The sequence below is a fragment of the Pseudomonas sp. BNK-44-b genome, from assembly GCF_047456245.1.
GTDB lineage: Bacteria > Pseudomonadota > Gammaproteobacteria > Pseudomonadales > Pseudomonadaceae > Aquipseudomonas > Aquipseudomonas machongensis.
In genome coordinates this window covers 61,611-117,456 of the sequence record NZ_CP179908.1, presented here as the reverse complement: position 1 = coordinate 117,456, position 55,846 = coordinate 61,611, and the positions used below count along the sequence as shown (strand labels likewise).

Genomic DNA, 55,846 nt, shown 5'->3' with positions numbered 1-55,846 from the left:
TCCTCGCCTGGTGGACCGTGCTGACCCGCGAGAGCCGCCACGTGGCCCAGGAAGAGTCGAACCGCCAGACCCAATTGCTGATGCAGGAGATCGCCGCGCACCGTGTCACCGACCAGGCCCTGCAGGACGCCAAGGAAGCCTCCGAGGCCGCCAACGCGGCCAAGAGTCGCTACATCACCGGGTTGTCCCACGAGCTGCGCACGCCGCTCAACAGCATCCTCGGTTTCACCCAGGTCCTGCAGCGTGACGCGGCCATGCCGGCCCAGCACCAGGATGCTCTGGCGACCATCCTGCGCAGCGGCTCGCACCTGTTGTCGCTGATCGACGGCCTGCTCGACGTGGCCAAGATCAAGGCCGGCAAGCTGCGCCTGGAGCAAACCGAGATCCCCTTCCCCGAACTGCTCCACGACCTGGAGCTGATGTTCACCCCGCAAGCACGCGACAAAGGCCTGCGCTTTCACCTGGAGCCGCTCGGTGCGCTACCGGCGGTGGTACGCGGCGACGAGAAACGAGTGCGGCAGATCCTCATCAACCTGCTCGGCAATGCGGTCAACTTCACCGACAGCGGTGAAGTGCGTCTGCGTGTGGGCTACCTGCGCGAAACTGCGACCTTCGAAATCATCGACACCGGCATCGGCATCGACCCTGGCCAGCTCGAGCGACTCTTCCAGCCATTCGAGCGCGGCGACCTGATGCGCCAGGACAAGGGGGTTGGCCTGGGCCTGACCATCACCCGCATGCTCACCTCACTAATGGGCGGCGAACTGCAGGTGCGCAGCGAGCGGGACAAAGGCACCTGCTTCCAGGTGCGCCTGTATCTGCCCCAGGTGCGCGCACCGCAGGCGGTGGTGCACGTGGCCCACGACATCATCGGCTACGACGGCCCCCCGCAGCGCGTGCTGGTGGTGGACGACCACGTCGACCACCGCAAGGTGCTCAGCGGCATGCTCACGCCGCTGGGGTTCGAGGTGGTGCAGGCCAGTAATGGCCATGAAGCGATCCGCCAGGTTGCCCTGCTCGGCCCGGACCTGATCCTCATGGACCTGTCGATGCCCGGCATGGATGGCTGGGACACCAGTCGGCTGATCCGTCGCAACGCCTTGTCCAAGGCTCCGATCATCGTCATCTCGGCCAACGCCCTCAACGACGAGCGCGCCCTGGCCAGCACCTGCAACGACTACCTGGCAAAGCCCGTGCGCACCCCCGACCTGCTCGAGCGCATCCAGCGCCAGCTCGGCCTGCAGTGGCGCCGCCGCCAGGCCACAGGCGCCTGCACGCAACGCGTGTTGCCGGCCTACGCCGAACTGGTGGCCCTGGGCGAGCTCAGCGCCATCGGCCATGTGCATGGCATCAAGGCCCGGCTCGATGCAATCCAGGCCGAGGCGCCCGAGACGGCAGCCTTCCTCGACACGCTACGCCCGCTGCTGCGGCAATTTCGCCTGGACGAACTCACCCGCACCCTCAAGGAGGCCGAAGATGAATGCGCTGACCACCGCCCCTGAACCTGGCATCGTGCTGATCGTAGACGACACCCCGGACAACCTCGCGCTGTTGTCCGACGCCCTCAACGACGCCGGACACATGGTGCTGGTCGCCCTCGATGGCCTGAGCGCACTGAACCGCATCGAACGCCGACGCCCGGACCTGATCCTGCTCGATGCGATGATGCCGGGCCTGGACGGTTTCGAGACCTGCCGGCGCATCAAGGCGCAGCCCGCCAGCAGCGACATCCCGGTGCTGTTCATGACCGCCCTCACCGAAAGCGCACATGTGGTGCAAGGCTTCGAAGTCGGTGGCAGCGACTACGTGACCAAGCCGATCCGCATCGACGAAGTATTGGCCCGCGTTGCCGCCCATCTGCGCACCTCTCGCTCGTTGCTGTCGGCACGCGCAGCCTCGCAGCCTGCGACCCTGAGCCTGGACGATGCGCCGGCCAGCCGGTTGCTGTCGGCGCGTTTCCAGTTGACCGGACGCGAAGTCGAGGTGCTGCGCTGGGTGGCCTGCGGCAAGACCAACCGCGACATCGGTACCATCCTCGACCTGAGCCCACGCACCGTGAACAAGCACCTGGAGCATGTGTACATCAAGCTGGGGGTGGAAACCCGTACCGCTGCCACCGCGGTGGTGCTGGCGGCGCTGAGCCGCGATGGCAGCACCCTGGACAATGTGCTTGCCTGAGCGGGCCTCTTTGCGGACAAGTCGGGGCGCCGAACCGTCGCACCCACAAAGGACGGAGGCCCCCGCGACAGGGTCGATACCTCAGCCCAGCAGGACCTGCTGGATGCGCTCCAGCCCCCAGTCCAACTCGTCGCGGCTGATGCACAGCGGCGGCGCGATGCGCAGCACGGTCTCGTGGGTTTCCTTGGCCAGCACGCCCAGCGCCATCAGTGCCTCGCAGTATGGCCGCGCCGGGCGATCCAGCTCGATCCCGACCCACAGCCCACGGCCACGGATATCACGCACGAACGGGACGGCCATCTCACGCAAGCGCTGTTGCAGGTAGGCGCCAAGCTCGGCACTGTTGTGCGCCAGTTGCTCGTCTTCCAGCACGCGCAGCGCCTCCAGGCCTACCGCTGCCGCCAGCGGATTGCCGCCGAAGGTCGAACCATGGCTGCCGGCATCGAACAGGCCCATCAGCGCATGATCGGCGATGAACGCCGAGACCGGCAGGATCCCGCCGCCCAGCGCCTTGCCTACGATCAGGCCATCCGGGCGAATGCCCTCGTGCTCGAAGGCGAAGGTCTTGCCGGTACGCCCAAGGCCGGACTGGATCTCGTCAAGAATCAGCAGGGTGTTGGTGGCATCGCACAGCTCGCGCAACTGACGCAGGAACCCCTGTGGCGGCACGCGAATGCCGGCCTCGCCCTGGATCGGCTCGATCAGCACGGCGCAGGTATCCGGACCGATGGCTGCACGGAAGCTATCGATATCGCCGAAGGTCGCCGTGTCGAAACCGTCGCTGAACGGGCCGAAGCCATCCTTGTACTGCGGCTCGGTGGAGAACCCGACGATGGTAGTGGTGCGACCATGGAAGTTGTCGGTGGCAGTGACGATACGCGCCTTGTCACGGGCGATGCCCTTGACCCGATAGCCCCAGCGACGCGCGGCCTTGATCGCGGTCTCCACCGCCTCGGCACCGCTGTTCATCGGCAAGGCGGCCTCGAAGCCTGCGATCTCGCACAGGGCTTCGAGGAAGTGACCGAGGGTTTCGGAGTGGAAGGCTCGCGATACCACGCTGACCTTCTGCAACTGGGCGATGGCGGCAGCGACGATGCGCGGGTGGGCGTGGCCATGGCTGACCGCCGAGTAGGCCGACATCATGTCCAGGTAGCGCTTGCCGTCGCAGTCCTCGACCCAGACACCCTGGGCACGGCTGATGGCCACCGGCAGCGGCGAGTAATTGTTGGCGCCGAAGCGCTGTTCACGGTCGATGATACGGGTGATGTTCATGAAAACTCCTGATCAGGCGCTGAGCAGCTTGCCGGTGCGAATGGGGGTGGTGCCGGTGACGCGTCCCAGCGGATCGCCAGGGCGCACGAAGCGCACGTCGCGGCGCATGTACAACACGCCAGCGGTGGCGCTGCGGACCGTGGTCACCTCGCCGCTGAGCGGGTCGATCAGGTCGAACATCGGTTCGCCCGGCTGTACCTGGGCGCCCAGGGCAACGCGGTGCACCAGCACGCCACCGACCGGGGCGATGAACTGCTCGCTGCCAGCCAGCGGGGTGCCCGGCCACAGCAGTTCCGGCAGCGCTGCCGGCTCGCCGCTGATGAAGCCGGCATGGCACAGGTAGTCGATGATCGCGCTGGCATCCTGTTGTGCCAGGGCGCTATCGACGTCGCGCTGGCCACGGTGCTCGACGGTCACGCAGGCATTGCCCAGCGGGATCGGGTAGGCGCCTTGCAGACGCTCGCGCAGGCGCCACCAGATCAGGCTCAGCGCCTCGTCGAGCGACAGCGCCTGGGAGTCCACCGACAGCAGCGAAGCCTTCGCGCCAATGTAGCGGGCCAGCGGCTCGACCTGCTCCCAGCTCCATTCGGAGGTGTACAGGTGCATCACCGCCTCACGCGAGCAGTGCAGGTCCAGGACCAGGTCGGCATCGTGTGCCAGCAGCATCAGCCGACGCTGCAGCGACGCCATTTCATCGCGCGGGGCGATCGCCTCCAGGCTTTGCTGCCAGGCGGCGCGCACAGCCTTGAGGTTGTGTTGGGCATCGTCGGTGAGTTCCCCTTCCACCCGCTGCAGGATCGCCTCGAGCGGGAAGGGAAAATCACGGTTGTAGTTGCGCCCGCTGGCCAGTTCGAAACGTCCGCTCGGCGCGCCCATGACGAACTGGGCGAGCCCTGCCGGGTTGGCCACCGGCACCAGGACGATCTGTGCCGTCAGCCGGCCAGCCGCCTCCAGCGCCAACAGGCGCTGGCGCAGGTCGGTGGCGACCAGCATCGCCGGCGTTTCGTCGGCGTGCAGGCAGGCCTGGATGTACACCTTCCTGGTGTAGACGTCCGGCCCAAAGTGCTCGCTGACGATCTCGCGTTGGGTGCCGTGGGTGGCAGTGAGCAGTGGATGTGCGATTCGTTTCATACAGAATTCCATGGCCGCGGGCGGCGTCGTTCATGAAGCAGAAGGCAAGCCACCTCCCGCGGGAAACCCGGCGCTACCAGAGCGCCCAGGTGTACCCCACGATGAAGCGGTTCTCGTTGATGTCGTTGGCATAGCTGGAGTTGAGCTGGGCGTTGCGCCAGCGCAAGGACAAGCCCTTGACCAGGCCGGACTGCACCACGTAGCCGATATCCAGGTCGCGCTCCCACTCACGGCCCTGCTCACCGACCAGCTTGGTGGTTTCGATCCCCCAGCCCTGGGCGTAGCGCATGCCGAAGGTCAGGCCCGGCACGCCGAGGGCGGCGAAGTCGTACTCGTAGCGGGCATGCCAGGCACGCTCGTTGGTCTGCGAGAAGTTGACCAATTGATACTCGGTGAACAGGTAGGTGTTGGCGCCATCGACATACGGGAACGGGGTGTCGCCGTACTGCTTCTGGTAGCCCACGCCGAAGTTGTGGCCAGCCCACTCGTAGCTGAAGCGGGTGCTCAGCGCGCGGTTGTCGACCTTGCCGGCCAGGCCTGCGCCGTCCTTGTCGGCATCCCAGTAGCGCAACTCGCTGCGCACGGTGCCGGGGCCGAACTTGAAGGCGTGCTTGAGGCCGAAGAAGTGCTGCTGGTAGAGGCGCTCGAGCTCGCCGTAGTAGTAGCTCAGCTGCAGGTCTGGCAGCAGGTTGTAGTCACCGCCCGCGTAGCGGAACTGATTGCTGGTGGCGGCTTTGTAGGCGCCGTTCTGGGCGGTCATGCTCATGGTTTCGCGGTCGGTCGACTCGCGGTCACGCATGCGGTCGAACTGGCCCAGGCCCAAGGTCAGGTTGGAAATGTCCTTGGAACTGACAGTCGCGCCCTGGAAGGTCTGCGGGAACAGACGGCTGGTGTTGGGTTGCAACACCGGCAGCTTGGGCACCTGCTCGCCGACGCGCAGCTCGGTCTTGCTGATGCGCACCTTGCCGGCCACGCCGAGCTTGGAGTACTCGTCGGCGGCACGTCCGTCACTGCCCTTGGGCAGCAGGCCGGTGCCGGAACGGTCGGGGCTGGAGTCCAGCTTCACGCCCAGCATGCCGGTGACATCCAGGCCGAAGCCGACGGTGCCTGGGGTGTAGCCGGAGATGAAATTGAAGGTGAAACCCTGCGCCCATTCGTCACGCTTGGACTGCTTGGCGGCCTCGCGGTAATCGCGGTTGAAGTAGTAGTTCTTGGTATCCAGGTTGGCGCTGGAGTCCTTGAAGAAGTCGGCCATGGCCGCCCCCGGCAGGACCGTGACGACGCTCGCGCCCATCAGGATTTTCTTGAAATCTCGGTTCATGTCTGTGCTCCCCACCTTCTTGCTTTTTTCGTTGTTGGATGTTTTGAAGGCATGACTTCCCCCTGGGCGCTCAACCGGGGGTTGGCGCCATCCGAGGAAGGTGAATCAAGGTTTGTGGATCAGCTCGTCGCAGGCGTCTGGCGCAGCCTGAAACCGCCACCTTCGAGCTTCTCCAACGGGCACGACGCTGCCAGCAATTGCCGGGTATAGGCATGCTGAGGGCGATCGAAGATCTCGTCGCGCGGCCCGATTTCCACCACATCGCCCTGGCACATCACCGCGACCCGGTGAGCGATGCGCTCCACCGCTGCCAGGTCGTGGGAGATGAACAGGCAGGCGAATCCGTACTGCTTCTGCAGGCGCTCGAACAGCTCGAGGATCTGCTTCTGCACGGTCATGTCCAACGCCGAGATCGGCTCGTCGGCCACCACCAGGCTGGGCCTGCGCACCAGCGCCCGGCCGATTGCCACACGCTGGCGCTGGCCGCCGGACAGCTCGTGCGGCAAGCGGTCGATCAGGCGCTCCGGCAGGTTGATGTCGTTCAGCGTCGCCAACACCCGTGCGCGACGCTGGGCCGGGCTCATGTCCGGCACGTGGCGCAGCGGCTCGGCGAGAATCTGGCCAATGCTCATGCGCGGGTTAAGCGAGGAGAACGGGTCCTGGAAGATCATCTGGCATTGCAGGCGATGGCTGCGATTGGCCGCCTGGGCAATGTCGTGGCCCTGGAAACGGATCTCGCCAGCGCTGGGCTTGACCAGCCCGACGATGGCCCGACCCAGGGTAGTCTTGCCCGAACCACTGCCGCCCACCAGCGCCAGCGTCTCGCCCGGCGCGATGTGCAGGTTGGCGCCATGCACCACGCGCCGCGCCTCGCTCTTGCGCCACATCCGACGCGGGCCGGGATAGGCGATCTGCACGCCATCGATCTGCAACAGCGGCGCGTTGGCCTGCGGCAGTGGCGGCAACTCACCACGGCTGGGCAGCGCTTCGAGCAACTGACGGGTGTACTCGGCACGGGGGTTGAGCAGTACCTGGTCGATCGGGCCCTGCTCGACCTCCTTGCCATTGCGCATCACCACCACCTTGTGTGCATAGCGTGCGACCAGCGACAGGTCGTGGCTGATGAACAGCACCGCGGTGCCCTGCTTGGCGGTCAGCTCGAGCATCAGCTTGAGCACATCGAGCTGGGCCAGGCAGTCGAGCGCGGTGGTCGGCTCGTCGGCAATCAGCAGCGCCGGGCGCAGCAGCATCACCGAGGCGAGCATGATGCGCTGGCGCATGCCGCCAGAAAACTCGTGAGGGTAGGCCTGCAGGCAGCGCTCGGCGTCGCGGATGCCGATGTCACCAAGCATCTGCAGGCATTTCTGGCGAATGGTCTGCTCGTCGAACTCGGTGTGCAGGCGCATGCCTTCGGCCATCTGCTCGCCGATGCGCAGTGCCGGGTTGAGCGACACCATGGGTTCCTGGAACACCATGCCGATCTTCGCCCCGCGAATCTCGCGCAGGGCTTGCGGGCTCAGGCTGCCAAGGTCCTGGCCCTGGAAGCGGATGCTGCCACCGCATACCCGCATCGGCGGCGGCAACAGGCCGATGGCGGCACGCGCGGCCATGGTCTTGCCGCTGCCGGACTCGCCCACCAGCGCCACGATCTGGCCCGGGGCGATGTCGAACGCCAGGTCATCGACCACCACCGGGCCATCGACACCGGCACGGATCTTCAGGCCCTCGACGGCCAGCAAGGGTTGGGTCTGGCTCATTGCAGCGTCCTCATGCGCGGATCGAGGCGGTCGCGCAGGGCGTCGCCGGCAAGGTTGAAGGCCAACAGCGAAAGGGCAATGCACATGCCGGGGAAGAGCCCCAGCCAGCCCGCGGAGGCAATGAAGGGACGGCTGGCGGCAAGCATGTTGCCCCAGGTCGCAGCGGGTGGCGGCACGCCCAGGCCGAGGAAGCTCAGCGAGCTTTCGGCGAGGATGGTCCAGCCGAACATGCTGGTGGCGATCACACACACCGGCGCCACGCAATTGGGCGCGACATGGCGCAACATGGTGTACAGCTCGGAGTTGCCGATCACCCGCGAGGCCTCGACGAACTCGCGCTCGCGCAACGACAGCACGCTGCTGCGCACCACCCGCACCACCGACGGCGTGTAGGCGATGCTCAGGGCCAGGATGATGCCGTACTGGCTCGGGCCGATGATCGCCATCAGCGCCAGCGCCATGAGAATCCCGGGGAAGGCCAGCAGGGTGTCGTTGATCATCATCAGCACCCGGTCGACGTTGCCGCGCAGGTAGCCGGCGAGCAGACCGAGAATAGTGCCGCAGGTCACCGCGACGATCACCGTCAGCAGGCTCACCCACAGGCTGGTGTGTGCGCCGACCATCAGGCGGCTGAGCACATCGCGGCCGTATTCGTCGGTGCCCAGCCAGTGCGCGGCCGAAGGTGGCTGCAGGCGCGTCAACAGGTCCAGGCGCACCGGATCATGGGGCGTCCAGACCAGGCCGAGCAAGGCCACCAGGGTCAGGATCGCCAGCAGGGTCAGGCCAACTAGGGCGTTCAGTTGCAGTGGCCGACGGCGACGGGCGCGCGGTGCCGGCGTGGATGACATGTCCGCAGGGGACAGGGTCGGAGTCTGAGGCTTGCTCATAGCTTCACCCTTGGGTCGAACAGTGGGTACAGCAGGTCCACCAGCAGGTTGACCAGTACGAAGATGAAGGTGACCAGCAACAGGCAGCCCTGCAGCACGGGATAGTCGCGACCGAAGATCGCATCGACCATCAGGCGCCCGATTCCAGGCAAGGTGAACACCGTTTCCAGCACCGCGATACCGCCCAGCAAGTTGCCCAGGATCAGCCCGATCAGGGTCATGGTCGGGGCGAAGGCGTTGCGCAGTGCGTGCTTCCACAGCACTGCGCTTTCCGACAGGCCCTTGGCCCGGGCATGGGTGATGTACTCCAGGCGCAGCACCTCGATGGCGTTGGCCCGGGCCATGCGGGTGATCGCACCGATCTCCACCAGGGTCAGGGTCGCCACCGGCAGGATCATGTAGCGCATCGACTGCCAGGCGTCCTGGTCGAAGCTCACGTAGCCCACGATCGGCAGCCAGCCCAGCTTGATGCCGAAACCATAGAGCAGCAGCAGGCCCAGCCAGAACGACGGGATCGACAGCAGCAGGGTGGCCACCGCCACCACCGACAGGTCGAGCGAACCGTTCTGTTTCCAGGCCGCCAGCATGCCGGCGGGCACCGCGATCAAGCTGGCGAGCAGCACGGCGATCAGCACGATGCTGGAGCTGACGCCGAAGCGCTCGAGCATCATCGGCAGTACCGCTTCGCGGGTGGTGATGGAATGGCCCAGGTCGCCACTGAGCACGGCCTTGAACCAGATCACGAACTGCACGGCCATCGGCTGGTCGAGCCCCAGGGCCTGGCGAGTGCTCGCCAGGCTCTGTTCGTCGGCCATGTCACCGAGCATCAGCAGGGCCGGGTCGCCCGGAATCAGCCGAATGATGGTGAACACCGCTACCGCGATCAGCAGCAGGGTCGGGATCGCCATGCCCAGCCGCTGAAGGATGTACCGAAACATGTCAGCTCTTCCCCTGGTTATCGAGGCTGATCATCCACAGGCGCGGCTTGGACACCGGCCATGGGCGCTGGCCCTGCACGTACTCGCGGGTCACGGTGATGGCATTGCCGTTGTACAGCGGGATCAGCGGCAGGTCGCGCAGCATGTCCTTGTGCAGCTCGTCGAACAGCGCCTGTCGCTTGGCCGGCTCGCCTTCGCGGCGGGCTTCGGCGATCAGTTCGCGGGCCTTGGCGTCATCCCAGACCTTGCGCGGCTCCTTGCTCTTGTCGCCGGCGGCAGCGTCGTAGTTCAGCGCCGGGTCCAGGCGCTCGGAATAGGTGGAAACCATCACTTGGTAGTTACCGCTCTGGTAGCGCTCGAGCTGGGTGCCCCATTCCATGGTCTGCAACTGGATGTTCAGGCCGACCTGGCTGGCCATGGCCTGCACATAGACGGCGATGTCGAACATGTTCGGGTAGCGCTTGTTGGTGATCAGCTGGATCGGCTGGCCTTTGTAGCCGGCCTCCTTGAGCAGCCGTTTGCTTTCTTCGGGCGAGTAGCCCCAGCCCTTGTCCTGCGCCGCGGTGTGGTAACGGCTGCCCAAGGCGACCATCGAAGGGTTGGGCTTGGAGCGGCCTTCGGTCAGCGCGGTGACGATGGTGCTGGTGTCCAGCGCATGGGCCAATGCCTGGCGCATGCGCACGTCGGAAAACAGCGGGTCCTTGGTCTGGAACAGCACGGCGCTGGTCGACATGGTGGTGCTCGCCGAAATGCGCACGCCAGGCAGCGCTTCGAGCTCCTTGGCTTCCAGGGCACTGACGTCGTTGAGCATGTCGACGTTGCGCGACAGCAGCGCAGCCTTGGCGGCGGCCGGATCCGGGATGATGGTCATGTGCACGCGGTCGAGGGTGGTCGACTTGTTGCCGGTATAGCCATCGGCAGCCTCGTCACGCGCCTTGTATTCGGCGAAACGGTCCAGGTCGACGTATTGACCCGGCTTCCAGGTCGCCAGCTTGAACGGGCCGGTGCCGATCGGCGTGGTCCACTCACCATTGACCACCGAGTCGGGGTGCATGATGCCGCTGCCACCGCACTCGGGCAGCGCCATGCTGGCCAGGAACAGGGCGTTGGGCTGGTCGAGGGTGAAGACCACGGTCTGCGCGTCAGGGGCCTTGATATCGACGATCTTCGCGCCGCTGTGACCGTCGAACGACGCGGTACAGCGCCACTGGGTGGCCGGGTCCATGTAGCGCTGCCAGGTCCACAGCACTTCCTTGGAGGTCAGCGGCTTGCCGTTGTGGAAGGTGACGCCGTCGCGCAGCTTGAAGGTGTAGGTCAGGCCGTCGTCGGAAGTGACGACTTCCTTGGCCAGCAGCGGGCCGACGCTTGCGTCTTCGCGGAAGGCGACCAGGCCTTCGAACAGGTGCAGCACCACCGCATCGGAGTTGGTGTCGCGGTTCACGCCTGGCTGGGTGCTGCGGATGTCGGCGTTGAGGGCGACATTCAGGGTGTTTTGTGTCTGAGCGTTGGCGCAGATGGAGGCCATCAGGCCAGTCATCAGAATCAGAGTCTTGTTCAAGTTATTCCCCTCGGGCTCGAGATCCAATGCAGTCGGCGGCAGAGTCGTGAAAGGTTGCGCCCCGATCCGGGAACTCGTTGTTGTTGTTATGACCGTGGCTCTGGGGTGACGTACGCCCGAGGCCCGGTAGCGATGCCTGGCGCATCCTGTCTCAGGTGGCGTCGCTGCGTAAGCACATAAATTCCGATCATGAGTGGCATAGCCAATCACGCTGATCGCAGACTTGCCGTGCACCCCTGCCACAATCGTTCGGCAAAAGCCATGCTGCGCTGGTCATAACAGGCTCTTCGCCCGGAAACACCTGATCCAATAAAGCTATCGGGATCAGCAAAAGCGCACTGACGGCAAATTCGATCGCTCTCTAACATGGCCGCATCAAGCACGGCCCCCACGCACCCTGCGGAGTTCGAACAATAATGACCCTGACCCACCTGCGCGCCTTCTGCTCCGTGGTCGACATGGGCAGCTTCCGGGCTGCGGCCCGCGCACTGAACATCGCGCAAAGCACCCTCACCCAGTCGGTCCAGGCGCTGGAGCGCGAGCTCGGCGGCCCGTTGCTGCACCGCACCAACCAGGGCATCCGCCTCAGCGACTCCGGCCAGCGCTTCATCGCCCACGCCCGCGCCATCCTGATGGACTGCGACCGCGCCGTGGCTGACGTCCGTGCCCTGGTCGAACCCCAGGGCCATGTAGCCCTGGGCGTCACCTCCGAACCGTTGGCCGAACTGCTGGTGCCGGTGTTCGAAAGCTTTACCTCGCAGCACCCGCAGACCCGCCTCGAGGTGACCAGCGGTTCGACCAAGATCCTCATCGAGAAACTGCGCGAAGGCCGCCTGGACTTCGCCCTGTGCGCCCTGCCCGCCCATGTCGATGAAATCGACCTGTCCATCCAGCGCCTGCACGCGTCCCGCGCCGGGGTGATCGCACGCAAGGATCACCCGCTGCGTGATGCCCGCTCGGTACGCGACCTGACCCAGTGCAAATGGATCAGCGTGCGCCGCGACGGCCTGGTCGGCGGCACCGAGGGCCGCCTGATCGAGCTGTTCCGCGCCCACGGGCTGGGCATGCCGAAGATCGGCATCACCACCGAATCGCTGCTCGAGACCCTGCACATCGTCGCCGAGACCGACTACCTGACCATCGAGCCGGCGATCATTCCGTCGCTGAAACTGTTCTCCTCCTCGCTGGTGAAGATCCCCATCGAGGAGCGCCTGAGCCACCGCGACGTGGCCCTGATCACCCGCAAGAACGCGACGCTGACCAGCGTGGCCCAGGTCTTCATCGGCATGCTGGTGTCCTACAGCCGATTGGTCCACCCGCGCACCGCCGACTGAACAACGCCCCGCATCATGAGGAATACCCATGCCCCAGCCAATCACCGCCGATCAGCCTGCCGCCCATGACCTGCCCCGTGGGCTGCCCTCCAGCGTCGGCATCGACGGCTTCGAGGTCGCCGCCTTTCTCGAGGCGGTGCAACAGGCCGGGCTCGAACTGCACGGGGTGATGCTCGAGCGCGACGGCGTGCTGGTGGTGGACGCCTGGCGCTGGCCGTACGATTCGCTGACGCCACGGGTAACCCACTCGATCACCAAGAGCTTCACCGCCTGCGCCATCGGCCTGGCCATCGACGAAGGGCTGCTGCGCCTGGACGCCCCTCTGACAAAGTTCTTCCCGCAAGCGGCGGCAGGCGCCACCGACCCACGCGCAGCACAGATCACCGTCGAGCACCTGCTGACCATGCGCACCGGCCACGGAGGCAACACCTCCGGCTCGATCTGGCGCGGCATCGACGGCAGTTGGGTCGAGGAGTTCTTCCGCATCCCGCTGACCAGCGCGCCGGGCACCGACTTCGTCTACACCAGCGCCGCCAGCTACATGCTCTCGGCGGTGCTGACCCAGGTTGCTGGCGTCACCCTGCATGACTACCTCAAGCCGCGCCTGCTCGAGCCGCTGGGCTTCGAGGCGCAGCACTGGGACATCAGCCCGGAAGGCATCAGCCCCGGCGGCAACGGCCTGACGGCGCGGCCTGTGGATGTGCTCAAGCTGGCCATGCTGCACCGTGACGGCGGGCGCTGGAACGGCGAGCAGGTTCTGCCGCAGGCGTGGGTGGAGGCGGCAACGCGCGCCCAGGGTGGCGAGGGCAGTCGCTATGGCTATCACTGGTGGACCGACCGCCCGGCGAACGGCTACAGCGCCGTGGGCGTGTTCGCCCAGATGGCCGCCGTGATCCCCGGCGAGCGCGCCACGCTGGCGGTATTCGGCGCGATGGAGAAGTCGGCGCAGGTGACGCCCTTCATCGATCGTCATCTGAGCGCGGCGCTGCGCGGTGAACAGGCTGGGGCCGCAGGTGACGAACGGCTACGCGAGGTGCTCCAGCGTTTCGCCGAAGAGCAACCACTGCGCTCGCTCGCACGTCCGACCCAGCCGCTCCCTGCACGGATGAGTTTTGCGCTCGAGGCCAATCCGTATGGCATCGAAATGCTGAACCTGTTGCAGGCGGGCGAGCGGTTGGTAATGGAGTGGGTAGAGGCGGCGGGCAGCGAGCGCATCGAAGCCGGGATCGATCATTGGGTCGCGGGCACCAGCTCGTTGCCGGGGGCACAACTTCACCATGGCTATGCACTGCGTGATGCACCGGTGGTGGCGACGGCGCGCTGGGTGGCGGCAGATCGACTGGAGCTGGAATGGGTGTACCCGCGCTCGGCATTCCGCGATCGGGTGTACCTGAGCTTTGCAGGCGAACGGGTTTGCCTGGAGCGCAGCGTGAACATCAACAGCGGCATCCGTGCCTGGGAGCCGCTGTATGGAATGAGCACTCACAACCCGACCCGACACGTGTAGCCGCAACTGTCTTGCTCAAAATCTAAAGACCAGCCCAATCCCTGTGGGAGCGGTGGTTCGGCGCTCCGACTTGTCCCGCGAACACGGGCGGAGCCCGTGCCAGGCAGCGCGGTGTCCTTTTCGCGGGCAAGCCCGCTCCCACAGATTGGGGCAGTCCAGATGCTGCGCCAGCCTCGAAATCACAGGCTCAACCGTACTGCGCCTGGAACCGCCCGACCGTCTCCAGCAGAAAGCGATCCAGCACTCCAGTGTCGCTGCGCTCGCCACGCGCCACCTCGACCGTGTCGGCCCGCGCCAGCTCGGCCTCGATGAACCGGTGCAGCACGTCATCCCGCGGCCCGTGCTGCGTCTCGCCCGCCCGGCGCTTGCGCTTGAGCAACTGATCGATCGCCTCGCGCACATCTGCCTCATCGACGGTTCGCTCGAGCAGTGCCGCGAACGCAGTCGGAGGCATACCCAGGCCCTGGTCGATCCAGCGCACCGCCAGCAACGGTCGGATCACGTAGAGGTACTTCTTCAGCCGCACCGTGTCACCCAACAGATAGCCGCGCAGGTTCTTGCGGGCCATCGACAGGTAGTGATGGCGCACAGCACGTGGCGAATAGAACGCGCGAGCCAGCGCGCCCAGTTGCTCACGGGCCTGCTCGTCGGCCCGGTACACCAACGGCGAGCCCAGCCACTCGAGCAGGCTCGGATTGGCACCTCGCAGCAAACGCAATGCCTTGCGCAGCTCCCAGCCGCTGACGTCCAGCTCATCGCTCAGGGGCCGCTCGATCACATCGCGTGGCTCCTCCACGCGCAGGTACCACTCGGCACGCTGCACATAGACGAAACGCACGTCGTAGTCGCTGTCCGGCGAGGCGAAGCCCCAGGCGCGGCTGCCGGACTCGCAGGCGTACAGCACAGTCACGTCATGCTCGCGCTCGATGCGCTGCAGTTCTTCGAGCACCCGCATGCGCATGGCGTCGGACAGTGGATGTGGGTCGTCCTGGTACATCTCTTCACTCCTTGTCAGGGCGCCCCTGGCGCCTGCTTCAACCTTTCACACACACCACCTGACGCAGGGTGTGCACAACCTCCACCAGCTCGCGCTGGGCATGCATGACCGCATCGATATCCTTGTAGGCCATCGGAATCTCGTCGATCACACTTTTGTCCTTGCGGCACTCCACATGGGCCGTGGCACGCTGCTGGTCCTCGACGGTGAACAGGTTCTTGGCCTTGGTCCGGCTCATCACCCGCCCTGCACCGTGGCTGCACGAGCAAAAAGCCTCTTCATTGCCCAACCCACGGACGATGAAGCTCTTTGCGCCCATGGAGCCGGGAATGATGCCCAGCTCACCCTTCTGCGCCGATACCGCGCCCTTGCGGGTCACCAGCACTTCGCGCCCGAAGTGTTGCTCACGCTGCACATAGTTGTGATGGCAGTTGACCGCCTCCAGGCTGGCCTCGAAAGGCCTGCCCAGCACCTTGCGGGTCGCTGCCACCACCGCCTGCATCATCAGTTCGCGATTTTGCCGGGCAAAGTCCTGCGCCCACTCCACTGCCTCGACATAGTCGGCGAAATGCCGGCTACCTTCCTCGAAATAGGCCAGGTCCTTGTCCGGCAAGTTGGCCAGGTGCTGACGCATGTCGGCCTGGGCCAGCTCGATGAACAGGTTACCGATGGCATTGCCCACCCCACGCGAACCGCTGTGCAGCATGAACCAGACCCGGTCGGCCTCGTCCAGGCAGACTTCGATGAAGTGGTTGCCGCCGCCCAGGGTACCGAGGTGGCTGCGGTTGTTGGTCTTCTCCAGTTGCGGATGCTTGTCGGTGATCACCTTGAAACGTCCGGCCAGGCGGCCCCAGGTCTGGTCGGCCTGGCTCGGCACTTCGCCCCAGGCGCCCTGGTCACGACGACCGAACGTCTTGCCATGGGGCACGGCCTTCTCGATGGCACTGCGCAGGCCATGCAGGTTGTCCGGCAGGTCGCGCGCGTGCAGCGAGGTGCGTGCGGCGATCATGCCGCAACCGATGTCGACACCAACCGCTGCCGGGATGATCGCACCCACGGTGGGGATCACACTGCCGATGGTCGAACCCTTGCCCAGGTGCACGTCCGGCATCACCGCAAGGTGCTTGAAGATGAACGGCATGCGTGCGGTGTTCATCAGTTGCCGACGCGCGTCGTCCTCGACCGGCACGCCATCGGTCCACAGTTTGATCGGCTTGCCGCCGGCCACTTCCAACAGGTTCATGTCCTTGTTCCTTGTGTTCGATCAGCCTGCCTTGAGGCTGACCAAGCCATTCAATACCTGATCCAGACCACCGAATACCGAGATCCGGTCGATGCGTTCGGCCACCCGCTCCAGGGTTTCCAGCTCCTTCAGGCGCAGGGCCGTCGGGCTACCTTCCATCACCTTGGCGGTGTTGAGCAGCGAGCGCGTCGCCTGGGTTTCCTCACGGCGACGAATCACGTTGGCCTGCGCCGCCTTTTCCGCCTCCACTACTTGCGCCAGCAGGGTCTTCATCTCGCCCGGCAAGATGATGTCGCGCACCCCGAGGCTGCTGATTTCCAGACCGCTGCCCGGCAGTTGCGTCTGCAGGTGGCGGCTGATGCTGTCGTCGATGAACTGCTTGTCTTCCAGCAACTCATCCAGGGTCCGAGTCCCCACTGCGGCGCGCAGACCGAATTGCAGTTCACGGTACAGGTGCTCCACCGGTTTGCTGAAGCGTGCATGGGCCATCAGCACGTCGGCGTAGCGCCAGTTGGCGACCAGGTTCAGACGCAGGTTCACCTTGTCGCGGGTAAGGATTTCCTGGCCGCCGACCTCCAGCGCCTGCACACGGGTGTCGACGGTTTCCACCGTCACCTGGCTGCCGCAGCGCCAGAAGCCATACTGCCCGGCTTCGAGCAAGTCGAACACGGCACCGTCGATCTTCAGCACGCCGACATGGAACGCCGGCACGCTGACCAGCAGTACATGCTCAAGGCCGGCCATGCCCGGACGGTTCAAGCGTGCGAGCAATGCAGGCGCCACGCGCCGTCCGCCACTCAGGTCGACTCGCTCCAGGGTCTGCCGGGCCTGGCCCTTCCAGTACAGGCGACGGCTGTCCGGTGCCAGCAGCTCGACCAGCCGACCGTCCTCGAAACGCAGGCCCAGCTCATGTTCGCCCAGGTCCATGCGCTCGAAATACTGCTCGACCAACTGCGGCTGGTGCTGACGCAGGTAGCCTGCCAGCGGATGGTCGAACAGCGGGGAATTGAGGCTGAAGGTCTGCACCGTCAGCCGGTCGCGCCAGTCGACACGCGAATACTGCCCAGGCTCGAGGATGGCCTCGAAGTCGCCTTCATCGAGCAGCAGGCCACGTTCGTTCTTCTTCACGACAAAGCGTTTGAACAATTTCATCTTTCTATCCTTTTCTCCATATCCAGGGTTGCCGGTGGTGCCGGCACACCGGGCACTGCGGGCGAGACCTGGCGGAGTCAGGCACCGTGAGCAAGGCTCAGGCGGCGTCCTTCGTTGCGCCAGGTCCGGCCGGCAGGCCGGGTGGGCCGGCGGTGGTGCAGGCGTCCGTGGCCGTCGAGGGGCCATCCTGGCCCTGCTTGCCTGACCTGCACCGCACCAGCGGGTGTTACGTTCACAGCTACCTTAGGAGGGTAGTGCCGGGGCTTCCCGGCGAGCGTCTGTGCAGCCGTTTCACGGGTACTGCACAGGGCGACCGGTCGCTGCAGCGGCGGCATGCACGACACCGACACCTGAGTGGGTACGTGCACCAGCGGGGTCTCAACCCCTTGCCCTTGGGCCTGCCTGGCGATTCGGTCGAGAGGGATATAGCGAGCGGCGTGCCAGCTTTTAGAAACTGCTCGAGTTATTTTTTAAATAACTGATTTTTAACGATTTATTTTTTAGATCTGGTTTTCTGGCAATTTTAGTGGCAGCAGGAAACCCGATCATTCATATATGCTTGGATAAGACTTTATCTTTTGGGATAACTCCATGAGCAAAGCCCGTGTTGCTATCGGTTTTCTCGGCACCACCCTCGACCGCAATGGCAAGGGCGCCGCACGCTGGAACCGCTGGCGCCCCACGATCGGCCTGTGCCGCCAGCCAGACCTGCCGCTCGATCGCCTGGAGCTGATTCACGGCCCCGGCGTACGTGACGTCAGCCTGGCCGAACGCATCCGTGCCGACGTCCAGCAGGTGTCACCCCACACCGAGGTGCGACTGCACCCGCTCAGCCTGCGTAACCCATGGGATTTCGAAGAGGTCTATGGCGCCCTGCACGACTTCTCCAGCGGCTACCCCTTCGACACCGAGCGCGAGGACTATCTCGTGCACATCACCACCGGCACCCATGTCGCGCAGATCTGCTGGTTCCTGCTCACCGAAGCGCGCTACCTGCCCGCACGCCTGGTGCAGACCTCGCCCTCACGCAAGCACGACGAAGCCAGCGACCCGGCCGGTATTGCCACGCTGATCGACCTTGACCTGTCGCGCTACGACCTGATCGCTTCGCGCTTTCGCCACGAGCAGGTCGAGGCGCAGTCGCTGCTCAAGTCCGGCATTGCCACGCGCAACGCGGCATTCAACCGCACCATCGAACAGATCGAGCGCGTCGCCCTGCGCTCGAAGGCACCGATCCTGCTGGTCGGGCCTACCGGCGCCGGCAAGTCGTTCCTGGCCCGGCGCATTCACGAGCTCAAGCGCGGCCGGCACCAGTTGCAGGGGCGGTTCATCGAGGTCAACTGCGCGACCTTGCGCGGCGATGGCGCGATGTCGACCCTGTTCGGCCATGCCAAGGGCGCCTTTACCGGTGCGCAGAACGCCCGCGATGGCCTGCTGCGCGCTGCCGACGGCGGCATGCTGTTTCTCGACGAGATCGGCGAGCTTGGCGCCGACGAGCAGGCCATGCTGCTCAAGGCCATCGAAGAGAAGCGCTTCTTCCCGCTGGGCTCGGACCGCGAAGTGCAGAGCGACTTCCAACTGATCGCGGGTACCCATCGCGACCTGCGCGCGAAGGTCGCCGAAGGCTCGTTTCGCGAAGACCTGTTCGCCCGTATCAACCTGTGGACCTTCGCCCTGCCGGGGCTTGCGCAGCGGCGCGAAGACATCGAGCCGAACCTGGACTTCGAGTTGCAGCGCCATGCCCGCGAACAAGGCCGACAGGTGCGTTTCAATCTGGAGGCCAAGCGCAGCTACCTGGCCTTCGCCCACGCCAGCGAAGCCCGCTGGGCTGGAAACTTCCGCGAGCTGTCGGCCTCGATCACGCGCATGGCGACACTGGCCGACAGCGGGCGAATAGACGAAGCCCTGGTGGCAGAGGAGATCGAGCGTTTGCGTCATGCCTGGGGGCTGGAGGGCGAGAGCGAGCCGGTACTGGCCGGGCGCGAACTGGACCTGTTCGACCAGGTGCAGTTGCAGGCGGTGATCGACGTTTGTCGCCGCGCAGCAAGCCTGTCCGAGGCCGGGCGCCAATTGTTCGCTGTGTCGCGCCAGGAGAAGGCCAACCCCAACGACGCCGATCGCCTGAGAAAGTACCTGGCGCGATTCGGGCTGGATTGGCAGCAGGTGAAGGGTCAGGGGTGACAGCTAGGCCGTAGGACGTTTCCCAATCTGAAACCAAATGCTTCGGGCCAAGCAGGCTTGGGAAGTATCCTACGCGCCTTGCCGAAGCTTCTCTGTTGTCGGGAAATCACCTCAGGAATAACGTCCCTGGGTCGCGATGTTTGCGGCCGGGTGTGAGAACCCGTTGATGAGTAAAAGAGCATGTCTTTATGGCAGCCGCGCGCGGGCAGACTTCGGTCTGGCCGAGTTTTCTTTGCTCCCTCGGTTTTCTCACCCCGCGCGCGGCCGCCACCCAAAATCCTTGAGAAAGATGTGGCGGCTCCCTTGCACCAAGGAGTAAAGCCATGAAAAAGATCGTCCCCGACCCACCTCTCCTGACTGCCGGCCTGGAAACTTTCAATGAATCCGGCAACCCGCCTGTGGACATGTTCCGCATCCTGCCCGGCATCCCCGCCGAACACGCCTACGACGAAGTGATGAACCTGCTTGCCTGCATCCGCCACCTGCTGCACGAAGGGCTGATGGAGCAGGACGCCCGGCTGCTGACCGCCGCCGACTACCTGAGCGCCTTTGCCAAAGCGCTGATGACGGATGTCGAGCGCGGCAGGCTGCACTGATCTGAGGGCAACTGTCTGACCCAAAATTTAAAGTTCAGCCCAATCCCTGTGGGTGCGGCGGTTCGGCGTCCCGACTAGTCCCGCGATCGGGCGCGCAGCGGCCGTAAAACCAGGCCCCGAGGTGTTTCAGGAAAAGATAGTCGCCTGGATTGCGGCCGCTGCGCGCCCGATCGCGGGACAAGCCCGCTCCCACAGGGATTGGGCAGGCCTCAGATTTTTTGAGCAAGACAGTTGCTCCTACAAGGATCAAGGGGAAGGCGAGCATCGACTTAAGCAGGGCTTGCCAGCAAACGGTCGGTTTGCGGTATGCTCCCCCGGTCTTCAGGGCGGGGTGAAAGTCCCCACCGGCGGTAAATCGAAAGATGAGCCCGCGAGCGCCCCGGCCATGCCGGGGGTCAGCAGATCTGGTGAGACTCCAGAGCCGACGGTCATAGTCCGGATGAAAGAAGGCGCAAGCGCGGGGCCATCGGGCGCCCTTGCGCGCGCATTTTGTTCGCCCCGAGACGTTCATCGATCATTCACGAGGAGCGTTTCATGTCCACCTTGCACCACTCGAAATTCCCCAACGTCACCGCCGCCATCGCCGCCTTCCAGGCCGGGCGCCCCGTGCTGCTGCTCGACGACGACGATCGCGAGGACGAAGCCGATATCGTTGCCGCTGCCGAAAACCTGTCGCTGCAGACCATGGCCATGATGATTCGCGATTGCAGCGGCATCGTCTGCCTGTGCCTGGACGAAGCTACGGTCGATGCGTTGCAGCTCGCGCCCATGGTGCAGAACAACCAGGCCCGCCACGGCACCGGCTTCACCGTCACCATCGAGGCGGCCGAGGGTGTGAGCACCGGCGTGTCGGCCCAGGACCGGATCACCACCATCGAGGCCGCACTGCGCTCGACCGCCGAGCAACGTCACATCGTCAGCCCTGGCCATGTGTTCCCATTGCGTGCGCGTGATGGCGGGGTGCTGACCCGTCGCGGCCATACCGAAGGCTCGGTGGACCTGGCGCGGCTGGCCGGGTTGCGGCCAGCCGCGGTGCTGTGCGAGCTGATGAACCCCGACGGCAGCATGGCCCGGGGCGAGCAGGTGGCCGTGTATGCGCGCCAGTACAACCTGCCGGTAGTGACCATCGAGGAGCTGGCGCGCTATCGCGAAGCGATGCTGGAGCTTGAGGCACAACCCGCCTGATCTGCGGCGCTGCTCTTTGGTAGGGGCGGGCTTGCCCCGCTCCTACCAGTACAGCACTCAGCGCAGCCCCAGTTGCCCCTTGAGATAGGCGTACAACATCGCCGCACTCTTGCGATAACCCTCGGCAGTCAGGTGCACCAGGTCTGGTCGCCCCAGGCCGCTGGCCTGCCAGGCGACAATCGAGCACGGCCCGCCCATCTCTGCCTGCCAATCCCAGAACAGTGCCTTGTACTTCTGCGCCGCCTGGCGCTGGATGCGGATCACGCTCGCCAGCGGCTGTGGCTGGCGCGCAGCGCAACTGGCGGCCTTGCGCTGCTTGATCGAATCGGGCGGCCCGACCAGCAGGATCGCCGCCTTGGGCATTTCCTGGCGCAACCGGGCCAAGGTGGCCTCCAACTGCGACTGGTACAGGGCAAGATCGAGCTTGTCGTCGAAGGCTTCGTTGGTGCCATAGGCCAGGATCACCAGGTCAGGCCGCAGCGCCTTAAGCGTGCCTTGCCAACCCGCCTGCCACTTGTCGACCACCTCCAGCCGTGCGCCGTTGATACCCAGCGACGAATAGGTGACCCCGGCGTTTTTCTGGCCCTGGATATACCAACCACCCAGCGCCACGCCCTGGACACCCTCCACACTCAGTTGCACCGGCAGGCCGAGATTGATGAAGGCTGGGCTGAAGCGCCACTCACCGTTGGTGGCCGGCAGCATGCGGCGCTGGCTGCCGTTGGCCACCAACGTGCTGCTGCGCGTTGCCTGATACAGGGCCGAGATCCGGTAGCGTTGTGCGTCGGGGTCGCGGGCCTGGATCTTCACGCCGGGGCGATCGACCACCGGCAACGACAAGTAGCCACCCAACGGAAACTGGCTGCTCTGCTGGTTGCGCGCAGAAACCAGTTCCCACTGACGGCGCTCGCTGGTGACGATCACGCGGTCGTTGCGAATTCCCGGCACGGGCGAAGCCGGCACCAGGCCAATGCCACCGTCGCCATAGCGGGCCTGCAGCAGCTTGCGCAACTCACCGCTGAACAGGTCGGCAGCGGTGTGCGAATCACCCAGCTGGACGATGGAAATGGGCGCACGGCCGGCGTTGCGGAACTTGCCGGCGAGCAGCGCGAGGTTGCCGTCGTCGCGCACATTGGCGACAACGGCGGGCTTGGCCGCAGGCTGGGGTGGCGCGCTGGCGCCGGTGCTGCACGCGGGCAAGGCGCTGATCAGCAGCGCCACGCCCAGCAGGTGATGCCATAGGCGCATCTCAATGTCCTGTTGCAGTCAGGACCGGGAAGCTGATCAGTGACAGTACCTGCGCGGCGATCATCTTCTGGCCCGTGATGGTAAAATGAATGCCGTCGTCGACCCGGACCTTGACCCGCTTGCCCTCCGGCGTCTGCACCGTATACGAGAACTGCTCGTCGGGATAGCCGAGAATCGGGTTGGCCGAGACGTAGTGCTGGCCGAATTGCTGGGTGCGCTCCTGATAAAGGCCACTGAGGTAGCTCATCGCCGTCGACAGCCGCGACTTCTCCATGTTCGGCGGGCCGACCCAGATCACCTGGACATTGTGCTCGCGGGCCTGCTCGAGGATCGCGTCGATGCGCTCACGGTAGGCCACTTCCCACTCCGGCGACTTGAAACGCAGGAACGGCTTGCCCTTGCCCTGGGGCATGTCCCACGGGTCGTTAGGGCCGAGGAATACCACCATCAGGCGGACCTTCGGCGCGCTGGCGAGCGTGTCGGCCACGGTCTTCGGCCAGTTGAAGAAGCCCGGGTAGGCAAGCCCGGTGCTCTGCCGACTGAGGTTGATGGTGTGGATCTGGTAGCGCTTGCGCAGGCTGTTGGCCAGGTGCGGGGCGACGCCCTGCATCAGCGAGTCCCCCACCAGGAACACTTCATCGCCCGCCGCCAACGACGCCAGGGTGCCCGGTGCCACCATCTGCGGCAGCGGTGGCTTCACGACCACGGCAGCGGGCGGTGGCGCCGGTGCCGGTGCCGGTGCCGGTGCCGGTGCCGGTGCGACAGGGTGCGGGGCAGCTGCAGCGACATGCTCAGGCCTGGCCACAGGCGCCTGCAGATCGACACTCACCACCGGCATCGGCGGCGGCAGTTCCACCACAGGCTCTGTACTCGCCACCGCAACCTGCCCGTTGAGGCTGTCGAGGAAGCTGTCACGGCCCTGCTCCAGCGCTGTGGTCAGGCCCGCGCCCAGGCGCCAGGCTGGCAACTGCCCCAGCACCGGCAGTTCGCAACTGTCGTGATACTTCTGCTGGCAATACAGGCTGATCGAGTCCTGGTTCAGCCAGAACAGCAGGCCTGTGGCGACCACCATGGCATACAGCGTGCGCGCCGCGCCCATCTGCACCCGGACCAGCTGACGGATATCAGAAGCTTGCATAGATGAACCCCGGCACACCCGATTGCGACGCGAAGATCACCAGCGACACGAAGATCGCCAGTGGCAGTGGGTACAGTTGCCAGGGCAGGCGCTGGCTAGCTACGAAGCCCTGGCGCAGGGACGCCAGCCACTGTGGATACGTGGCGACGTACAACACACAGGCCAGCAGCGCTACACCGGTGGCCGAGTCGAGCCCGGCCAGGCTGACCTGGGCGATATCGCCAAGCATCTCCCAGGCGCCATCCAGGGTTGGGCTGCGGAAGAAGATCCAGGCGAAGGCGACGTAGTGGAACGTCAGCAGGCGCGCCAGCAGCCCGCTGCCCGGCAGGCGCACAAAGCTCGGCCACAACTGCTCGAACAGCTTGTACAGGGCCAGCCCCACCCCATGCAGCGCGCCCCAGAGGATGAAATTCAGACTCGCGCCGTGCCACAGCCCGGAGATCAGCATGGCCAACAGCATGTTCAGGTTGCCGCGCCACACCCCTTTGCGATTGCCGCCCAGGGGGATGTAGATGTAGTCACGAATGAAGCGCGACAGGCTGATGTGCCAGCGCCCCCAGAACTCCTTGAGGTTGCGCGCGGCATAAGGCGCGTTGAAGTTCTCCGGCAGGCGAAAACCCAGCAGCAGGGCGATGCCAGTGACCAGGTTTGTATAGCCGCTGAAGTTGAAATAGATCAGGAAGCTGTAGCCATAGACGCTGAGCAGCACCTGCTCGGGCGTGAAGCTGCCCGGGGTTTCGAATACCGGATCGACCCACTGGCTGCCCAGCCAGCCGCTGAGCAGGAACAGCTTGACCACCGCCAGGGCGATCAGGCCAAGCGCCCGCTGCGGCTCCAGCACTTCACGCATGGCCTGCGGGCGGATCTGCGGCAGCAGATGCGCCGCGCGATTGACCGGGCCTGCGATCAGGCTGGGGAAGAAGGCGAGGTACAGGGCCAGGTCCAGCGGCGGCGCCGAGACCATCTCGCCGCGGTTGATCGACACCAGGTAGCTGACCGAATGGAAGGCATAGAACGAAAGGCCGATCGGCACCAGCAGCTCGAGCACCGGCAGCGACACCTCGAGCCCGACAGCCGTGAATGCGCCCTGCACACTGGCGGCGAAGAACTCCTGGTACTTGAAGAGGTAGAAACACCCCAATACCAGCGCCAGCAGCAAAACGCCATTGAGCCAGCGGCCGGGCTGGCGCGCAGCCAGCAACCCCAGCAGATACACCAGCACGCTGTAGCCGAGCAGGATGTACAACGATTGCAGGCTGAAACTCGCCACCAGCCCGTAGCTGGCCGCAAGCAGCAGCAGATTCTGCAGGCGCAGGCTCCAGCACAGGCTCCAGTAGACAATGAAGAAGAGCGTGAAACAGAGGCCGAATTCGATCGAAAGGAAGCTCACAACGTAGTCCGTTACGTGACGTCGAGAAGAAGATGGCCCAAGGCCATCAAGATGCCCAGGCCAGAGCGCGCGGGATTATGGCAGAGCCCCCATGGGGTCACAATCCGACCACGTCTCAAATTGCAATAAGAAACTTCTGAAGCAAGTGCAACAAAATACTACCAACGGATTGCCTCCTGGGAGGTACCGCAATTTGCTCCCCCCGCCCCGCTCTGCTAGTGTCGCGCCGTTAAAAACGCCACCGAGACAGTCGCCATGGCCCGCAAGAAAACCTCCATCGATTTCGAACAATCCCTCGCCGACCTGCAAGCCTTGGTCGAGCGCCTGGAGACCGGCGAGCTGTCGCTGGAAGAGTCGCTGGCAGCGTTCGAGCAGGGGATCGCCCTGACCCGCGACTGCCAGGGCGCGCTGGCCCAGGCCGAACAGAAGGTGCAGATCCTCCTGGAGCGTGACGGCGAACTGGCCGCCGAGCCCTTCGACGCGGAACCGCAGGAATGATCAACAGCTACCAGAGCGCCTGCCAGGCGCGCGTCGACGCCGCCCTCGAGCCGCTGTTCGTGGCGCCGTCCAAGGAGCTCGAACGGCTTTACGCAGCGATGCGCTACAGCGTGATGAACGGCGGCAAGCGTGTACGCCCGCTGCTCGCCTACGCCGCTTGCGAAGCCTTTGGCGTTGCGCCCGAGCAAGCCAACGGCGCAGCCTGCGCGGTAGAGCTGATCCATGCCTACTCGCTGGTGCATGACGACCTGCCGGCCATGGACGACGACGACCTGCGCCGCGGTCAGCCGACCACCCACAAGGCATTTGACGAAGCCTGCGCGATCCTTGCTGGCGATGGCCTGCAGAGCCTGGCCTTCAGCGCGCTGCTCGATGCGCACCTGAGCCCGCAGCCTGACGCCATCCGCCTGGCCATGGTCCAGGCTCTGGCCAAGGCCGCAGGCCCGGCCGGCATGGTCGGCGGCCAGGCCATCGACCTCGGTTCGGTCGGGGTCAAGCTCGACCAGCAGGCCCTGGAATACATGCACCGGCACAAGACCGGCGCACTGATCGAGGCCAGCGTGCGTCTCGGCGCCCTGGCCAGCGGCCGTGCCGAAGCCACCCAACTGGATGCCTTGCAGACTTATGCACAGGCCATCGGCCTCGCGTTCCAGGTGCAGGACGACATCCTCGACGTCGAAAGCGATACCGCCACCCTGGGCAAGCGCCAGGGCGCCGACATCGCTCGTGACAAACCAACCTACCCCGCCCTGCTCGGCCTGGATGCCGCCAAGGCCTATGCGATCGAACTGCGCGACCAGGCGCTGGTCGCACTTGAAGGGTTCGGCGAAAGCGCCGAGCCGCTGCGGGCGCTGGCGCGCTATATCGTCGAGCGCCGCCATTAAGCGTTGATGCCAATCCCCTGTGGGAGCGGGTTTACCCGCGAATGCGATGCCGGGCCTACCGCCGTCTTCGCGGGTAAACCCGCTCCCACAGGGTCGGCGTAACCCGTGGTCCAATGGGCACTTTTCCCACAATGGGGTAAACTGCCGCGTCTTCAAACCTATAACGACTCGCCTGATGCCCACGACGTTTCAAGAGATCCCCCGCGAACGCCCGGTCACGCCTCTGCTGGACCGCGCCGACACGCCAGCCGGCCTGCGCCGGCTAGCCGAAGCCGACCTGGAGAGCCTGGCCGACGAACTGCGCCAGGAGCTGCTCTATACAGTTGGCCAGACCGGTGGGCACTTCGGCGCAGGCCTCGGCGTCATCGAGCTGACGATCGCCCTGCACTACGTCTTCGACACCCCGGACGATCGTCTGGTATGGGACGTCGGTCATCAGGCCTACCCGCACAAGATCCTCACCGGTCGTCGCCAGCGCATGCTCACCCTGCGTCAGAAAGACGGCGTCGCTGCCTTCCCGCGCCGCAGCGAGAGCGAGTACGACACCTTCGGCGTCGGCCACTCGAGCACCTCGATCAGCGCCGCACTGGGCATGGCCATCGCCGCCCGCCTGCAGAACGACCCGCGCAAGTCCATTGCCGTGATCGGTGACGGCGCGCTGACCGCTGGCATGGCCTTCGAAGCGTTGAACCATGCCCAGGAAGTCGATGCCGACATGCTGGTGATCCTCAACGATAACGACATGTCGATCTCGCGCAACGTCGGCGGGCTGTCCAACTATCTAGCCAAGATCCTGTCCAGCCGCACCTACGCGAGCATGCGCGAAGGCAGCAAGAAAGTGCTGTCGCGCCTGCCCGGCGCCTGGGAGATCGCCCGGCGCACCGAAGAGTACGCCAAGGGCATGCTGGTGCCCGGCACCCTGTTCGAGGAGCTGGGCTGGAACTACATCGGCCCGATCGACGGTCATGACCTGCCGACGCTGATCGCCACCCTGCGCAACATGCGCGACCTGAAGGGCCCGCAGTTCCTGCACGTGGTCACCAAGAAAGGCAAGGGTTTCGCCCCCGCCGAGGTCGACCCGATCGGCTACCACGCCATCACTAAGCTCGAACCTGTCGACAAGCCCGTCGCACCGAAAAAGCCCAGCGGGCCCAAGTATTCCGCCGTGTTCGGGCAGTGGCTGTGCGACATGGCTGCCGCCGACAACCGCCTGGTGGGCATCACTCCGGCAATGAAGGAAGGTTCGGACCTGGTCGCCTTCAGCGAGCGCTTCCCGGAGCGCTACTTCGACGTGGCAATCGCCGAGCAGCACGCCGTCACCTTCGCTGCCGGCATGGCCTGTGAAGGCGCCAAGCCGGTGGTGGCGATCTACTCGACCTTCCTGCAGCGCGCCTACGACCAACTGATCCACGACGTGGCGGTACAGGACCTCGACGTGCTGTTCGCCATCGACCGCGCCGGCCTGGTCGGCGAGGACGGCCCGACCCACGCTGGCAGCTTCGACCTCTCGTACCTGCGCTGCATCCCCGGCATGCTGGTGATGACCCCGAGCGACGAGAACGAGCTGCGCAAGATGCTCAGCACCGGGCACCTGTACAAAGGCCCGGCCGCCGTACGCTACCCGCGCGGCACCGGCCCCAACGCGCCGATCGACGGCGACCTGGAGCCGCTGGAAATCGGCAAGGGTGTGATTCGTCGCCAGGGTTCGAAAGTCGCGTTGCTGGTGTTCGGCGTGCAACTGGCCGAAGCGCTGCAGGTGGCCGAGCAGATCGATGCCACGGTGGTCGACATGCGCTTCGTCAAGCCGCTCGACGAAGCGCTTGTACTGGAGATGGCCGGCAGCCATGAGCTGCTGGTGACCATCGAGGAAAACGCCATCATGGGCGGCGCCGGTGCGGCGGTCAGCGAGTTCCTGGCGCGTGAGGCGGTGGTCAAGCCACTGCTGCACCTGGGCTTGCCGGATATCTATGTCGAGCATGCCAAGCCTGCGCAGATGCTGGCCGAGTGCGGGCTGGATGCTGCTGGCATCGAGGCCTCAGTGAAAGCCCGCATGGCCAAGCTCGGCCTGTAAGGCCCTTTCGCGCGCAAGCCCGCTCCCACAGGGATTGCACAGTATTCGAGTACTGTAGAAACCCTGTGGGAGCGGGCTCGCCCGCGAATGCTATTGTACTGCCCATGAAAATCCTGACCTTTGCACCGCTGCTCTGCCTCCCTCTGCCCTTGCTGGCCGCCGAACGCGACAACGCCCTGAAGCTCCCCGACGTGCTGATCAGCGCCAACCGCGAAGTCGAATCGCGCAGCGCCACCAGCGCCGCCAACACGGTCTTCACCCGCGCCGACATCGACCGCCTGCAACCCTCCAGCGTCACCGACCTGCTGACCCGCGTGCCCGGCGTGCAAGTCGCCCCCACCGGTGGCCGCGGCAGCCTGCCCGGGATTTTCATCCGCGGCACCAAGGCCGCACAGAGCCTGGTGCTGGTCGATGGCGTACGCATTGCCAACGCCACCTCCGGCGACAGCGGCCTGCAGTTTCTCGACGTCGACCAGATCGAGCGCGTCGAAGTGCTGCGCGGCTCGCGCTCGGCGGTCTACGGCAGCGACGCCATCGGTGGGGTGATCCAGATCTTCACCCGACGCGCCAGCGGCCCCGGCCTGCAACCGCGGCTGCGCCTGGCGGCCGGCAGCAACCAGACCTTCCAGCGCAGCCTGGGACTGTCCGGTGGCGATGGCCAGACACGCTTCAACCTCGGCGCCAGCCTCGACGAAACCGCAGGGATCGATTCGACCGGGCCGTCCTTCGCCAGCGATGGCGATCACGACGCCTACCGCAACAAATCTTTCAACCTGAGCCTGAGCCACACCTTCGGTGAGCGCTTCGAGGCCGGGGTGAACCTGCTCGACAGCCGGGGGCGCAGCGAATACGACAACCCCTTCGGCCGATTCGACCCCGTCAGCTTCGAAAGCTTCGGCCAGAAACCCTACACCGACTTCACCGTCAGCAGCCTGGGCACCTATATCGATGCCCAGCTCAGCGACCTCTGGCATTCGCGTGTGGAGATCGGCCATAGCGAGAACCGCGACCGCAAGCGCGACAAGCTTAGCGACGATGGCAGCGTATTCAACACCTATCGCGACCAGATCACTTGGCAGAATGATCTCGCCCTCGATGCACGGAACAACCTCTCGCTGGGCGCCGACTGGTATCAGGACCGGGTGCACGGCAGCACCGACTTCGCCGAGGACAGCCGCTACAACCGTGCAGCCTTCCTCCAGCATCGCTACAGCGGCGAAAGTTTCTCCACCGAATTGGGCGTGCGGCGCGACCAGAACCAGCAGTTCGGCGGCCAGACCACCTGGAGCGCCAGCCTGACCCTGCCGCTGAACACCGACAACGACTTGCTGCTGTCGTACAGCGAAGGGTTTCGTGCCCCCACCTTCAACGACCTGTACTACCCGCAGTACAGCAACCCTGACCTCGACCCTGAGCGCTCCAGGAGCTATGAACTGCAATGGCGCAGCCAGTTGAGCGATAGCAGCCGCCTGGAAACCTCGCTGTACCGCACCGATCTGCGCGATGCGATCATCTTCGGCGAGGGCTCGATCCCGCGAAACGTTGCCTCGGCGCGGATCAACGGCATGGAGATGTCACTGACCCAGGACTGGGGGCCCTGGCGCAGCCAGCTTGGCCTTGCGCTGATCGACCCACGTGACCGTGACACCGGCCATACCCTGGCTCGCCGCGCCCGCCGAACCTTGAGCCTGGACCTGGACCGACAGTTCGAGCGCTTCAGTGTGGGGGCGAGCTGGCAGGCGTTGAGCAACAGCTATGACGACGAGGCCAATCGCAACAGGCTCGGCGGATATGCACTGCTGGGCCTGCGCGGCAGCTGGGCGGCAAGTGATGCGCTGAAGTTCGAGGCCAAGGTGGATAACTTGCTGGACAAAGGTTACAGCCGCGCGCTCTACAACTATGACGGCAGTGACTACGGCTACCGCGAAGAAGGCCGCACCTGGCTGCTGAGCCTTACCTGGACACCGGCGCTGTAGACGCCAGCAGCGCACACAGGCGCGCCGTCGCTTCGATCATTTGTCCGCTGGGGCGCTCCAGGCCCTTGTCGGGCACCACCAGCAGGTGCCCACCGGCAACGGCGCTGAGCTTTGGCCAGGCCTTCCAACCAGCCAACTGCGCAGCGTCGCCGGCCAGGATCACATCAGGGTCGCGCGCCAGCACCGACTCGACGCTCACCTGCGGCGCAGGCTGCTCAAGGTCGGCAAAGACGTTGCGCGCCCCACAGACCGCCAGTGCATCACTCACCACCTGACGGCCACCCAGGGTGTACAACGGCGAGTTCCAGACCTGATAGAACACCTTGAGCGGCTGCTCGCGGCGATAGCGCTCGCGCAGTTCGGCCAGGCGCTCGCGCAGCCTCTCAGCGTAGCGCTGCCCCTGCTTGGCACGCCCCAGGCGCACGGCGATGGCCTGGATCTGCTCGATCAGTTGCTCCAGGTCGTGGGGCTCGCTGCTGAACGTGGCAATCCCCAGCTGACGCAACTGGTCGCGCTGGGCCGGGGGCACGCTGCCGGGCCAGAGCAGCAGCAGGTCGGGCTTGAGCGCCAGCAGGTGCTCCATGTCCAGTTGCCCGTAGCGCCCGACCGATGGCAGATCCTTCAGACGCTGCGGCCGCTCGCCGCTGTCGAGCACGCCCACCAGCAAATCGTCCGCCTCAAGCTCCAGGACGATCTCGGTCATCGACGGCCCGAGGCTGATCACGCGCGGCCCAGCCTCGGCAAATGCACCGATCGACAGCAGCATGGCAACGAAAAAGGCGCGCATCAGCCTAATTGGCGCGGGATGCGATAGAGGTAGAGCAGCACCACGGTAGACAGCGCCAGCAGCACCTGCGGCACCGCCTCCAGCCCCACCAGCACCGAGAGCGCGGCGATCCAGGCCGGGAAGCAGGCGTAGGTCATCGCCAGACGACGAACCCGCGCCAGTTCGATCCAGGCGGCGGGCTCTTCGGGGGTGTCGAGCACCTTGGAGGTGGCGATCAGCGCCCGCTTGTATGCACCGAAGCGCGGCAGGCTGAGAAACATGGTGGCCGCACCGGCAATGAACAGTGGCATCGCCAGCACCGGAATCAGCGCTTCACTGCCACCAAAAGCCCAGGCCATGACCGGTAGCGGCACCAGCCCGACAGCCAGATACTGCCACCAGGCCAGCGCCAGGCGCCGCTTCACCTGGCCACGGGTCACGCCTGGGGCGCCTCGCCCTGGTGACGGTTGCCCATCATGTGACCGAGCTTGTCGGCCTTGGTCGCCAGGTACAGGCGGTTGTGCGGGTTGTGGCCAGTGTGCAGCGGCACGCGTTCGGCAACCACGATGTTCATGTCGGTCAGGGCTTTGACCTTGCGTGGGTTATTGGTCATCAGGCGCAGCGACTTGACGCCCAGGTGCTCGAGCATCGGCAGGCACATGGCGTAGTCTCGCTGGTCGGCCGCAAAGCCCAGGCGCTCGTTGGCCTCGACGGTATCGGCACCGCCATCCTGCAGCTCATAGGCGCGGATCTTGTTCAACAGGCCGATGCCTCGACCTTCCTGACGCAGGTACAGCAGCACGCCACGACCTTCACGGGCGATGGCCTGCAGCGCGGCTTCCAGTTGCGAGCCGCAGTCGCAACGCTGGCTGAACAGAGCGTCGCCGGTCAGGCATTCGGAGTGCAGACGCCCGAGCACCGGTTCACCGTCGGCGATATCACCCAGGCTGAGCACCACATGCTCGCGGCCGGTGGCTTCGTCGAGAAAGCCATGCATGGTGAATGTCGCAAAGGGCGTTGGGAGTTTGGAGGCGGCAACAAAGACGACGGGCACGTTGTGCTCCTGATAAGTAGGAAATTTCAATGGGCCAGATTGTATCAGCAGCCCAGCGGGCATGCGCAGGCTGAATCTCGCGGCTTAAGATCGAAAAGTTCGATGCATAGGCTCGCCAGATACGCCCCCGTGGTAGGCGCCTCGGCGATCAATGCGGCTGGCTGTCGGAAGCGAACGGGTACGGCTGCTTCCAGCGTTCGAAGATCGAGCGCAGCTCGCCACTGCGTACCAGCTTCTCCATGCGCTGGTCGAACAGGTCGCGCAGGGCCTTGCCTTGATCGCTGCGGGTAAAGGCCAGGTACAGCGGCAGCTCAGCGATGTGGGTGCGGCGGAAGTCCTGCGGCTTGCTGGCCTGGTGCAGCACGTAATCCACTTCGGTTTCGGCATCGATATAGAAATCCACCCGGTCATGCTCCAGCATCGGCAGGATGCCTTCGCGGCGCTGGATCTCGCGGAAGTTTTTCACATCGGGCAGGTAGCTCTGGTAGTCATAGCCGCGCACCCACGCCAGGCGGTACTCGCCGACGCTGTTCAGCGTCGGAACCGGCTTGCTGGCAAGCCCCAATGCATAGATATGGTCCATATCGAAGTGCCAGCGCGGGTAGAGGTTGTCTTCGTTCTCCTGCTTGTACGAACCCACCCAGGCATCGGCCTCGCCGCGCTTGACCAGCCCGACTGCACGGCTGTAAGGCGCGCTCGTTACCTCGACCTTCACCCCGGCCGGTTCGAACACCTTGCGCAGCACATCCCAGGCAACCCCGCTGCCATCGGCGTTGGTGTAGTCGATCCACTCCTCGCTGACCAGCCGCACCTGCTTCGGCAGCTCGGCGGCCCCGGCGCTCCAAGGCAGGAGAACCAGTATCAGCGCCAGTAGCACAGTCCGTATGGCCATCGACCCGCTCCTTGTCTCAGGCAACCGCCCAAACCAGCACTTGCATGCCCAGCCAGGCGAACACGCCGGCCAGGATATCGTCGAGCATGATGCCGACACCGCCGTGCACATGGCGGTCGATCCAGCGGATCGGCCAAGGCTTGAGGATGTCGAAGAAGCGGAACATCAGGAACCCTGCGAGCAGCCACTGCCAACCTTCGGGCACCAGCCACAAGGTGATCCACATGCCGACCATCTCGTCCCAGACGATGCCTTCATGATCGTGCACGCGCAAGTCGTTCGCCACCTTGCCGCACAGCCAGAAGCCGAACAGCATGGTGATTCCCAGCAGCAGCCAGTAGCCCCAATCCGGCAGCATCTGCCACAGCGGGATGAACGGCAGCGCCACCAGCGAGCCCCAGGTGCCCGGCGCCTTGGGCAAGGTACCGGAGCCGAAGCCGAACGCGATGAAGTGCCATGGATTGCGCCAGACCGAAGGCGGAACGAACTCCGCAGGCACCTGATTGGGGTGGTCGGTCACGGTGTCTCCCTGAAATGTTGGTAGCCCCGTTGCGTGGGGGTGATGTCACGACCCTGGCGATCACGCAGCGTGACGCCCTGCCCGTCCAGGACGCGGCCGATGACATGGACATGGATGAACCCCGGCAGCTGCAATGCCTGGTGTTGCGCGGCGGGGATGGTGAAGGCCAGCACATAGTCGTCGCCGCCGGTGAGCGCCGCGTGCACGGCAGCGTCACGCCCGAGGAAAGCCTCCAGTTCGGTAGATACCGGAACCTGATGCTGGTTCACTTCGAGGGCGACGCCCGAGGCCCGGGCGATATGACCGCAGTCGGCAAGCAGGCCGTCGGAAACGTCCAGCGCCGCCGTGGCATGGCCACGCAGCAGCTCGCCCAAGGTGAGCTGCGGCATCGGCGACCAGTACTGCGCAAGCAGCGCCTGGGCCTGTTCAGCCGGCGCCTGGCGCTCGCCCAACACCAGCGGCAAGGCCCCTGCGGCGTTGCCCAGGTTGCCGCCGACACACAGCAGGTCGCCCGGCCTGGCACCGTCACGGCGCAAGGCCTGCCCGGCCGGAACCCGGCCAAACACGGTGACGGTGATGCTCAGGGGGCCGCGGGTGGTGTCGCCGCCGATCAGGCTCATGCGACAGCGGTGGGCCATGCGCTGCAGGCCTTCGGCATAGGCTTGCAGCCAATCCGCGCTGACCTCCGGCAAGGTCAGGGCCAGGGTGAAGCCGATGGCAGTCGCGCCCATGGCCGCCAGGTCGCTCGCGGCCACGGCCAACGAGCGCTGGCCGAGCAGCGAGGGGTCGCAGACTGCCGGGAAGTGCACACCTGCGACCAGCGTGTCGGTGGAGACTGCCAGCTGTTCGCCGGCCGGCAGCTCCAGCAGGGCGCAATCGTCACCGATCCCCAGAGCCACGCCGTTACCGCCCTGCGCACAAGGCGCGGCGGCAAAGAAGTGACGGATCAGCTCGAACTCACCCATGGCTCGTCAGCGCCGCGATCAGCGCTTGTTGGCCTTGACTTCAGCTTCGCGCAGGTTGGGCGCGAGCTTGTCGAGCACACCGTTGACGAACTTGTGGCCATCGGTGGCACCGAAGACCTTGGCCAGCTCCACGCCTTCGTTGATCACCACGCGGTACGGTACGTCGACGCGCTTGATGAACTCCCAGGTGGACAGACGCAGCACGGCCAGCTCGACCGGGTCGAGTTCGTCCAGTGCCAGGTCCAGGCAAGGGCTGAGTGCGCTGTCGATTTCGCCCTTGATTGCCGGAACCCCGTGGAGGATTTCGCGGAAATAGGCACCGTCGACATCGGAGAAATCGTTATCGACCCGGAACTGAGCCTCGATCTCGTTCAGCGAATGCTGCGCCATGTGCCACTGGTAGAGCGCTTGCGTGGCGAGCTTGCGGGCTTCGCGACGCTTGGCACTCTTGGAGGGCTTGCCGGCATTCGCAGGTTTTGGATCGCGCGGGTTGAAACGATCGCTGTCGTCGCTAATCACTTGGCCTCCAACTGCGCCAGCAGGCTGACCATTTCCAGGGCGGACAGGGCAGCTTCGGCACCTTTGTTACCGGCTTTGGTGCCGGAACGCTCGATGGCTTGCTCGATGGAGTCGACGGTCAGCACGCCGAAGGATACCGGAACGCCGAACTCCATGGACACCTGGGCCAGGCCCTTGGTGCATTCGCCCGCCACGTATTCGAAGTGCGGGGTACCGCCACGGATCACTGCACCCAGGGCGATGATCGCGCTGTAGTCGCCTTGCTGGGCGACTTTCTGTGCCACCAGCGGGATCTCGAAGGCACCCGGGGCACGGATGATGGTGATGTCGCTTTCGCTGACGCCATGGCGAACCAGGGCATCGACGGCACCGCTCACCAGGCTTTCGACGACGAAGCTGTTGAAGCGGCCAACCACCAAAGCATAGCGACCTTTGGGGGCGATGAAGGTACCTTCGATGGTCTTCAGGGTCATTCCGGTATTCTCATATTAAAGAGCGAGGCCGCACCAGGCGGCCTTCGGGAGGGTTCGGACACGAGCGCCAGGACAATGCTGGCGCACCTGTGTCACTCGGAGGGCACGTATTCTACAACTTCCAGATCGAATCCGGATATCGCGTTGAACTTCATCGGCGAGCTCATCAGGCGCATCTTGCGCACACCGAGGTCGCGCAGGATCTGCGAACCGGCACCCACGGTGCTGTAGGTGCTCGGCACCTTGGCCTGCACATCGCCCGCGCTTTCGCGGATATGCGCCAGCAGCACATCGCCGTCCAGCGGGTGGCCCAGCAGCAGCACCACGCCGCTGCCGGCCTCGGCCACGGCAGCCATGGCCGCGCGCAGGCTCCAACGGCCCGGCTGCTTGACCAGCAGCAGGTCACGCAGCGGATCCATGTTGTGCACACGCACCAGGGTCGGCTCTTCGGCGCAGATCTTGCCCAGCGTCAGCGCCATGTGCACGTCGCCTTCCACCGAGTCACGGTAGGTGACCAGGTTGAACTGGCCCAGCTCGCTTTCGATCGGCTGTTCGGAGACGCGCTGCACGGTGCGCTCATGGATCATGCGGTAGTGGATCAGGTCGGCGATGGTGCCGATCTTGAGGTTGTGCTCGGCGGCGAACACTTCCAGCTCGGCGCGGCGCGACATGGTGCCGTCGTCGTTCATCACTTCGCAGATGACGCCACTCGGCTCGAAACCGGCCATGCGCGCCAGGTCGCAGGCCGCTTCGGTGTGGCCGGCGCGGGCCAGAGTACCGCCTGGCTGGGCCATCAGCGGGAAGATGTGGCCAGGGCTGACGATGTCCTCGGCCTTGGCGTCCTTCGCGGCGGCAGCCTGCACGGTGCGGGCGCGGTCAGCGGCGGAGATGCCGGTGGTGACGCCCTCGGCGGCCTCGATCGACACGGTGAACTTGGTGCCGAAGCCGGAGCCGTTGCGCGGCGCCATCAGCGGCAGCTTGAGCGTTTCGCAGCGCTCGCGGGTCATCGGCATGCAGATCAGGCCACGGGCGTGCTTGGCCATGAAGTTGATGTGCTCGGGCAGGCAGCACTCGGCTGCCATGATGATGTCGCCTTCGTTTTCGCGGTCTTCGTCATCCATGAGGATGACCATTTTGCCCTGGCGGATGTCTTCGACCAGTTCTTCGATGCTGTTGAGCGCCACGCGGCACCCCCTTCTCAATCAGGATTTCAAGAAGCCGTTGGCGGCCAGGAAGCTTTCGGTGATGCCACTGCCTTTGCTCGGCTCGGCGGCCTTGTCGCCCAGCAGCAGACGCTCCAGGTAACGGGCCAGCAGGTCGACCTCAAGGTTCACCCGACGACCTGCACGGTAGTCGGCCATGATGGTTTCGGACAGGGTGTGCGGGACGATGGTCAGCTCGAACTCAGCGCCATCGACCTCATTGACCGTCAGGCTGGTGCCATCGACGGTGATCGAGCCCTTGTGGGCGATGTACTTGGCCAGCTCTTTCGGGGCACGTACGCGGAACTGGATGGCGCGGGCGTTATCGCTGCGCGAGATGATTTCGCCGACACCGTCGACGTGGCCGCTGACCAGGTGGCCGCCCAGGCGGGTGGTGGGGGTCAGGGCCTTCTCGAGATTGACGCGGCTGCCGCTCTTGAGCTCGACCATCGCGGTGCGCTTGAGGGTTTCGACGCTGACGTCGGCCCAGAAGCCATCGCCTGGCAGTTCCACGGCGGTCAGGCACACGCCGTTGACCGCGATACTGTCGCCGAGCTTGACGTCGCCCAGGTCGAGCTTGCCGGTTTCGACGTAGACGCGCACGTCACCGCCCTTGGGGGTCATGCTGCGAATGGTGCCGATGGATTCGATGATGCCGGTGAACATGGTGTTCTCCTCAGGTACGGGCTGCGCGAAGCAGGCCCGGCATTATACGCCGGGCGCGGGCAAGGGGATGGCCGTGACTCGCCAGTCATCGCCCACGGCGCGCATTTCGATGATCTTCAGCCGCGGCGCTTCGCTCATGTGCTCCAGCGGCCACTCCAGCAACGGGCGGGCCTGGGAGCCGAGGAACGTGCCGGCGACGAACAGCTGGTATTCGTCGATCAGGCCGTGGCGAGCGAAGGCGCCGACCAGACCGGCGCCCGCTTCGAGCAAGACCTCGCTGGCACCGCGCTCGGCCAGCAGGCGCAGCAGCGCAGGCAAGTCGACCTGGCCGTCGCTGCCGGGCAGCACCAGCAACTCGTGGCCGGCCGCGGCGTAGCGCGGGTCCTGCGCGGCGGCGGTGACCACCAGCGCCGGACCGGCCTGAAAGAACGGGGCGTCCAGCGGCAGGCGCAGACGGCCATCGATCAACACCCGCAGCGGCGGGCGCGACACGGCCAGCGCAGTCATTTCGTCGTCCAGGCCAAGCTCGGCGGCGCGCACGGTCATCCGCGCGTTGTCGGCCAGCACGCTCTGGGCGCTGGTCAGCACCACGCTGGAGCGGGCGCGCAGGCGCTGTACCGCGGCGCGCGCAGCGGGGCCGGTGATCCACTGGCTCTCGCCGCTGGCCATGGCAGTGCGGCCGTCCAGGCTCATCGCCAGCTTGGCACGAACGAATGGCAGCCCATGCTCCATGCGCTTGAGAAAGCCCGGGTTGAGCGCACGGGCTTCGGCCTCGAGCACGCCACTGGCAACCTCGATACCGGCTTCGGCCAGCCGACCCAGGCCACGCCCGGCCACCTGCGGGTTGGGGTCTTGCATCGCCGCCACAACCCGCGCCACACCTGCCTTGACCAGCGCCTCGGCGCACGGTGGCGTGCGGCCATGGTGGCTGCAGGGCTCGAGGGTGACGTAGGCGCAGGCGCCACGCGCACGCTCACCGGCCTGGCGCAGGGCATGCACTTCGGCATGCGGCTCGCCGGCACGCACGTGCCAGCCCTCGCCGACCACTTCGCCATCGCGAACGATCACGCAGCCCACCCGCGGGTTGGGATGGGTGGTGTACAGGCCCTTGCGGGCCAGTTCCAGGGCACGGGCCATGAAATGGGCGTCAAGCAACGCGGTCTGGCTGGACATGCTTACTCTTTGGCTGGCTCACGGGCCAGGCGGTCGATTTCTTCACGGAATTCGTCGAGGTCCTGGAAGCGCCGATACACCGAAGCGAAGCGGATGTAGGCAACTTCGTCGAGCTTGCGCAGCTCGGACATCACCAGCTCACCGACCACCAGCGACTTCACCTCGCGCTCGCCGGTAGCCCGCAGGCGGCTCTTGATGTGCGCCAGCGCCGCTTCCAGGCGCTCGACGCCGACAGGGCGCTTCTCCAGCGCCCGCTGCATGCCGGCACGCAGTTTGTCTTCGTCGAAGGGCTGGCGCGTGCCGTCCTGCTTGATCAGCCGGGGCAGGACCAGTTCGGCGGTCTCGAAGGTGGTGAAGCGCTCGCCGCAGGCGACGCATTCGCGGCGGCGGCGGACCTGTTCGCCCTCGGCGACCAGTCGCGAATCGATGACCTTGGTGTCGTTGGCACCGCAAAAGGGACAGTGCATGGTGGCAGGCAACAAAAAAAGGGAGGGCCATGGTAGCGCATCCCACTGGCAAGACAAGCCAAAGGGGTTACCATCCAGAGAAATCTGCCTGTGAAGGATTACCCCATGCACCATCGAGCCCTCGTCGTCCTGTGCCTGGCCGGCCTGCTCGCCGCCTGCGGCAGCGACCGACCGAAGCCCGAACAGCCTGTGGCGCCCAGCGCGCCCAAGACGGTCAAGAAGAGCGACGAACCGGGCCCGCTGCCGGCCTACCAGCGCGAACTCAGCGGCATCCTGATGGAAATCCCCGCAGGCGCCGAAGTCGAGCTGGCACTGCTGGTGATCGACGAGCGCGGCCGCCCCCAACGCCTGCTGGCCAGCAGCGACCTGACCGGCACCGGCCAGGCCCTGCCTTATCATCTACGCTTCAACCCCGAGGCCTTTCCTGCCGGCGCCCGGGTCGAGCTGCGCGGGCGCGCCAGCCGCTCCGGCCAACTGATCATGCACCTGCCGCCGCAGCGCATCGTCCAGGCCGAAACCCAGACCACCGGCCCACTGCGTTTCGAGAAGGCGCCATAACGTGACACCGCTACACCTGCAACAGGCCCTCAGCGGCCTGATTGGCGAAGCGCGCCTGGTCATCAGCGAATTGCCGGGCTGCGACCTCAAGCTGTGGCTGCTCGACGCCGAGAACATGGACCGGGCATTCAGCCCCGACGAGACCCGGCGCATCCTCGACGAGCCCCCCTACTGGAGCTTCTGCTGGGCCAGCGGCCTGGCCATGGCTCGCTACCTGGCCCAACACCCCGAATGGGTACGTGACAAGCGCGTGCTGGACTTCGGCGCAGGTTCGGGGATCGCCGGCATCGCCGCAGCCCGTGCCGGTGCGCGCGAGGTGGTCGCCTGCGACCTCGACCCGCTGGCCCTGGACGCATGCCGCGCCAACGCTGCACTCAACGGCGTGACGCTGGGCTACAGCGAGGATTTTTTCGCCGAAGCCGACCGCTTCGACCTGATCCTCGTCGCCGACGTGCTGTACGACCGCGCCAACCTGCCATTGCTCGATGCCTTTCTCGGCCGGGGTCGCCAGGCACTGGTCGCCGACTCGCGGGTACGCGACTTCAGCCACCCGCTCTATCGCCAGCTCGGCGTGCTCGACGCCCTGACCCTGCCAGACCTGGCCGAGCCGCACGAATTCCGCCGGGTCAGCCTGTACCACGCCAGCCGCGAGCCTTTATAGTGGTGCCATTCCGAATTTGCGAAAGCTGCGAGAGTTGCGATGAGCCAAGCTTCCTCTAATACCGCCACGCCCTACATCTTCGACGCCACCGATGCCAACTTCCAGCAACTGGTGATCGAGAATTCCTTCCACAAGCCCGTGCTGGTGGACTTCTGGGCCGAGTGGTGCGCGCCCTGCAAGGCGCTGATGCCGCTGCTGGCGAAGATCGCCGAGGGCTACCAGGGCGAGCTGCTGCTGGCCAAGATCAACTGCGACGTCGAGCAGCAGGTGGTGGCCCAGTTCGGTATCCGAAGCCTGCCGACCGTGGTGCTGTTCAAGGATGGCCAGCCGGTCGACGGCTTTGCCGGTGCCCAGCCGGAGTCGGCGATTCGCGCCATGCTCGAGCCGCATGTGCAGATGCCTGCACCGCCGACTGCCTCGCCACTGGAGCAGGCCAAGGCGCTGTTCGCCGAGAGCCGTTTCAGCGAGGCCGAAGCGCTGCTGCAGGCCGTGCTCGGTGAAGACAACAGCAACGCCGAGGCGCTGATCTACTACGGCCGCTGCCTGGCCGAACGCGGCGACCTGGACGCAGCGCAGCAAGTGCTGGACGCAGTCAAGAGCGATGAGCACAAGGCCGCGCTGGCCGGTGCCAAGGCGCAACTGACCTTCCTGCGCCAGGCCGCCAGCCTGCCGGAGGCCGCCGAGCTCAAGAGCCGCCTGGCGCAGAACCCGCAGGATGACGAAGCGGCTTACCAGTTGTGCATCCAGCAACTGGCGCGCCAGCAGTACGAAGCTGCGCTGGACGGGCTGCTCAAGCTGTTCCAGCGCAATCGCGCCTATGACAACGGCCTGCCGCAGAAAGCCATGCTGCAGGTGTTCGACCTGCTCGGCGGTGACCATCCGCTGGTGGGCGTGTACCGCCGCCGGTTGTCTTCGGCGATGTTCTGAGCCCCGAGCCGCCACCTCCTGCTGGAGGTGGCATCCAGCCACGCACCGTCCCCGGCAACTAGCCTACCCAGCGATATACCGGCGCATCCGCACCGCTTTCCACCTTCACTTCACTGCTGTGGCGCAAACGCACCAGCAGCCGCTTGCCTGCCGCGACACTCCCGGCCAACCCTTCCAGCCGCTCCAGCAACTCAGGCCCACTGAGCGCTCCGGCCTGACGCAACACCTCGCGCGCCGCCGACCACTGGCTATCGTCCTGCCGCGCTGGCGCAGCACCAGGCGCGCTCGCCACCTCTGCCACCGCAGGCGCCTCTTCGAGCCTACGCCCAAGCTGGGCCCACTCCGCCGGATCCAGTTCGATGGTCAGGTCCACCGGCCAGTCGCCGATCTGTCCTCGGATTCTCACGCTGCCTTCCTTCAATCGCGGATCGATGACGTGCATGCTCCCACGACATGAAACCTGCGCCAAGCGTCTGGCATCGACAAGAAAAGTTGTTATAACATTACCAAATCTTTCCCGTCCGCTTCCGGAGTCGTCCATGCGCCGCCTGCTCCTCGCCTTGCCCTTCGCCCTGCTGCCCCTGGCCGTTGCCCAGGCCCATGACGATCACGACCACGATCATGCCCACGGCACCTTGCCTGCCCACGAGCACGGCGTCGCACGCCTGAACGTCGGCCTGGATGGCAATACCCTGGAGCTGGCACTGGAGAGCCCGGCAATGAACCTGGTCGGCTTCGAGCACATGCCCGGCAGCGATGCCGACAAGGCCAAGGTGGAGGCTGTGCGCAAGCAACTCGAACAGCCGCTCAAGCTGTTCGGCCTGGCCAGCGCGGCCGGTTGCAAGGAAGACCAGCAGGAGCTGGAAAGCCCGCTGTTCGGTGACGAGCCATCGGCCAAGGACGACGACGGTGACGACGATCACGATCACGACCATGACCATGACCACGCGCATGAACACCAGCACAGCGAGATCCACGCGCACTACCAGCTGACCTGCGCAGCTCCGGCCAAGCTGACCCAGATCGACCTGTCGCCGCTCTACAAGGCGTACCCGCAAACCCAGAAGATCAATGTGCAGTTGGTCGGCCCGAACGGCCAGAAGGGCTTCGAAAGCACCCCGGCCAAGGCCGTGGTTGCGTTCTGAATGAGCCAGCCGCTGATCGAACTGCATGACCTGGTCTTCGCCTGGCCAGGTCAGCAGCCGTTGCTGAACATCTCCCAGTTCCGTCTGGAGGCCGGTGAGGCGCTGTTCCTCAAAGGCCCCAGCGGCAGCGGCAAGACCACCCTGCTCGGCCTGCTGGGCGGGGTCAACCTGCCCGACCAGGGCGAAGTGCGGCTGCTCGGGCAGAACCTGGCGGAGCTGGGCCAGGGCGCTCGCGACCGTTTCCGTGTCGACCACACCGGCTACATCTTCCAGCAGTTCAACCTGCTGCCGTTTCTCTCCGTGCAGGAAAACGTCGAGTTGCCCTGCCGCTTTTCGCGCAGCCGTGCCGAACGTGCGGCGCAGCGCCATGGCAGCATCCACCAGGCAGCGGCGCAATTGCTCGCCCACCTGGGCCTGGGCGACCCAGACCTGCTCGCCCGGCGCGCCGACACCCTGTCGATCGGCCAGCAACAGCGGGTCGCCGCTGCGCGTGCACTGATCGGCCAACCGGAACTGGTGATCGCCGACGAGCCGACCTCCGCGCTCGACGCCGACACGCGCGAGGTGTTCATCCGCCTGCTGTTCGACGAATGCCGCGCCGCAGGCTCCAGCCTGCTGTTCGTCAGCCATGACCAGAGCCTGGCGCCCCTGTTCGACCGCGACCTGTCGCTGGCCGAGCTCAACCGCGCCGCCAAGCCTCGGGAGGCCTGATGTACCTGCTCCGTCTAGCCCTGGCCAGCCTGGCCAACCGCCGCTTCACTGCCTTCCTCACCGCCTTCGCCATCGCCTTGTCGGTGTGCCTGCTGCTGGCGGTGGAGCGCGTGCGTACCGAAGCCCGCGCCAGTTTCGCCAACACCATCAGCGGCACCGACCTGATCGTCGGGGCGCGCTCGGGGTCGGTCAACCTGCTGCTGTACTCGGTGTTCCGTATCGGCAACGCCACCAACAACATCCGCTGGGACAGCTTCGAGCATTACGCCAAGGACCCGCGGGTCAAGTGGGCGATCCCGATCTCCCTGGGCGACTCGCACCGCGGCTACCGGGTGATGGGCACCAACAGCGATTACTTCACCCACTACCAGTACGGCCGCCAGCAGCACCTGCAACTGAGCCAGGGCCGCCAGTTCGCCAACGACCCGTTCGAAGTGGTGCTTGGCGCCGAAGTGGCCGAAGCCCTGCACTACAAGCTCGGCGACAGCCTGGTGCTGGCCCACGGCATCGCCACCATCAGCCTGGTCAAGCACGACGACAAGCCCTTCACCGTGGTCGGCATTCTGCAGCGCACCGGCACCCCCGTGGACCGCACCCTGCACATCAGCCTGGCGGGGATGGAAGCCATCCACGTCGACTGGCAGAACGGCGTGCCGGCCCGCGGCGCCGCGCGCATCAGCGCCGACCAGGCGCGCACCATGGACCTTCAACCCACCGCCATCACGGCCTTCATGCTCGGCCTGAACAGCAAGATCGCCACCTTCAGCGTGCAGCGCGAGATCAACGAATTCCGCAGCGAGCCGCTGCTGGCGATCTTGCCCGGCGTGGCCCTGCAAGAGCTGTGGGGCATGATGGGCATCGCCGAGCAGGCGTTGTTCGTGGTGTCGCTGTTCGTGGTACTGACCGGTTTGATCGGCATGCTCACGGCGATTCTCACCAGCCTCAACGAACGGCGACGCGAAATGGCCATCCTGCGCTCGGTGGGTGCGCGCCCCTGGCATATCGCCGGGCTGCTGGTGCTCGAAGCGCTGGCGATGTCGGTCAGCGGTATCGTCGCCGGGCTGGGATTGCTCTATGGGGGAATCGCCTTGGCCCAGGACGCGGTACAGTCCAACTACGGGCTGTTCCTGCCGCTGGCCTGGCCAAGCCCGCACGAATGGACGTTGCTGGCGATCATCCTCGGTGCGGCGCTGCTGATGGGCAGCGTTCCGGCCTGGCGTGCCTACCGGCAGTCGTTGGCCGATGGCCTGTCGATCCACCTCTGAGAGTTTGTCATGTCGATCCCTGTGGGAACGGGCTTGCCCGCGAAGAGAGCACTACAGATCCTCCTGCTGTTGCTGCTGGTGCTGATCATCCCGGCCTGGGCGGACGAGCCGCGCGAGCTGGACTGGCCGGCACTGATCCCCGAGGGCGCGCCAGTCATCCCCCCACAGCTCACCCCGCTACATGACCTCTCGCAGATGGGCAATTCGCTGGGCGACGCGCTCGCGGCCGAGTCTGCCCCGGCAGCCCGCCAGCAGGCGCCCGACGCACCGGTGGTCAAGGCGCTGGACGGGCAGCAGGTCAAACTGCCCGGCTACATCGTGCCGCTGGAAGTCAGCGAAGAAGGCCGCACCACCGAGTTTCTCCTGGTGCCCTACTACGGCGCCTGCATCCACGTGCCGCCGCCGCCGTCCAACCAGATCGTGCACATCTTCAGCGAGATGGGCGTGCGCGTCGAAGACCTGTACCAGCCCTACTGGATCGAGGGACGTATGCAGGTCAAGAACACCAGCAGCGAGCTGGCCGACGCCGGTTACCAGATGGAAGCCGAGAAAATCTACGCATATGAGCTGAAATGAGAACTGTGTCGCCCGTGTGAAGCCCGCTTCGTTGAGCTGAGTCAAACAATGTGTTTGGACGGCTCCTTACCATTGGACTACTCGATTACTTACGTCCTCTGGGAGCTTCCATGAACAAGACATTGCTCGGTGCCTCGCTCGTCGCGTTGGCGCTCGCAGCCCCCGTTGCCCACGCCCACCAGGCGGGTGACTTCATCATGCGTGCCGGCGCCATCACCACTGCGCCGAATGAAAGCAGCAGTGACCTCAAGCTCGACGGCGCCAAGGTCTCCGGCACCAAGGCCACCCTCGACAGCGACACCCAGCTGGGCCTGGCCTTCGCCTACATGCTCACCGACCACGTCGGCATCGAGCTGCTCGCTGCCACGCCGTTCAAGCACACCGTGGGCGTCAAGGGCCTGGGCGGCGGGCTCGACGGCAAGCTGGCCGACATCAAGCAACTGCCACCGACCCTCTCGCTGCAGTACTACCCGATGGAAGCCTCGTCGAAGTTCCAGCCCTATGCCGGTATCGGCATCAACTACACGCTGTTCTTCGATGAAGACCTCAGCAGCGCCCGCAAGCAGCAGGGCTTCAGTAACATGAAGGTGCAGGACTCCATCGGCCTGGCCGGGCAGCTGGGCATGGACTACATGCTGACCGACAACCTGCTGGTCAACGCCGCAGTCTGGTACGTCGACATCGACACCAAGGCCACCATCGACGGCCCGAGCGCCCTGGGCGTCGGCAAGACCAAGGTCAACCTCGAAGTCGACCCATGGGTCTACATGGTCGGTATCGGCTACAAGTTCTGACACGCAACGCACTCAGGCCCCGCCGTACAGCGGGGCCTCTGGCTGCCGCTCAGCCCTGGCGTTGCAGCCACCACCAATACCCCCACGCCAACGCGCTGACTCCAGCCCCAAGCCCACACACCGCGTCCCATCCCCACGCCCCGTAGACCCAGCTCGCCGTCACCGCCCCCGCCCCACTACCCACCGAATAGCAGCACATGTACGCGCCAATCAGACGACTGGCCATCTCCGCCCGCCCGGCCAGCAGCAGGCTCTGGTTGGTCACATGCACTGCCTGCACGGCGAGGTCCAGCATCACCACACCGGCTACCAGCGCCAGCAGCGACTGCCCGACGAACAGGCTCGGCAGCCACGACAGTGTCAGCAGCCCCAGCGCCAGCCCTGTGGTGCGCTGCCCAAGGCCGCGATCGGCCAAACGCCCGGCACCCGATGCGGCAAGGGCTCCGGCGACACCGGCCAGGCCGAACAGGCCGATCTGGGTGTGGGTCAGTTGCAGCGCACTCAACGGCAGCACCATGCTGCTCCACAGCACGCTGAACGCGGCGAAGATCAGTAATGCGAACACACCCCGCTGGCGCAGCAGGCGATCATCGCGCAGCAGCACCGCCATGGAGCGCAACAACGCCCGGTAATGTTGGCGCTGCCCCAGAGGTCGTGCAGAGGGCATACGCCAGCCGAGCAGCACGACCATCAGCAGCGCCAACCCGGCAGCAGCGAAATAAACCCCTCGCCAGCCAGCCAGATCAGCCACGACTCCCGCCACCAGCCGCGCCAGCAAAATCCCCACTACGATACCGCTGGTAACCGTTCCCACCGCCTGCCCCTGCTGCGCCGGTGTCGCCAGGGTGGCCGCCTGGGCGACCATCAGTTGCACCACCACGGCCATCAGCCCGACCATGCCCATGGCCGCCAACAGCGCCGCCCAATGCTGGGCCAGGCCGACCGCGACCAGCGCCAGTGCCGACAGCAGCAACTGCGCAAGGATCAAGCGCTTGCGGTCGAGCAGGTCCCCTAGCGGCACGATCAGCAGCAATCCTAGTGCGTAGCCTGCCTGGGTTGCGCCGACCACCCAGCCGACCTGACGACTCGGCACGCCCAGGCTCTGGGCCATGGACTTCAACAGCGGCTGGGCGCAGTACACCGTGGCCACCGCCAGTGCGCAGGCTGCGGCCAGCAACAGGGTCAGGCCGCGAGTGAGTTGAAACGAAGATGCATCGTGGGCAGATGACATGCAGACTCCTGGCAATCTGGTTTCAAAACAAAACCACAAGCTGGATTTCTAACAAACCTGGTTTTAATCTGCAACCAAACTGTCTCATCCGGAATGATCGATGCTCGACGAAAACAACAGCCGATGCCCCGTGGCCCGGGCACTCGAAGTGCTGGGCGACCGCTGGGCACTGATGATCCTGCGCGACGCGTTCGATGGGCTGCGCCGCTTCAGCGAGTTCCAGAAGAACCTGGGGCTGGCGAAGAACATCCTCGCCACGCGCCTGAAGCTGCTGGTAGAAACAGGGCTCATGGAGCTGCAGCCGGCGTCGGATGGCAGTGCGTACAAGGAATATGTGCTGACTGAAAAAGGCCGCTCGGTGTTTCCGATCGTGGTGGGCCTGCGTCAGTGGGGGGAGCGGTTTCAGTTCGAGGCGGGCGAGACGCGTTCGGTGCTGCTGGACAATGCCAAGGGCGAACCTGTGGCGAAGCTGGAAGTACGGGCGCGGGATGGGCGGGTGCTGGGGCCGGAGGATTGTCGGCGGGCTTGAAGGGGTTATGGCCTGGCAGGGCCTGTTCGGGGGTACTCCACTGTTCTGGAGATCAGTGGAGTACCTGGAACGCCAACGTGTTTGTCAGTCTTTGCCCAACAAACGCGCCAGCCCCTCGGCGATCGGCGTCGCCTGGGGAAAATCGAAACGCGCCAACAGCCGGTGGTTGTCCGCCCGCGAGTGGCGGATATCACCCGCGCGCGCCGGGCCATGGCTGATCGCCGGCAAGCTGCCAACCACCTGCTGCAATGCCGCAAGCAAGTGATTCAGCGAAGTCGCCTGGTTCAAGCCGATGTTCACCGCGCCCTCTTCCACCTGCGGCTGCTCCAGCGCCTGCACCATCACCTGCACCAGGTCGCCGACATAGAGGAAGTCGCGGGTCTGCTCGCCATCGCCGAACACGGTGATCGGCAAGCCCTTGGTCGCTCGCTCGCAGAAGATGCTGATCACCCCCGAGTACGGCGACGAGGGATCCTGGCGCGGCCCGAAGATATTGAAGAAGCGGAACACCACAGGCTCCAGCCCATGTTGGCGGCGGTAGAAGTCCAGGTACTGCTCGCCAGCCAGCTTGTCCACTGCATAGGGCGTCAGTGGCGCCTTGGGCGTGTCCTCGGTGATCGACTGGCCTTCGCCATTGTTGCCGTAGACCGCCGCGCTCGAGGCGAACAACACCCGGCGCACACCATTGATGCGCATCGCCTCGCAGACATTGAGAGTGCCGATGAAGTTGCTCTGGTGGGTCTTGACCGGGTCGTCCACCGACGCCTGCACCGACGCGACCGCAGCGAGGTGGACCACCGCCGCGCAACCGGCGGCTGCACGGGTAACCAGTGCAGTGTCGGCAACATCACCTTCGATCAGTTGCAGGCGCGGATGGTCGATCTGCAGGTTGCTGCGCTTGCCGGTCGACAGGTCATCGAGAATGCGCACCGCATAGCCTTTGTCCAGCAGCGCATCGCACAGGTGGGAGCCGATGAAACCAGCTCCGCCGGTAATGAGGATGGGGGCATCAGCCATGACGATAGAAACGGTCCAGTAGGGGCGGCAAGCCGGCGCGCCAGGCGCGGGGCTTGATGCCGAAGGTGTGAAGGATCTTCTTGCAGGCCAGCACCGCGTGCTGCGGCTCCTCGCTGGCATCCGGGCGCGCGGCGTGGGCCTGTGCGGTGGGGGCCTGCACCGCCAGCTTGTGCCACTGCGCTGCCTCGGAAAGGATAGCTTGTCCCAGCGCCAGCGGTGTGGTCGCCTCGTTGCCGGCGTAATGGTAGGTGCCCCACAGCGGCGCATCGCAGTCCAGCTGCTTGATCACCGAGAGGATCACCCGGGCGGCATCGTCGACCGGCGTCGGGTTGCCGCGGCGGTCATCGGCCAGCAGCAGCTCCTGCGGTTGCTCGGCGCGCGTCAGGAAGCGCCCGAGTGCGCCGTCGAGGCTTTCGTCCAGCACCCAACCGAAACGCAGCAGCACATGCTGCGGGCAGGCCGCACGCACGCTCTGCTCGATGCGCCACAGCGCCTGGCCACGCAGGCCCAGCGGCACCGGCTCGTCCTTCTCGCTGTAGGAGGTGGCGCGCGAGCCGTCGAACACGCGATAGCTGGAAGGCTGGACCAGCGTGATCTCGTGGTGCTGGCACAATTCGGCCAGACGCTCCACGGCACGTTCCTGAAGGGCCAGGCGCTGTTCGCTGACCGACTCGGCCTGGAACCAGTCGAAGTAATAGGCCAGGTTGACCAGGGCATCGGGGCGGTGATCGTCGAGCAACTGGGTGAGGCTGGCCGGATCCCAGCCCTCGTCCGGCGGGCGCGGTGCCAGAAACGCGATGTCTTCCTCGGCCCCGAGACGAATCAGCGCTTGCCCGAGGGCATTGCCACCACCCAACAGCATCAGGCGCATACGCATAGAGTCAGCAGGTCCGCTCAGATCGATTAGGGAAAGGGGTCATTTTGCGGTTTCCGCCAGGGGAAGTCCAACCCTAGGGGCTTCCCCATCTGTACGTAGGAAGTTTCCAACAGGCATCGAAGCTTTCTCTGTCGCTCACATAAAACCGGTCTTGCACCACGCCAGACCAAAACCTTGAACTAATAGCAGAGGCCGGGGCATGGCAGCCCCGTATGCGCACCCGATAACCAAGAGCACCACCATGACGCGCCGGCTTCGATCTTCACAACGTTTCACGGCTGTGAAATTTTCCACCCCCTCTTTTGCACCTTCGGAAACTACCCGATACTGCGCGGCAGTTGGCCACTACCGACTGGAGTTACACCAGTCAGGTCAACTCACTCCAGCTGTCGGCCGGCACGGAACGCCAACACAACAATAACAAGGAAGGTTTCCCATGCAGGATTCCGAAGTCGCGTACCTGGAATTTACCCAGGATCAAGCCGATGCGCTGTTCGTCGCCAGCCAATCCCTCGCCCGACTCGGCGGCCCGGAAGTCTTCGGGGCAGCCGGCAAGGCACGGCAATGCGCCGAAGCGCTGACAAGATCGCTCGATGTCCAGCAACAAGCGACACTGCGGCGCTTCGCCGACGGCACGCTGTCTGCACTGATGTACCGCGGCATGAGCTGCCTGGAGCACGACCCCATCCCCGAAGACCTGCCTGAGCTGCAGGGCCTGGAGCACGATCCCCGCTGCCTCTACCTGGCTTCACGCAACCAGATCCTGCTGGAACTGGTGCGCTACCGGGCGTTCGCCTTCGATATCGACAACGAAGGCAAGCAGGTGCGTCTGGTCGGCAACTTCAAGGGTGGCGGCAGCCAGCCGCGTCCGCAGGAAACCCGCGACACCCGCGTGGAACTCAGCTCCCACGCTGGCTTGCGCCTGGGCCCACACACCGAAGCTCCGTACAACTGCTCGGTGATCGCTCGCGATGACCATTCCCCGGCCCCCTCTGCGCTGATCCTCACCGCGCGCTGGAACCCGGCGAACGAGCCGACCCACGTCATTCCCATGCGCGAGGTCATAGAAGGCTTGGGCAGCCTGCACGCGCTGGCGCTGACCTCAGCGTCGTTCGACTTCACCCGCAGCGACTGTTTCGTCGCGGGCAGCGGTGAACCGGAGCAGGCCACCGCGATGCTGCAGTTCGACGCCAACGGCGGCTTTGCCCTGCGTTACAACTCGTACCGGTTCTCGCTCAACGACCAGGCCAGCGACCTCGCCGCCCAGGCCTTCGACGCCTTCCAGCAGCGGGTCGCCGAGACGCGGCCAAGGCCCTTCGTGCTGCAACCGGACACCGCCCTCGTGATCAACAACAACCGCGCCCTGCATGGTCGCGACATCGTCCAGGACAACCGTCGCCTGCTGGTGCGGCTGTTCGGCTACTCCCCCTTCGCCCAACCTCGGGTGATCACTCCGGATCCGCTGCTGGTGCGCGGCTGAATAAAAGGAACGTGCGGTAATGATGGAAATCGATGTCTCCCTGCTGCTGACCCTCGCGTCGGTGGCGCTGATGGCCGGCTTCTTCGACGCCATCGCGGGTGGCGGCGGGCTGATCACCCTGCCGGTACTGTTCGTCGCCGGCATCGACCCGTTGGCGGCCATCGCCACCAACAAATTCCAGGCGGCCTCGGCGACGGTGTCGGCCACCGTCGCCTTCGCCCGCAAGGGCATGATCGACTGGCAACGCGGCCTGCCCATGGCCGCCATGGCCTTCGCCGGCGGCGCCCTCGGCGCGCTGTCGGTGAGCCTGGTGCCCAAGACGCTCCTGCAAGCCTGCGTGCCGGTGCTGCTGATCCTGGTTGCGGCCTACTTCGCTTTCAGCCCCAAGCCCGACGAGCACGAGCGCAAGGCGAAGATCTCCAACGCCGTGTTCTGCCTGACCGCCGCCCCGCTGATCGGCTTCTATGACGGCGTGTTCGGCCCTGGGGTGGGTTCGTTCTTCATGCTCGCCTGCGTAATCCTGCTGGGTCAGCACCTGCTGCGCGCCGTGTGCAACAGCAAGCTGCTCAACGCCGCGTGCAACCTCGGCGCCCTCTCGGTATTCTCGCTGAGCGGGGCGATCATCTGGCCCCTGGCCCTGGCGATGGCCTGTGCCGCGTTCATCGGTGCGCAACTGGGCGCACGCTGCGCGGTGCATTTCGGACCCAGGCTGATCAAGCCGTTGCTGGTCTGCGTGTGCTGCATCATGGCCCTCAAGCTGCTGCTTGGCGCAGGCAACCCGCTCGGCGAATGGCTGCAACATCAGTTCCTCTAGGGTCTGTATGAAAAGCCTTGAGACGAAGGTCAGGCAAGGCGAAAACAGCCGAGGAAGCGGAGTTTACGGGTTGTAAATGAGCATTCCGAGGCTGTTTTCAACGCAGCATCACCGAGTATCAAGGTTTTTCATACAGAGCCTAGGAGCGCCATGGACTTCGCGAACACCTCCGACCAACGCGGCAGCTGGCAATACGACGAACCTGCGCCGGGCACCGAATGCTTCATCGACGAAGCATTCGACGGTTATCAACAGCAGGCACGCCTGCTTTTGCCCGATAGCGAGCGGGCGCCGCCGCTGTTCGTGGTCGGCGGCGCGCGCTCCGATTTCACCCGCCTCAATCCGCTGCTCTATCGCCTGCAACGCCAGGGCATCGGCTCGCTGACCGGCAACCTGTCCGGCCACAGCCAAGCGAGCGAACCCGGCGCCAGCGCACCGACCCTGGCGATCAACCTGCAGGAGGCCCGGCGCTTCCACCGGCATATCGCCGAACGCTGCCGTACCCTGGTCGGCCACAGCCTGGGTGGCGCCATTGCCCTCAAGCTTGCGGCGCAACTGCCAGACATCGACAAGCTGGTGCTGATCTGCCCGGCGGTCTACCCCGATGACGCCCACGACGCGCCATTCGGGCCGGCCTTCAGCGCGGCGATCCGCAAGCCCTACGCCTTTCTCGACTGCGACAGCTACGCCTTCCTGCGCCAGTTCCAGGGGCGGGTACTGCTGGTGATCGGCGAGTACGACGGCCTCAACTCCCAGACCCACGGCCAAGGCCCCGGCACCAGCGCCGGTACCCGAATGCTGCGCGGGGTGCAGCGCTACAGCCCGATTCCGGAGGAAGTCACCCATGCGCTGCTGCGCTCGGTGCCGGCGCCCCATGTGGAGTGCCTGTTGCTGACCGACTGCGACCACGGCATCGCCGCACACCTGCGCGATGCACCGGAGATTGCCGATCAGGTAGCGGATGCGGTGGCGGCGTTCATACTCGACCAGGGGTGACTGGTTCGGCGCTGCGACTTGCCCGCGAAGCAGACGCCGCGGTGTAGAGCCGAAATCCCTATTCGATCTCGAACAACCCATTGCTGATCGCACCGGCGCCGAGCCGGTCGCGAATATCATCGTCGATACGCGGGTCGTCCGGGCGATAGAGCTTCACCTGGCGATAGGCATTGATACGGTTGATCTCTTCACCAAGAAACTCCCACACCACGCGGGTGCAGGCAGGGTTGCGCCGGTCGCCGCTGGAGACCCCGGTCTTGAGCCCGTTGAGGCGGGTGATACGGCTCTTGAAGCTGGGGATGAGCACGGTCTGGCTCATCTCGTTGAGGGTCAGCGACTCGTAGTCGATCAGGAACACACGATCCTGCAACTGGAACGCTGCGCCCAGGTAGCGGCAACGCACCTCCGCATGCTGGCTGCCGGCACTGCTGCGCTCCTGGCGTTCCTGGCGCTCGAACAGGAAGCTGCCGCGCTCCTCCCACAGGTGCACCAGCGACACCAGGATCGAGCCTGGTACCGACATGCAGTTGGAATATTCGAAGTAGTAGCCGCAATAGCGCGACAGGTTGCCGGCCTGGGCATGCAAGGGCTTGAACAGCTCGCTGATCGGGTCGTCCTGCGGGCCTGACGACACCGAAGGGTTGCGCGCACCGATCAGCCGGGCGAACTGTTCCGGCGGCAGGTTCAGCTCGTAATCCTCGACCCCGAAGAAATCGCCGATGCGCTTGAGGTTGTAGGTCGTCGGCTGGCTCTGCCCGCTCAGGTACTTGTTGAATTGCGCGCGATTTATCGACAGCTGTCGGCAAACCTCTGAAATAGAGCGGTAGTGGCTGCAGGCGAGTTTGAGATTGGCGGCTAGAAAATCGGCCATGAACGGCGTTCCAGGTGATGCGAGTGGTGCAAGTCTAGCATCAAGTCGCACCAAAACAGAGCAACCCGCGAAATTGTAACCACAGGTGTCATGACCAACCATGCGCGCCAACGATAGCGCGCGTCTCTGTCGCCGCTGGTCACTCCACACGAAGAATAAGAATCGAGGTCATTTTCCAATGCTCGAAGCACTTAACGATTTCCTTTCAGGAAAACTGCTCATCGTCCTGATCGTCGGGCTCGGTAGCTACTTCACCATTCGTTCCCGGTTCGTCCAGTTCCGCCACTTCGGCCACATGTTCGGCGTGTTCAAGGAGTCCCTGCGCGGCCAGGCTGGCCAACTGAGCTCGTTCCAGGCCCTGATGCTGAGCCTCGCCGGCCGCGTCGGTGCAGGTAACATTGCCGGTGTCGGCATCGCCGTGACCCTGGGCGGCCCAGGCGCAGTGTTCTGGATGTGGGTCACCGCACTGGTGGGCATGTCCAGCAGCTTCTTCGAATGTACCCTGGCCCAGGTCTACAAGCGCGCCGACGGCGACGGCCTGTACCGCGGCGGCCCGGCCTATTACATTCAGCACGGCCTGAAGCTCAAGAGCATGGCGATCGTGTTCTCGATCCTGCTGCTGGTCACCTACGGCTTCGCCTTCATCGGCCTGCAGTCGTACACCGTGACCCATTCGCTGCAGAACGCCTTTGCCTTCGACCCACGCCACACCGGTATCGTCCTGGCAGTGCTGCTGGCCATCACCTTCATCGGCGGCATCAAGCGCATCGCCGCGGTGTCGGACCTGCTGGTGCCGATCAAGACCCTGGCCTACATCGGCGTGACCCTGTACGTGATCGGCACCCAGATCGAACACGTGCCTGCCATGCTGGAAACCATCTTCAAGAGCGCCTTCGGCCTCGACCCGGCCTTTGCCGGCCTGCTGGGCAGCGCCATCGTCATGGGCGTGAAACGCGGCGTGTTCGCCAACGAAGCGGGCCTGGGCAGTGCCCCGAACGTCGCGGCCGTGGCGGCAGTGAAGCACCCGGGCGCCCAGGGCGTGGTGCAGGCCTTCAGCGTGTTCCTCGACACCTTCGTGATCTGCACCTGCACCGCGCTGCTGATCCTGCTGTCGGGCTTCTACACCCCAGGCTTCGAAGGCGACGGTATCGTCCTGACCCAGAACTCGCTGGCCGCCGTGGTCGGTGACTGGGGCCGCATCTTCGTCAGCGTCGCGCTGTCGCTGTTCGTCTTCACCTGCATCCTCTACAACTACTACCTGGGCGAGAACAGCCTGCAGTTCCTGAGCCGCAACCGTGTCGTGCTGATGGCCTTCCGCGGCCTGGTGCTGGCGCTGGTGGTGTGGGGTTCGATGCAAGACCTGTCGACCGTGTTCGCCTTCGCCGACATCACCATGACCTGTCTGGCCTTCGTCAACCTGGTCGCCCTGGCCCTGCTGTTCAAGGTCGGCCTGCGCGTGATGCGCGACTACGACGCACAGCGCAAGGCCGGCATCAAGCAGCCGGTGTTCGACTCCAGCAAATTTGCCGACCTGGACCTGGACCGTGCCGCCTGGCCAGCCAATCCTCAGGCTGAAACAGCCACTGACAAAGCTGCTGGCGAACTTCAGCACCAGCGCTGATACCCTGCCCTGCCCGGCCGCCCCGCTCGTGGGCGGCCGGCTTTCCTTCGCTCCTCGCTTCGGAATCCTTCCATGGGTGCAGTCAAGAATCTCCTCGTTCTCTACACAGGTGGCACCATCGGCATGCTGCAGACCCCCGCGGGCCTGGCGCCGGCGGGTGGCTTCGATGCACGTATGCGTGCCCACCTCGCACAGCGCAATGACGCGCCGACACTGCAATGGACCTTGCGCGAGCTCAACCCGCTGATCGACAGCGCCAACATGCAGCAGGCCAATTGGCTGGCGATGCGTGATGCCATCGTCGAGGCGGTCGAGCATGACGGCCATGACGGCGTGCTGGTACTGCATGGCACCGACACCCTGGCCTACAGCGCGGCAACGTTGTCGTTCCTGCTGCTCGGCCTGCAGGTGCCGGTCCTGCTTACCGGCTCCATGCTGCCGGCCGGTGCGCCAGACAGCGACGCCTGGGACAACCTGGTCGGCGCGTTGCGTCAGTTCGAGCAGGGCCTGGGCAAAGGCGTGCAGCTTTACTTCCACGGCCGGTTGCTGCACGGCTGCCGCGCCTCGAAACTGCGCAGCGAAGCCTTCGATGCGTTCACCGTGATGGAACGCCACCGCGAGGGCGAGCGCGCTG

Annotated in this window: 55 protein-coding genes and 1 riboswitch (2 of these 56 only partly in view); of the genes, 25 read left to right on the top strand and 30 right to left on the bottom strand. The window is 65.2% G+C overall.

The genetic code is table 11. The features are described from left to right. Both ACMGGG_RS00605 and ACMGGG_RS00600 read left to right on the top strand, forming a co-directional pair. Positions 1-1,502 carry the 3' portion of an ATP-binding protein gene (locus ACMGGG_RS00605; RefSeq protein ID WP_414155884.1) on the top strand. 1,876 nt of this gene lie to the left of the window's left edge, so 1,502 of the gene's 3,378 nt are visible here — the last part of the coding sequence; its start codon lies off the left edge, out of view; its stop codon occupies positions 1,500-1,502. Beyond that, complete coding sequence (locus tag ACMGGG_RS00600) at positions 1,477-2,178, top strand: response regulator (RefSeq protein ID WP_414154708.1); 702 nt, start codon at positions 1,477-1,479, stop codon at positions 2,176-2,178. The genes ACMGGG_RS00605 and ACMGGG_RS00600 overlap by 26 nt, the downstream gene beginning before the upstream one ends. Positions 2,179-2,259: 81 nt before the next feature. On the opposite strand, the gene rocD is transcribed toward ACMGGG_RS00600, so the two are convergent. From rocD to ACMGGG_RS00565, 7 genes are all read right to left on the bottom strand, one after another. Then, positions 2,260-3,450, bottom strand: a complete 1,191-nt coding sequence (gene rocD / locus ACMGGG_RS00595) for an ornithine--oxo-acid transaminase (protein WP_414154707.1) — start codon at positions 3,448-3,450, stop codon at positions 2,260-2,262. 12 nt (positions 3,451-3,462) lie between these two features. Continuing rightward, a complete protein-coding gene (locus tag ACMGGG_RS00590) occupies positions 3,463-4,581 on the bottom strand; it encodes a succinylglutamate desuccinylase/aspartoacylase family protein (protein WP_414154706.1) in 1,119 nt (372 codons plus the stop codon). Between the two features lie 73 nt (positions 4,582-4,654). Next, positions 4,655-5,902 (bottom strand): OprD family porin, encoded by a 1,248-nt coding sequence (locus ACMGGG_RS00585; protein WP_112897227.1) that lies wholly within the window; start codon positions 5,900-5,902, stop codon positions 4,655-4,657. Positions 5,903-6,021: 119 nt separating this feature from the next. Next, on the bottom strand, positions 6,022-7,659 hold the full coding sequence (locus ACMGGG_RS00580) for an ABC transporter ATP-binding protein (protein WP_125930873.1): 1,638 nt from the start codon (positions 7,657-7,659) through the stop codon (positions 6,022-6,024). Further along, complete coding sequence (locus tag ACMGGG_RS00575; protein WP_081255193.1) at positions 7,656-8,546, bottom strand: ABC transporter permease; 891 nt, start codon at positions 8,544-8,546, stop codon at positions 7,656-7,658. The genes ACMGGG_RS00580 and ACMGGG_RS00575 overlap by 4 nt, the downstream gene beginning before the upstream one ends. Further along, complete coding sequence (locus tag ACMGGG_RS00570) at positions 8,543-9,484, bottom strand: ABC transporter permease (RefSeq protein ID WP_063542551.1); 942 nt, start codon at positions 9,482-9,484, stop codon at positions 8,543-8,545. The genes ACMGGG_RS00575 and ACMGGG_RS00570 overlap by 4 nt, the downstream gene beginning before the upstream one ends. Position 9,485: 1 nt before the next feature. Continuing rightward, a complete protein-coding gene (locus ACMGGG_RS00565; protein WP_054892856.1) occupies positions 9,486-11,042 on the bottom strand; it encodes an ABC transporter substrate-binding protein in 1,557 nt (518 codons plus the stop codon). Between the two features lie 416 nt (positions 11,043-11,458). Between ACMGGG_RS00565 and ACMGGG_RS00560 the strand changes: the two genes are divergently transcribed. Together ACMGGG_RS00560 and ACMGGG_RS00555 are read left to right on the top strand one after the other, a co-directional pair. Continuing rightward, entirely contained in the window at positions 11,459-12,376 is a 918-nt protein-coding gene (locus ACMGGG_RS00560; RefSeq protein WP_054892768.1) for a LysR family transcriptional regulator, read from the top strand. 28 nt (positions 12,377-12,404) lie between these two features. Beyond that, positions 12,405-13,883, top strand: coding sequence for a serine hydrolase domain-containing protein (locus ACMGGG_RS00555; RefSeq protein WP_414154705.1), 1,479 nt, complete (start codon positions 12,405-12,407; stop codon positions 13,881-13,883). 187 nt (positions 13,884-14,070) lie between these two features. On the opposite strand, the gene ACMGGG_RS00550 is transcribed toward ACMGGG_RS00555, so the two are convergent. Genes ACMGGG_RS00550 through ACMGGG_RS00540 form a run of 3 tightly spaced genes read right to left on the bottom strand, consistent with a single transcriptional unit; the run spans position 14,071 to position 17,275 of the window. After that, complete coding sequence (locus ACMGGG_RS00550; protein ID WP_414154704.1) at positions 14,071-14,880, bottom strand: nucleotidyltransferase domain-containing protein; 810 nt, start codon at positions 14,878-14,880, stop codon at positions 14,071-14,073. 37 nt (positions 14,881-14,917) lie between these two features. Continuing rightward, the gene (locus ACMGGG_RS00545) at positions 14,918-16,123 is read right to left on the bottom strand and encodes an RtcB family protein (RefSeq protein ID WP_414154703.1); all 1,206 of its coding nucleotides are present in this window, start codon (positions 16,121-16,123) and stop codon (positions 14,918-14,920) included. Positions 16,124-16,144: 21 nt separating this feature from the next. Then, positions 16,145-17,275 carry a slipin family protein gene (locus tag ACMGGG_RS00540; RefSeq protein WP_063542543.1) on the bottom strand — a complete coding sequence of 377 codons (1,131 nt, stop codon included), beginning with the start codon at positions 17,273-17,275 and terminating at the stop codon, positions 16,145-16,147. 591 nt (positions 17,276-17,866) lie between these two features. Here ACMGGG_RS00540 and rtcR point away from each other — a divergent pair. The 3 genes from rtcR (at position 17,867) to ribB (ending at position 21,237) form a co-directional block, all read left to right on the top strand. Beyond that, positions 17,867-19,456 carry an RNA repair transcriptional activator RtcR gene (gene rtcR / locus ACMGGG_RS00535; protein ID WP_414154702.1) on the top strand — a complete coding sequence of 530 codons (1,590 nt, stop codon included), beginning with the start codon at positions 17,867-17,869 and terminating at the stop codon, positions 19,454-19,456. Positions 19,457-19,779: 323 nt separating this feature from the next. Further along, complete coding sequence (locus ACMGGG_RS00530) at positions 19,780-20,052, top strand: DUF3077 domain-containing protein (protein WP_082421015.1); 273 nt, start codon at positions 19,780-19,782, stop codon at positions 20,050-20,052. A 313-nt stretch (positions 20,053-20,365) separates the two neighbouring features. Beyond that, positions 20,366-20,507, top strand: a riboswitch (FMN riboswitch). Positions 20,508-20,586: 79 nt separating this feature from the next. Further along, a complete protein-coding gene (gene ribB, locus ACMGGG_RS00525) occupies positions 20,587-21,237 on the top strand; it encodes a 3,4-dihydroxy-2-butanone-4-phosphate synthase (protein WP_054892761.1) in 651 nt (216 codons plus the stop codon). Positions 21,238-21,294: 57 nt separating this feature from the next. On the opposite strand, the gene ACMGGG_RS00520 is transcribed toward ribB, so the two are convergent. From ACMGGG_RS00520 to ACMGGG_RS00510, 3 genes are read right to left on the bottom strand one after another with little or no spacing between them, the layout of a single operon-like run. After that, positions 21,295-22,485, bottom strand: a complete 1,191-nt coding sequence (locus ACMGGG_RS00520) for an SGNH/GDSL hydrolase family protein (RefSeq protein ID WP_063542539.1) — start codon at positions 22,483-22,485, stop codon at positions 21,295-21,297. A gap of 1 nt (position 22,486) precedes the next feature. Next, complete coding sequence (locus tag ACMGGG_RS00515; RefSeq protein ID WP_414154701.1) at positions 22,487-23,623, bottom strand: DUF459 domain-containing protein; 1,137 nt, start codon at positions 23,621-23,623, stop codon at positions 22,487-22,489. Continuing rightward, the gene (locus ACMGGG_RS00510; protein ID WP_414154700.1) at positions 23,610-25,013 is read right to left on the bottom strand and encodes an MBOAT family O-acyltransferase; all 1,404 of its coding nucleotides are present in this window, start codon (positions 25,011-25,013) and stop codon (positions 23,610-23,612) included. The genes ACMGGG_RS00515 and ACMGGG_RS00510 overlap by 14 nt, the downstream gene beginning before the upstream one ends. Before the next feature lie 255 nt (positions 25,014-25,268). Between ACMGGG_RS00510 and ACMGGG_RS00505 the strand changes: the two genes are divergently transcribed. The 4 genes from ACMGGG_RS00505 (at position 25,269) to ACMGGG_RS00490 (ending at position 30,442) form a co-directional block, all read left to right on the top strand. Beyond that, entirely contained in the window at positions 25,269-25,511 is a 243-nt protein-coding gene (locus ACMGGG_RS00505; RefSeq protein ID WP_054892757.1) for an exodeoxyribonuclease VII small subunit, read from the top strand. Next, positions 25,508-26,395, top strand: coding sequence for a (2E,6E)-farnesyl diphosphate synthase (gene ispA / locus ACMGGG_RS00500; RefSeq protein WP_054892756.1), 888 nt, complete (start codon positions 25,508-25,510; stop codon positions 26,393-26,395). The genes ACMGGG_RS00505 and ispA overlap by 4 nt, the downstream gene beginning before the upstream one ends. A 175-nt stretch (positions 26,396-26,570) precedes the next feature. Next, on the top strand, positions 26,571-28,466 hold the full coding sequence (dxs, locus tag ACMGGG_RS00495; RefSeq protein WP_414154699.1) for a 1-deoxy-D-xylulose-5-phosphate synthase: 1,896 nt from the start codon (positions 26,571-26,573) through the stop codon (positions 28,464-28,466). Positions 28,467-28,570: 104 nt separating this feature from the next. Then, the gene (locus ACMGGG_RS00490) at positions 28,571-30,442 is read left to right on the top strand and encodes a TonB-dependent receptor domain-containing protein (protein WP_414154698.1); all 1,872 of its coding nucleotides are present in this window, start codon (positions 28,571-28,573) and stop codon (positions 30,440-30,442) included. On the opposite strand, the gene ACMGGG_RS00485 is transcribed toward ACMGGG_RS00490, so the two are convergent. The 12 genes from ACMGGG_RS00485 to nrdR all read right to left on the bottom strand — a co-directional run bounded on the left by ACMGGG_RS00485 (position 30,420) and on the right by nrdR (position 39,139). Continuing rightward, the gene (locus ACMGGG_RS00485) at positions 30,420-31,229 is read right to left on the bottom strand and encodes a cobalamin-binding protein (protein ID WP_414154697.1); all 810 of its coding nucleotides are present in this window, start codon (positions 31,227-31,229) and stop codon (positions 30,420-30,422) included. The genes ACMGGG_RS00490 and ACMGGG_RS00485 overlap by 23 nt on opposite strands. After that, entirely contained in the window at positions 31,229-31,648 is a 420-nt protein-coding gene (locus tag ACMGGG_RS00480) for a hypothetical protein (protein ID WP_063542525.1), read from the bottom strand. Before ACMGGG_RS00480 ends, ACMGGG_RS00485 begins: the two co-directional genes overlap by 1 nt. Continuing rightward, positions 31,645-32,262, bottom strand: a complete 618-nt coding sequence (ribA, locus tag ACMGGG_RS00475; RefSeq protein ID WP_054893604.1) for a GTP cyclohydrolase II — start codon at positions 32,260-32,262, stop codon at positions 31,645-31,647. The genes ACMGGG_RS00480 and ribA overlap by 4 nt, the downstream gene beginning before the upstream one ends. A 148-nt stretch (positions 32,263-32,410) precedes the next feature. Next, entirely contained in the window at positions 32,411-33,154 is a 744-nt protein-coding gene (locus ACMGGG_RS00470; RefSeq protein WP_112897214.1) for a substrate-binding periplasmic protein, read from the bottom strand. Between the two features lie 16 nt (positions 33,155-33,170). Then, the gene (locus ACMGGG_RS00465; RefSeq protein WP_054893602.1) at positions 33,171-33,674 is read right to left on the bottom strand and encodes a phosphatidylglycerophosphatase A; all 504 of its coding nucleotides are present in this window, start codon (positions 33,672-33,674) and stop codon (positions 33,171-33,173) included. Further along, a complete protein-coding gene (thiL, locus tag ACMGGG_RS00460; RefSeq protein ID WP_125930887.1) occupies positions 33,671-34,639 on the bottom strand; it encodes a thiamine-phosphate kinase in 969 nt (322 codons plus the stop codon). Before thiL ends, ACMGGG_RS00465 begins: the two co-directional genes overlap by 4 nt. An 18-nt stretch (positions 34,640-34,657) precedes the next feature. Beyond that, the gene (nusB, locus tag ACMGGG_RS00455; RefSeq protein WP_414155885.1) at positions 34,658-35,158 is read right to left on the bottom strand and encodes a transcription antitermination factor NusB; all 501 of its coding nucleotides are present in this window, start codon (positions 35,156-35,158) and stop codon (positions 34,658-34,660) included. Then, a complete protein-coding gene (gene ribE / locus ACMGGG_RS00450; protein WP_054893599.1) occupies positions 35,155-35,631 on the bottom strand; it encodes a 6,7-dimethyl-8-ribityllumazine synthase in 477 nt (158 codons plus the stop codon). The genes nusB and ribE overlap by 4 nt, the downstream gene beginning before the upstream one ends. Positions 35,632-35,723: 92 nt before the next feature. Further along, on the bottom strand, positions 35,724-36,815 hold the full coding sequence (gene ribBA, locus ACMGGG_RS00445) for a bifunctional 3,4-dihydroxy-2-butanone-4-phosphate synthase/GTP cyclohydrolase II (RefSeq protein WP_112897212.1): 1,092 nt from the start codon (positions 36,813-36,815) through the stop codon (positions 35,724-35,726). A gap of 18 nt (positions 36,816-36,833) precedes the next feature. Continuing rightward, entirely contained in the window at positions 36,834-37,499 is a 666-nt protein-coding gene (locus tag ACMGGG_RS00440) for a riboflavin synthase (protein ID WP_112897211.1), read from the bottom strand. 42 nt (positions 37,500-37,541) lie between these two features. After that, a complete protein-coding gene (ribD, locus tag ACMGGG_RS00435; protein WP_414154696.1) occupies positions 37,542-38,672 on the bottom strand; it encodes a bifunctional diaminohydroxyphosphoribosylaminopyrimidine deaminase/5-amino-6-(5-phosphoribosylamino)uracil reductase RibD in 1,131 nt (376 codons plus the stop codon). A 2-nt stretch (positions 38,673-38,674) separates the two neighbouring features. Next, a complete protein-coding gene (gene nrdR, locus ACMGGG_RS00430; RefSeq protein WP_054893595.1) occupies positions 38,675-39,139 on the bottom strand; it encodes a transcriptional regulator NrdR in 465 nt (154 codons plus the stop codon). A 105-nt stretch (positions 39,140-39,244) separates the two neighbouring features. Between nrdR and ACMGGG_RS00425 the strand changes: the two genes are divergently transcribed. The 3 genes from ACMGGG_RS00425 to trxA are packed head-to-tail and all read left to right on the top strand — an operon-like array spanning position 39,245 to position 41,285. Next, entirely contained in the window at positions 39,245-39,697 is a 453-nt protein-coding gene (locus tag ACMGGG_RS00425; protein WP_414154695.1) for a YbaY family lipoprotein, read from the top strand. A gap of 1 nt (position 39,698) precedes the next feature. After that, positions 39,699-40,358, top strand: coding sequence for a class I SAM-dependent methyltransferase (locus tag ACMGGG_RS00420; protein WP_054893593.1), 660 nt, complete (start codon positions 39,699-39,701; stop codon positions 40,356-40,358). Positions 40,359-40,397: 39 nt separating this feature from the next. Continuing rightward, positions 40,398-41,285 (top strand): thioredoxin, encoded by an 888-nt coding sequence (gene trxA / locus ACMGGG_RS00415; RefSeq protein ID WP_054893592.1) that lies wholly within the window; start codon positions 40,398-40,400, stop codon positions 41,283-41,285. A 58-nt stretch (positions 41,286-41,343) separates the two neighbouring features. Here trxA and ACMGGG_RS00410 read toward each other — a convergent pair whose 3' ends face one another. Continuing rightward, positions 41,344-41,691, bottom strand: a complete 348-nt coding sequence (locus ACMGGG_RS00410; RefSeq protein WP_151926345.1) for a hypothetical protein — start codon at positions 41,689-41,691, stop codon at positions 41,344-41,346. A 133-nt stretch (positions 41,692-41,824) separates the two neighbouring features. On the opposite strand from ACMGGG_RS00410, the gene ACMGGG_RS00405 reads away from it, so the two are divergent. The 5 genes from ACMGGG_RS00405 (at position 41,825) to ACMGGG_RS00385 (ending at position 45,776) form a co-directional block, all read left to right on the top strand. Continuing rightward, positions 41,825-42,430 (top strand): DUF2796 domain-containing protein, encoded by a 606-nt coding sequence (locus ACMGGG_RS00405; RefSeq protein WP_414154694.1) that lies wholly within the window; start codon positions 41,825-41,827, stop codon positions 42,428-42,430. Next, positions 42,431-43,141, top strand: coding sequence for an ATP-binding cassette domain-containing protein (locus tag ACMGGG_RS00400; protein ID WP_063542511.1), 711 nt, complete (start codon positions 42,431-42,433; stop codon positions 43,139-43,141). After that, on the top strand, positions 43,141-44,406 hold the full coding sequence (locus ACMGGG_RS00395; RefSeq protein WP_414154693.1) for an ABC transporter permease: 1,266 nt from the start codon (positions 43,141-43,143) through the stop codon (positions 44,404-44,406). Before ACMGGG_RS00400 ends, ACMGGG_RS00395 begins: the two co-directional genes overlap by 1 nt. Positions 44,407-44,415: 9 nt before the next feature. Continuing rightward, positions 44,416-44,982 carry a DUF3299 domain-containing protein gene (locus ACMGGG_RS00390; RefSeq protein ID WP_054893588.1) on the top strand — a complete coding sequence of 189 codons (567 nt, stop codon included), beginning with the start codon at positions 44,416-44,418 and terminating at the stop codon, positions 44,980-44,982. A 110-nt stretch (positions 44,983-45,092) separates the two neighbouring features. Beyond that, complete coding sequence (locus ACMGGG_RS00385; protein ID WP_414154692.1) at positions 45,093-45,776, top strand: OmpW/AlkL family protein; 684 nt, start codon at positions 45,093-45,095, stop codon at positions 45,774-45,776. A 49-nt stretch (positions 45,777-45,825) separates the two neighbouring features. On the opposite strand, the gene ACMGGG_RS00380 is transcribed toward ACMGGG_RS00385, so the two are convergent. After that, positions 45,826-47,007, bottom strand: a complete 1,182-nt coding sequence (locus ACMGGG_RS00380) for an MFS transporter (protein WP_414154691.1) — start codon at positions 47,005-47,007, stop codon at positions 45,826-45,828. A gap of 100 nt (positions 47,008-47,107) precedes the next feature. On the opposite strand from ACMGGG_RS00380, the gene ACMGGG_RS00375 reads away from it, so the two are divergent. After that, on the top strand, positions 47,108-47,536 hold the full coding sequence (locus ACMGGG_RS00375; RefSeq protein ID WP_054893585.1) for a winged helix-turn-helix transcriptional regulator: 429 nt from the start codon (positions 47,108-47,110) through the stop codon (positions 47,534-47,536). An 84-nt stretch (positions 47,537-47,620) separates the two neighbouring features. Here ACMGGG_RS00375 and ACMGGG_RS00370 read toward each other — a convergent pair whose 3' ends face one another. Beyond that, on the bottom strand, positions 47,621-48,553 hold the full coding sequence (locus ACMGGG_RS00370; protein WP_151926341.1) for an NAD-dependent epimerase/dehydratase family protein: 933 nt from the start codon (positions 48,551-48,553) through the stop codon (positions 47,621-47,623). Next, on the bottom strand, positions 48,546-49,430 hold the full coding sequence (locus ACMGGG_RS00365; protein ID WP_063542503.1) for a sugar nucleotide-binding protein: 885 nt from the start codon (positions 49,428-49,430) through the stop codon (positions 48,546-48,548). Before ACMGGG_RS00365 ends, ACMGGG_RS00370 begins: the two co-directional genes overlap by 8 nt. Before the next feature lie 436 nt (positions 49,431-49,866). On the opposite strand from ACMGGG_RS00365, the gene ACMGGG_RS00360 reads away from it, so the two are divergent. From ACMGGG_RS00360 to ACMGGG_RS00350, 3 genes are all read left to right on the top strand, one after another. Further along, on the top strand, positions 49,867-50,910 hold the full coding sequence (locus ACMGGG_RS00360; RefSeq protein ID WP_414154690.1) for a hypothetical protein: 1,044 nt from the start codon (positions 49,867-49,869) through the stop codon (positions 50,908-50,910). 19 nt (positions 50,911-50,929) lie between these two features. Beyond that, positions 50,930-51,724, top strand: coding sequence for a TSUP family transporter (locus ACMGGG_RS00355; RefSeq protein ID WP_414154689.1), 795 nt, complete (start codon positions 50,930-50,932; stop codon positions 51,722-51,724). A gap of 150 nt (positions 51,725-51,874) precedes the next feature. Continuing rightward, the gene (locus tag ACMGGG_RS00350) at positions 51,875-52,720 is read left to right on the top strand and encodes an alpha/beta hydrolase (protein WP_414154688.1); all 846 of its coding nucleotides are present in this window, start codon (positions 51,875-51,877) and stop codon (positions 52,718-52,720) included. Between the two features lie 58 nt (positions 52,721-52,778). On the opposite strand, the gene ACMGGG_RS00345 is transcribed toward ACMGGG_RS00350, so the two are convergent. Beyond that, positions 52,779-53,591 (bottom strand): helix-turn-helix domain-containing protein, encoded by an 813-nt coding sequence (locus ACMGGG_RS00345; protein ID WP_054893579.1) that lies wholly within the window; start codon positions 53,589-53,591, stop codon positions 52,779-52,781. A 178-nt stretch (positions 53,592-53,769) separates the two neighbouring features. Here ACMGGG_RS00345 and ACMGGG_RS00340 point away from each other — a divergent pair, with 178 nt between their 5' ends. Continuing rightward, complete coding sequence (locus ACMGGG_RS00340; RefSeq protein ID WP_054893578.1) at positions 53,770-55,212, top strand: alanine/glycine:cation symporter family protein; 1,443 nt, start codon at positions 53,770-53,772, stop codon at positions 55,210-55,212. Between the two features lie 72 nt (positions 55,213-55,284). Then, positions 55,285-55,846, top strand: the 5' portion of a protein-coding gene (locus ACMGGG_RS00335) for an asparaginase (RefSeq protein WP_063542495.1). It continues 428 nt past the right edge of the window; 562 of the gene's 990 nt are visible here — the first part of the coding sequence; its start codon is at positions 55,285-55,287; its stop codon lies beyond the right edge, outside the window.

Coding starts and splice junctions, on each gene's coding strand:
- ACMGGG_RS00600 (WP_414154708.1), top strand. CDS start 1,477: ATGAATGCGCTGACCACCGCCCCTGAACCTGGCATCGTGCTGATCGTA.
- rocD (WP_414154707.1), bottom strand. CDS start 3,450: ATGAACATCACCCGTATCATCGACCGTGAACAGCGCTTCGGCGCCAAC.
- ACMGGG_RS00590 (WP_414154706.1), bottom strand. CDS start 4,581: ATGAAACGAATCGCACATCCACTGCTCACTGCCACCCACGGCACCCAA.
- ACMGGG_RS00585 (WP_112897227.1), bottom strand. CDS start 5,902: ATGAACCGAGATTTCAAGAAAATCCTGATGGGCGCGAGCGTCGTCACG.
- ACMGGG_RS00580 (WP_125930873.1), bottom strand. CDS start 7,659: ATGAGCCAGACCCAACCCTTGCTGGCCGTCGAGGGCCTGAAGATCCGT.
- ACMGGG_RS00575 (WP_081255193.1), bottom strand. CDS start 8,546: ATGAGCAAGCCTCAGACTCCGACCCTGTCCCCTGCGGACATGTCATCC.
- ACMGGG_RS00570 (WP_063542551.1), bottom strand. CDS start 9,484: ATGTTTCGGTACATCCTTCAGCGGCTGGGCATGGCGATCCCGACCCTG.
- ACMGGG_RS00560 (WP_054892768.1), top strand. CDS start 11,459: ATGACCCTGACCCACCTGCGCGCCTTCTGCTCCGTGGTCGACATGGGC.
- ACMGGG_RS00555 (WP_414154705.1), top strand. CDS start 12,405: ATGCCCCAGCCAATCACCGCCGATCAGCCTGCCGCCCATGACCTGCCC.
- ACMGGG_RS00550 (WP_414154704.1), bottom strand. CDS start 14,880: ATGTACCAGGACGACCCACATCCACTGTCCGACGCCATGCGCATGCGG.
- ACMGGG_RS00545 (WP_414154703.1), bottom strand. CDS start 16,123: ATGAACCTGTTGGAAGTGGCCGGCGGCAAGCCGATCAAACTGTGGACC.
- ACMGGG_RS00540 (WP_063542543.1), bottom strand. CDS start 17,275: ATGAAATTGTTCAAACGCTTTGTCGTGAAGAAGAACGAACGTGGCCTG.
- rtcR (WP_414154702.1), top strand. CDS start 17,867: ATGAGCAAAGCCCGTGTTGCTATCGGTTTTCTCGGCACCACCCTCGAC.
- ACMGGG_RS00530 (WP_082421015.1), top strand. CDS start 19,780: ATGAAAAAGATCGTCCCCGACCCACCTCTCCTGACTGCCGGCCTGGAA.
- ribB (WP_054892761.1), top strand. CDS start 20,587: ATGTCCACCTTGCACCACTCGAAATTCCCCAACGTCACCGCCGCCATC.
- ACMGGG_RS00520 (WP_063542539.1), bottom strand. CDS start 22,485: ATGCGCCTATGGCATCACCTGCTGGGCGTGGCGCTGCTGATCAGCGCC.
- ACMGGG_RS00515 (WP_414154701.1), bottom strand. CDS start 23,623: ATGCAAGCTTCTGATATCCGTCAGCTGGTCCGGGTGCAGATGGGCGCG.
- ACMGGG_RS00505 (WP_054892757.1), top strand. CDS start 25,269: ATGGCCCGCAAGAAAACCTCCATCGATTTCGAACAATCCCTCGCCGAC.
- ispA (WP_054892756.1), top strand. CDS start 25,508: ATGATCAACAGCTACCAGAGCGCCTGCCAGGCGCGCGTCGACGCCGCC.
- dxs (WP_414154699.1), top strand. CDS start 26,571: ATGCCCACGACGTTTCAAGAGATCCCCCGCGAACGCCCGGTCACGCCT.
- ACMGGG_RS00490 (WP_414154698.1), top strand. CDS start 28,571: ATGAAAATCCTGACCTTTGCACCGCTGCTCTGCCTCCCTCTGCCCTTG.
- ACMGGG_RS00485 (WP_414154697.1), bottom strand. CDS start 31,229: ATGCGCGCCTTTTTCGTTGCCATGCTGCTGTCGATCGGTGCATTTGCC.
- ACMGGG_RS00470 (WP_112897214.1), bottom strand. CDS start 33,154: ATGGCCATACGGACTGTGCTACTGGCGCTGATACTGGTTCTCCTGCCT.
- thiL (WP_125930887.1), bottom strand. CDS start 34,639: ATGGGTGAGTTCGAGCTGATCCGTCACTTCTTTGCCGCCGCGCCTTGT.
- ribE (WP_054893599.1), bottom strand. CDS start 35,631: ATGACCCTGAAGACCATCGAAGGTACCTTCATCGCCCCCAAAGGTCGC.
- ACMGGG_RS00440 (WP_112897211.1), bottom strand. CDS start 37,499: ATGTTCACCGGCATCATCGAATCCATCGGCACCATTCGCAGCATGACC.
- ribD (WP_414154696.1), bottom strand. CDS start 38,672: ATGTCCAGCCAGACCGCGTTGCTTGACGCCCATTTCATGGCCCGTGCC.
- nrdR (WP_054893595.1), bottom strand. CDS start 39,139: ATGCACTGTCCCTTTTGCGGTGCCAACGACACCAAGGTCATCGATTCG.
- ACMGGG_RS00425 (WP_414154695.1), top strand. CDS start 39,245: ATGCACCATCGAGCCCTCGTCGTCCTGTGCCTGGCCGGCCTGCTCGCC.
- trxA (WP_054893592.1), top strand. CDS start 40,398: ATGAGCCAAGCTTCCTCTAATACCGCCACGCCCTACATCTTCGACGCC.
- ACMGGG_RS00405 (WP_414154694.1), top strand. CDS start 41,825: ATGCGCCGCCTGCTCCTCGCCTTGCCCTTCGCCCTGCTGCCCCTGGCC.
- ACMGGG_RS00400 (WP_063542511.1), top strand. CDS start 42,431: ATGAGCCAGCCGCTGATCGAACTGCATGACCTGGTCTTCGCCTGGCCA.
- ACMGGG_RS00395 (WP_414154693.1), top strand. CDS start 43,141: ATGTACCTGCTCCGTCTAGCCCTGGCCAGCCTGGCCAACCGCCGCTTC.
- ACMGGG_RS00390 (WP_054893588.1), top strand. CDS start 44,416: ATGTCGATCCCTGTGGGAACGGGCTTGCCCGCGAAGAGAGCACTACAG.
- ACMGGG_RS00385 (WP_414154692.1), top strand. CDS start 45,093: ATGAACAAGACATTGCTCGGTGCCTCGCTCGTCGCGTTGGCGCTCGCA.
- ACMGGG_RS00380 (WP_414154691.1), bottom strand. CDS start 47,007: ATGTCATCTGCCCACGATGCATCTTCGTTTCAACTCACTCGCGGCCTG.
- ACMGGG_RS00375 (WP_054893585.1), top strand. CDS start 47,108: ATGCTCGACGAAAACAACAGCCGATGCCCCGTGGCCCGGGCACTCGAA.
- ACMGGG_RS00370 (WP_151926341.1), bottom strand. CDS start 48,553: ATGGCTGATGCCCCCATCCTCATTACCGGCGGAGCTGGTTTCATCGGC.
- ACMGGG_RS00365 (WP_063542503.1), bottom strand. CDS start 49,430: ATGCGTATGCGCCTGATGCTGTTGGGTGGTGGCAATGCCCTCGGGCAA.
- ACMGGG_RS00360 (WP_414154690.1), top strand. CDS start 49,867: ATGCAGGATTCCGAAGTCGCGTACCTGGAATTTACCCAGGATCAAGCC.
- ACMGGG_RS00355 (WP_414154689.1), top strand. CDS start 50,930: ATGATGGAAATCGATGTCTCCCTGCTGCTGACCCTCGCGTCGGTGGCG.
- ACMGGG_RS00350 (WP_414154688.1), top strand. CDS start 51,875: ATGGACTTCGCGAACACCTCCGACCAACGCGGCAGCTGGCAATACGAC.
- ACMGGG_RS00345 (WP_054893579.1), bottom strand. CDS start 53,591: ATGGCCGATTTTCTAGCCGCCAATCTCAAACTCGCCTGCAGCCACTAC.
- ACMGGG_RS00340 (WP_054893578.1), top strand. CDS start 53,770: ATGCTCGAAGCACTTAACGATTTCCTTTCAGGAAAACTGCTCATCGTC.